This is a genomic window from Streptomyces sp. NRRL S-1022 (assembly GCF_000720135.1).
In the GTDB taxonomy this organism is placed as follows: domain Bacteria; phylum Actinomycetota; class Actinomycetes; order Streptomycetales; family Streptomycetaceae; genus Streptomyces.
The window spans coordinates 1-57,671 of the sequence record NZ_JOIU01000010.1; the positions used below are offsets into that span (position 1 = coordinate 1).

47 protein-coding genes, 1 tRNA gene and 1 rRNA gene (1 of these 49 running past the window's edge) are annotated in these 57,671 nt (G+C 72.3%); 29 read left to right on the top strand and 20 right to left on the bottom strand.

Annotated features, from left to right (window positions below):
* The 3 genes from rrf to IG05_RS0114940 all read left to right on the top strand — a co-directional run.
* A 5S ribosomal RNA gene (rrf, locus tag IG05_RS43670) occupies window positions 1-90 on the top strand; the annotation flags it as partial.
* Window positions 91-204: 114 nt separating this feature from the next.
* Entirely contained in the window at window positions 205-867 is a 663-nt protein-coding gene (locus IG05_RS0114935) for a DegT/DnrJ/EryC1/StrS family aminotransferase (protein ID WP_030342806.1), read from the top strand.
* An 84-nt stretch (window positions 868-951) separates the two neighbouring features.
* A tRNA-Thr gene (locus IG05_RS0114940) sits at window positions 952-1,024 on the top strand.
* Between the two features lie 47 nt (window positions 1,025-1,071).
* On the opposite strand, the gene IG05_RS0114945 is transcribed toward IG05_RS0114940, so the two are convergent.
* Window positions 1,072-3,831 (bottom strand): SpoIIE family protein phosphatase, encoded by a 2,760-nt coding sequence (locus tag IG05_RS0114945; RefSeq protein WP_030342808.1) that lies wholly within the window; start codon window positions 3,829-3,831, stop codon window positions 1,072-1,074.
* A 410-nt stretch (window positions 3,832-4,241) separates the two neighbouring features.
* On the opposite strand from IG05_RS0114945, the gene IG05_RS0114950 reads away from it, so the two are divergent.
* The 9 genes from IG05_RS0114950 (at window position 4,242) to IG05_RS0114990 (ending at window position 18,670) form a co-directional block, all read left to right on the top strand.
* Entirely contained in the window at window positions 4,242-9,704 is a 5,463-nt protein-coding gene (locus tag IG05_RS0114950) for a HAMP domain-containing protein (RefSeq protein WP_107051357.1), read from the top strand.
* 282 nt (window positions 9,705-9,986) lie between these two features.
* The gene (locus IG05_RS0114955; protein ID WP_030342812.1) at window positions 9,987-10,667 is read left to right on the top strand and encodes a response regulator; all 681 of its coding nucleotides are present in this window, start codon (window positions 9,987-9,989) and stop codon (window positions 10,665-10,667) included.
* A 123-nt stretch (window positions 10,668-10,790) separates the two neighbouring features.
* The gene (locus IG05_RS0114960; RefSeq protein ID WP_030342814.1) at window positions 10,791-13,535 is read left to right on the top strand and encodes a DNA translocase FtsK; all 2,745 of its coding nucleotides are present in this window, start codon (window positions 10,791-10,793) and stop codon (window positions 13,533-13,535) included.
* Window positions 13,536-13,816: 281 nt separating this feature from the next.
* Entirely contained in the window at window positions 13,817-14,659 is an 843-nt protein-coding gene (locus IG05_RS0114965; RefSeq protein WP_030342816.1) for a helix-turn-helix domain-containing protein, read from the top strand.
* Window positions 14,660-14,750: 91 nt separating this feature from the next.
* Entirely contained in the window at window positions 14,751-16,223 is a 1,473-nt protein-coding gene (gene rimO, locus IG05_RS0114970) for a 30S ribosomal protein S12 methylthiotransferase RimO (RefSeq protein ID WP_078894181.1), read from the top strand.
* Window positions 16,220-16,990 carry a CDP-diacylglycerol--glycerol-3-phosphate 3-phosphatidyltransferase gene (gene pgsA, locus IG05_RS0114975; RefSeq protein WP_030342820.1) on the top strand — a complete coding sequence of 257 codons (771 nt, stop codon included), beginning with the start codon at window positions 16,220-16,222 and terminating at the stop codon, window positions 16,988-16,990. Before rimO ends, pgsA begins: the two co-directional genes overlap by 4 nt.
* Window positions 16,987-17,532, top strand: coding sequence for a CinA family protein (locus IG05_RS0114980; protein ID WP_030342822.1), 546 nt, complete (start codon window positions 16,987-16,989; stop codon window positions 17,530-17,532). The genes pgsA and IG05_RS0114980 overlap by 4 nt, the downstream gene beginning before the upstream one ends.
* Window positions 17,533-17,641: 109 nt before the next feature.
* Window positions 17,642-18,016: a helix-turn-helix domain-containing protein gene (locus tag IG05_RS0114985; protein ID WP_014675397.1), complete on the top strand. Its 375-nt coding sequence runs from the start codon at window positions 17,642-17,644 to the stop codon at window positions 18,014-18,016.
* A gap of 183 nt (window positions 18,017-18,199) precedes the next feature.
* Window positions 18,200-18,670: a Dps family protein gene (locus IG05_RS0114990; RefSeq protein WP_030342825.1), complete on the top strand. Its 471-nt coding sequence runs from the start codon at window positions 18,200-18,202 to the stop codon at window positions 18,668-18,670.
* Window positions 18,671-19,023: 353 nt separating this feature from the next.
* Here the strand turns inward: IG05_RS0114990 and IG05_RS0114995 are convergent, their stop codons facing one another.
* The 3 genes from IG05_RS0114995 to IG05_RS0115005 form a co-directional block, all read right to left on the bottom strand.
* Window positions 19,024-19,788: an SDR family NAD(P)-dependent oxidoreductase gene (locus tag IG05_RS0114995; protein ID WP_030342826.1), complete on the bottom strand. Its 765-nt coding sequence runs from the start codon at window positions 19,786-19,788 to the stop codon at window positions 19,024-19,026.
* 100 nt (window positions 19,789-19,888) lie between these two features.
* Window positions 19,889-20,734 carry an Fpg/Nei family DNA glycosylase gene (locus IG05_RS0115000; protein WP_030342827.1) on the bottom strand — a complete coding sequence of 282 codons (846 nt, stop codon included), beginning with the start codon at window positions 20,732-20,734 and terminating at the stop codon, window positions 19,889-19,891.
* Between the two features lie 270 nt (window positions 20,735-21,004).
* Complete coding sequence (locus IG05_RS0115005; RefSeq protein ID WP_030342828.1) at window positions 21,005-25,966, bottom strand: ATP-dependent helicase; 4,962 nt, start codon at window positions 25,964-25,966, stop codon at window positions 21,005-21,007.
* 219 nt (window positions 25,967-26,185) lie between these two features.
* Between IG05_RS0115005 and IG05_RS0115010 the strand changes: the two genes are divergently transcribed.
* The 3 genes from IG05_RS0115010 to IG05_RS0115020 are packed head-to-tail and all read left to right on the top strand — an operon-like array spanning window position 26,186 to window position 28,151.
* A complete protein-coding gene (locus IG05_RS0115010; protein WP_030342829.1) occupies window positions 26,186-27,067 on the top strand; it encodes an AraC family transcriptional regulator in 882 nt (293 codons plus the stop codon).
* Window positions 27,068-27,090: 23 nt separating this feature from the next.
* Window positions 27,091-27,846, top strand: a complete 756-nt coding sequence (locus IG05_RS0115015) for an AzlC family ABC transporter permease (protein WP_030342830.1) — start codon at window positions 27,091-27,093, stop codon at window positions 27,844-27,846.
* On the top strand, window positions 27,843-28,151 hold the full coding sequence (locus IG05_RS0115020; protein WP_030342831.1) for an AzlD domain-containing protein: 309 nt from the start codon (window positions 27,843-27,845) through the stop codon (window positions 28,149-28,151). The genes IG05_RS0115015 and IG05_RS0115020 overlap by 4 nt, the downstream gene beginning before the upstream one ends.
* Window positions 28,152-28,193: 42 nt before the next feature.
* Here the strand turns inward: IG05_RS0115020 and IG05_RS0115025 are convergent, their stop codons facing one another.
* Window positions 28,194-29,138 (bottom strand): hypothetical protein, encoded by a 945-nt coding sequence (locus tag IG05_RS0115025; protein ID WP_030342832.1) that lies wholly within the window; start codon window positions 29,136-29,138, stop codon window positions 28,194-28,196.
* 80 nt (window positions 29,139-29,218) lie between these two features.
* Here IG05_RS0115025 and IG05_RS0115030 point away from each other — a divergent pair, with 80 nt between their 5' ends.
* From IG05_RS0115030 to IG05_RS0115050, 5 genes are all read left to right on the top strand, one after another.
* Window positions 29,219-29,413, top strand: coding sequence for a DUF3046 domain-containing protein (locus IG05_RS0115030; protein WP_030342833.1), 195 nt, complete (start codon window positions 29,219-29,221; stop codon window positions 29,411-29,413).
* Between the two features lie 138 nt (window positions 29,414-29,551).
* Window positions 29,552-30,802 carry an AI-2E family transporter gene (locus IG05_RS0115035; protein ID WP_199808320.1) on the top strand — a complete coding sequence of 417 codons (1,251 nt, stop codon included), beginning with the start codon at window positions 29,552-29,554 and terminating at the stop codon, window positions 30,800-30,802.
* A gap of 228 nt (window positions 30,803-31,030) precedes the next feature.
* Window positions 31,031-32,155, top strand: a complete 1,125-nt coding sequence (gene recA, locus IG05_RS0115040; RefSeq protein ID WP_030342835.1) for a recombinase RecA — start codon at window positions 31,031-31,033, stop codon at window positions 32,153-32,155.
* A 3-nt stretch (window positions 32,156-32,158) separates the two neighbouring features.
* Window positions 32,159-33,016, top strand: coding sequence for a recombination regulator RecX (gene recX / locus IG05_RS0115045; RefSeq protein WP_030342836.1), 858 nt, complete (start codon window positions 32,159-32,161; stop codon window positions 33,014-33,016).
* Between the two features lie 230 nt (window positions 33,017-33,246).
* Window positions 33,247-35,775, top strand: coding sequence for an ABC transporter permease (locus IG05_RS0115050; RefSeq protein WP_030342837.1), 2,529 nt, complete (start codon window positions 33,247-33,249; stop codon window positions 35,773-35,775).
* Window positions 35,776-35,860: 85 nt separating this feature from the next.
* Here the strand turns inward: IG05_RS0115050 and IG05_RS0115055 are convergent, their stop codons facing one another.
* From IG05_RS0115055 to IG05_RS0115090, 8 genes are all read right to left on the bottom strand, one after another.
* Complete coding sequence (locus tag IG05_RS0115055; protein WP_420707599.1) at window positions 35,861-36,277, bottom strand: rhodanese-like domain-containing protein; 417 nt, start codon at window positions 36,275-36,277, stop codon at window positions 35,861-35,863.
* Window positions 36,278-36,330: 53 nt separating this feature from the next.
* On the bottom strand, window positions 36,331-36,876 hold the full coding sequence (locus tag IG05_RS0115060) for a cysteine dioxygenase (RefSeq protein ID WP_037813828.1): 546 nt from the start codon (window positions 36,874-36,876) through the stop codon (window positions 36,331-36,333).
* A 70-nt stretch (window positions 36,877-36,946) separates the two neighbouring features.
* Window positions 36,947-37,207: a putative leader peptide gene (locus tag IG05_RS50560; protein ID WP_420707598.1), complete on the bottom strand. Its 261-nt coding sequence runs from the start codon at window positions 37,205-37,207 to the stop codon at window positions 36,947-36,949.
* Between the two features lie 386 nt (window positions 37,208-37,593).
* A complete protein-coding gene (locus IG05_RS0115070; RefSeq protein ID WP_030342840.1) occupies window positions 37,594-39,240 on the bottom strand; it encodes an FAD-dependent monooxygenase in 1,647 nt (548 codons plus the stop codon).
* 177 nt (window positions 39,241-39,417) lie between these two features.
* Window positions 39,418-40,308 (bottom strand): amino acid ABC transporter permease, encoded by an 891-nt coding sequence (locus IG05_RS0115075; protein ID WP_030342841.1) that lies wholly within the window; start codon window positions 40,306-40,308, stop codon window positions 39,418-39,420.
* Window positions 40,305-40,970 carry an amino acid ABC transporter permease gene (locus IG05_RS0115080; protein ID WP_030342842.1) on the bottom strand — a complete coding sequence of 222 codons (666 nt, stop codon included), beginning with the start codon at window positions 40,968-40,970 and terminating at the stop codon, window positions 40,305-40,307. Before IG05_RS0115080 ends, IG05_RS0115075 begins: the two co-directional genes overlap by 4 nt.
* 74 nt (window positions 40,971-41,044) lie before the next feature.
* Window positions 41,045-41,881: a glutamate ABC transporter substrate-binding protein gene (locus IG05_RS0115085; protein ID WP_030342843.1), complete on the bottom strand. Its 837-nt coding sequence runs from the start codon at window positions 41,879-41,881 to the stop codon at window positions 41,045-41,047.
* 85 nt (window positions 41,882-41,966) lie between these two features.
* Window positions 41,967-42,743, bottom strand: coding sequence for an amino acid ABC transporter ATP-binding protein (locus IG05_RS0115090; protein WP_030342844.1), 777 nt, complete (start codon window positions 42,741-42,743; stop codon window positions 41,967-41,969).
* A gap of 295 nt (window positions 42,744-43,038) precedes the next feature.
* On the opposite strand from IG05_RS0115090, the gene IG05_RS0115095 reads away from it, so the two are divergent.
* Both IG05_RS0115095 and IG05_RS0115100 read left to right on the top strand, forming a co-directional pair.
* Window positions 43,039-43,725, top strand: coding sequence for a response regulator transcription factor (locus tag IG05_RS0115095; RefSeq protein ID WP_030342845.1), 687 nt, complete (start codon window positions 43,039-43,041; stop codon window positions 43,723-43,725).
* Between the two features lie 9 nt (window positions 43,726-43,734).
* A complete protein-coding gene (locus tag IG05_RS0115100) occupies window positions 43,735-45,165 on the top strand; it encodes a sensor histidine kinase (protein WP_030342846.1) in 1,431 nt (476 codons plus the stop codon).
* 28 nt (window positions 45,166-45,193) lie between these two features.
* Here the strand turns inward: IG05_RS0115100 and IG05_RS0115105 are convergent, their stop codons facing one another.
* Window positions 45,194-46,192, bottom strand: coding sequence for a TAXI family TRAP transporter solute-binding subunit (locus tag IG05_RS0115105; RefSeq protein ID WP_030342847.1), 999 nt, complete (start codon window positions 46,190-46,192; stop codon window positions 45,194-45,196).
* Between the two features lie 129 nt (window positions 46,193-46,321).
* Here IG05_RS0115105 and IG05_RS0115110 point away from each other — a divergent pair, with 129 nt between their 5' ends.
* A complete protein-coding gene (locus tag IG05_RS0115110) occupies window positions 46,322-46,729 on the top strand; it encodes a MazG nucleotide pyrophosphohydrolase domain-containing protein (RefSeq protein ID WP_030342848.1) in 408 nt (135 codons plus the stop codon).
* 6 nt (window positions 46,730-46,735) lie between these two features.
* On the opposite strand, the gene IG05_RS0115115 is transcribed toward IG05_RS0115110, so the two are convergent.
* From IG05_RS0115115 to IG05_RS0115125, 3 genes are all read right to left on the bottom strand, one after another.
* On the bottom strand, window positions 46,736-48,163 hold the full coding sequence (locus IG05_RS0115115; RefSeq protein ID WP_037813830.1) for a hypothetical protein: 1,428 nt from the start codon (window positions 48,161-48,163) through the stop codon (window positions 46,736-46,738).
* Between the two features lie 196 nt (window positions 48,164-48,359).
* A complete protein-coding gene (locus IG05_RS0115120) occupies window positions 48,360-48,803 on the bottom strand; it encodes a MarR family winged helix-turn-helix transcriptional regulator (RefSeq protein WP_030342850.1) in 444 nt (147 codons plus the stop codon).
* A 60-nt stretch (window positions 48,804-48,863) separates the two neighbouring features.
* A complete protein-coding gene (locus IG05_RS0115125) occupies window positions 48,864-49,223 on the bottom strand; it encodes a DUF6204 family protein (RefSeq protein ID WP_030342851.1) in 360 nt (119 codons plus the stop codon).
* A gap of 370 nt (window positions 49,224-49,593) precedes the next feature.
* On the opposite strand from IG05_RS0115125, the gene IG05_RS0115130 reads away from it, so the two are divergent.
* The 4 genes from IG05_RS0115130 (at window position 49,594) to IG05_RS0115145 (ending at window position 52,254) form a co-directional block, all read left to right on the top strand.
* A complete protein-coding gene (locus tag IG05_RS0115130; protein WP_030342852.1) occupies window positions 49,594-50,136 on the top strand; it encodes a hypothetical protein in 543 nt (180 codons plus the stop codon).
* Between the two features lie 135 nt (window positions 50,137-50,271).
* Window positions 50,272-50,955, top strand: coding sequence for a hypothetical protein (locus tag IG05_RS0115135; protein ID WP_030342853.1), 684 nt, complete (start codon window positions 50,272-50,274; stop codon window positions 50,953-50,955).
* Window positions 50,955-51,626: an RES family NAD+ phosphorylase gene (locus tag IG05_RS0115140; RefSeq protein ID WP_030342854.1), complete on the top strand. Its 672-nt coding sequence runs from the start codon at window positions 50,955-50,957 to the stop codon at window positions 51,624-51,626. Before IG05_RS0115135 ends, IG05_RS0115140 begins: the two co-directional genes overlap by 1 nt.
* 25 nt (window positions 51,627-51,651) lie before the next feature.
* Window positions 51,652-52,254, top strand: coding sequence for a DUF1697 domain-containing protein (locus tag IG05_RS0115145; RefSeq protein ID WP_030342855.1), 603 nt, complete (start codon window positions 51,652-51,654; stop codon window positions 52,252-52,254).
* A gap of 18 nt (window positions 52,255-52,272) precedes the next feature.
* On the opposite strand, the gene IG05_RS0115150 is transcribed toward IG05_RS0115145, so the two are convergent.
* The gene (locus IG05_RS0115150) at window positions 52,273-53,538 is read right to left on the bottom strand and encodes a cation:proton antiporter (RefSeq protein ID WP_030342856.1); all 1,266 of its coding nucleotides are present in this window, start codon (window positions 53,536-53,538) and stop codon (window positions 52,273-52,275) included.
* Between the two features lie 421 nt (window positions 53,539-53,959).
* On the opposite strand from IG05_RS0115150, the gene IG05_RS0115155 reads away from it, so the two are divergent.
* Window positions 53,960-54,796 carry an SDR family NAD(P)-dependent oxidoreductase gene (locus tag IG05_RS0115155; RefSeq protein ID WP_030342858.1) on the top strand — a complete coding sequence of 279 codons (837 nt, stop codon included), beginning with the start codon at window positions 53,960-53,962 and terminating at the stop codon, window positions 54,794-54,796.
* 7 nt (window positions 54,797-54,803) lie between these two features.
* On the opposite strand, the gene IG05_RS0115160 is transcribed toward IG05_RS0115155, so the two are convergent.
* Together IG05_RS0115160 and IG05_RS0115165 are read right to left on the bottom strand one after the other, a co-directional pair.
* On the bottom strand, window positions 54,804-55,961 hold the full coding sequence (locus IG05_RS0115160; RefSeq protein WP_030342859.1) for an MAB_1171c family putative transporter: 1,158 nt from the start codon (window positions 55,959-55,961) through the stop codon (window positions 54,804-54,806).
* Window positions 55,954-56,370, bottom strand: a complete 417-nt coding sequence (locus tag IG05_RS0115165) for a regulator component (RefSeq protein WP_234335865.1) — start codon at window positions 56,368-56,370, stop codon at window positions 55,954-55,956. Before IG05_RS0115165 ends, IG05_RS0115160 begins: the two co-directional genes overlap by 8 nt.
* A 553-nt stretch (window positions 56,371-56,923) precedes the next feature.
* Here IG05_RS0115165 and miaB point away from each other — a divergent pair.
* Window positions 56,924-57,671: the beginning of a tRNA (N6-isopentenyl adenosine(37)-C2)-methylthiotransferase MiaB gene (gene miaB, locus IG05_RS0115170; RefSeq protein WP_030342863.1), read on the top strand. Its footprint extends 779 nt past the window's final position; only the first 748 of its 1,527 coding nucleotides appear in the window; the start codon lies at window positions 56,924-56,926; the stop codon falls past the right edge of the window.

A 57,671-nucleotide genomic window follows, 5' to 3' on the forward strand; every position in this document is an offset into this window, starting at 1 on the left:
CCCGGTTACATTCCGAACCCGGAAGCTAAGCCTCACAGCGCCGATGGTACTGCAGGGGGGACCCTGTGGGAGAGTAGGACACCGCCGAACAATTTTTGAAAAGGTCGGATCCTGAACTTCGGTTCGGGGTCCGGCCTTTTTCTGTTGTGCGTAACGTGTCGTTCACGTCGCGGGCACAGCATCCCAGGCATGGGAACTGCAGCAATGCTCAGGGCCGCCGGCGTCGGAGCCGGTGACGAGGTCGTCGTACCGGCCTTCGGGAACGTCGAGGTCGCCGAGGCCGTGACCCTGGCCGGCGCCCTTCCGGTGTTCGCCGACATAGACCCGGCGACCTACTGCCTGGACCCGGACGCGGTCGAGGGGGCGATATCCACCCGTACCGCCGCGGTCGTTGCCGTACACCGCTTCGGACGCCGGGCCGACATCGGCCGGTTGCACGCGCTCGGGCAGCGGCACGGGCTGCTGGTGCTGGAGCAGGGCGAGTCCGAAGCGCCGGACGACGAGACGGCGCAGCGCAGGCAGCGCGCCGCCTATCTCGACGCCAGGTTGAAGGGCGTACGGACACCGGACGGTGGGGCAGGGCACACCTACCAGCAGTACGTCGTGCGGGTGCCCGGGAACGGCCGTCCGGACCGGGACGCCTTCGCGCGGGCCCTGCGGGCCAGGGGAGTCGAGTGCCGGGTTCCGGTGAAGACGCCGGTGCACCGGCTGCCCGAGTTCCGCCGGTACGTGTCGTTGCCGGAGACCGAGACGGCCGCCGACGAGACGCTCGCGCTGCCCGTCGACGCCGCTCTCACCAAGCGGGAGATGCACCGCGTCGTGTCCGCCTGCAACGCCCTGGGCGGCCTGCTCCAGCCCGCCTTCTGACCGGGCGCCGAACGAATTTGGGAACAGGGGCCCGGTCGGGGTACAGTTTCTTCGTCGCCGCGAGGGAAACCTCGAAAACGACAGGCCCCTATAGCTCAGTCGGCAGAGCGTCTCCATGGTAAGGAGAAGGTCAACGGTTCGATTCCGTTTGGGGGCTCCGACAAAAAGGCCCCACCCTTTCGGGTGGGGCCTTTTTGTGCTTTCTCACAGCTCCTGGTGGATTCCCGGAACCCGCATCGCCAGAATGGCCATGTCGTCGGAGGGGGCGTCCGAGGCGAAGCGCTCGACCGCGCGCATGATGCGTGCGGCGACCGCGCCCGCGGTCAGACCCGTGCACGTCGTGAGGACATCGGCGAGGCCGTCGTCACCCAGCATGCGCGTGCCCTCCCGGCGTTCGGTGACGCCGTCCGTGACGCAGAGCAGGACGTCACCCGGGTCGAGGGTGACCCTCTCCTCGTACAGCTCCAAATCCTCGATGACGCCCAGCAGCGGCTGCGGTTCGGCCGCCGCGGTCACCGTGCCGTCCTGGCGCAGGCGCAGCGGGAGCGGATGGCCGGCGCACACGACCTTCAGCTCGGCGCTGCCGTCCTCCTGGGGGCGCAGCTCGCCGTAGAGCAGGGTGAGGAAGCGGCTGCGGTCGCCCTCGTCGAGGATCGCGGAGTTCAGGCGCTCCAGCACGGCCGGCCCGGGCAGGCCCTCGCGGGCCAGCAGGCGCAGGGCGTGCCGGGCCAGGCCGGTGACGGCCGCCGCGTTGGGGCCCGTACCGCAGACGTCGCCGATGGCGAAGCCGTACGCGCCGTTGCCGATGGGGAAGAGGTCGTAGAAGTCGCCGCCGACCTCGTTGCCCTCGCCCGCCGCGCGGTAGATGACCTCGACCTCGACGCCGTCGATCTGCGGCAGGCCCGGCGGGAGCAGGCTGCGCTGGAGGGACTGGCTGATGGCCGTGCGCTCCGAGTACAGCCGGGCGTTGTCCAGGGCGAGGGCGGCCCGGCGGCTCAGGTCCTCGGCGAGTTCCAGGATCTCCTGGCGGAAGTGCTCGTCGGTGGGCTTGCCGAGGGTCAGCATGCCGATGACGCGATTGCGGGCGACGAGCGGCAGCACGACCGTCTCGCCGCCGACCGCGGAGGCCGTGGCGAGCGTCGGGCCGATGCCGGAGGCGAGCCGGTGCGTGGAGCCGCCGGCCAGGCCCAGGCTGCGCATGGAGGTGCGCAGGGCCGCCTGGTGGGCGACCTCGCCGGGGATGGTCCAGACGCGGGCGCCGGGCGTCGGCACCGGGTCCGGCGGGGGGACCTTCGACAGCAACGACTTGATGCCGTCGATGAGTTCCTCGTCCTCGTGCAGGACGTACGACAGGTACGGCTCGGAGGCCTGGTCGGCGATGGTGTACACCGCGCACCAGGTGGCCAGTGTGGGGACCGTCATCTGGGCCATCAGGGCCAGCGTCTGGTCCCGGTCCAGGGTGCCGGCCAGCAGGTCGGAGGCCTCGACCAGGAAGCTCAGGGAGCCGCGGCGCAGCCGTTCCAGTTCGCCGAGGCGGGCCGATTCGACGGCCAGGGCGATGCGGTCGGCGGCGAACTGGAGGCGCAGCGCCTCCTCGTTGGTGTAGCGGCCGGGCGCCTCGGCGGCGACGCCGAGGGAGCCGGTGAGGCGGCCCTCGACCTTCAGCGGGACGGTGACGACCGAGCGCATGCCGGTGCCGGCGAGCAGGGGTACGGCGCCGGGGACGGCGGCGAGGTCGTCGTGGACGGCGGGCATGCGGGCGGAGCCGTAGCGGCCGGGGCCTGCCTCGACGGGCACGCGCGCGAAACGCTGGCGGGCGGAGGGCAGGCCGGTGGAGGCGCGGACCTCCAGTTCCGTCTCGTCGTCGGTGGCGAGCAGCAGGAACGCGGAGTCGCCGTCGAGCATGTCGCGGGCGCGTTCCACCGTGCGCTGGAGCAGGCCGTCGAGGTCGTCCGGGGCGGGGGAGCCGATGAACACCTCGAAGGGGTCGTTGCTCTGCCCGTCGGCGGACTGCTTCTGGTCGGTGGCCGGGACGCGGGGCGGGGACTGCAGGACGGCGCGTTCGTGGTCGCGCACCAGGAGGCAGACGGTGGAGGGCTCGCCGCCGGTGTCGCGGACCCTGAGGTGGGAGGCGTACACCTGTGCCACCCGGCCGTCGGCGCCGCGGATGCCGTAGGTGCCCTCCCAGCGGGAGAGCTGGAAGGCCTCGGCGATGCCGGTGCCGGTGCCCGGGGTGTGCGGCCAGGCGGCCAGTTCGGTCAGGGGTTTGCCGATGACGGCGGACGCGGGGTAGCCGAACAGCTCCTCGGCGTCCTCGTTCCAGGCGCTGATGCTGCCCTTGCGGTCGACCTGGAGGACGGCGACGCGGACCCGGCCGTCGGCCAGCGGCAGGAGGTCGGCGGGCAGGGCGGGGCCGGCGGTGCGGGTGCCGACCGCGCGCTCGGGCAGGTTGAGCTGGAACCAGACGTTCTTGTGGGTGGGGGTGTAGTCCACGCCCCAGCGGGTGGCCAGGGCCGCGCAGAGCTGGAGGCCGCGGCCGCCCTCGCGGTCGGGACTGCCCATGGTGGCGACGGAGCTCTGGAGCGGTACCTCGCGCTCCGGGTAGCGGTCGGAGACCTCGACGCGCACGCCGTCCTCGGTGCGCAGGCACAGCACCTCGGCGTGGGTGCCCGCGTGGACGACGGCGTTGGTCACCAGTTCGCTGGTGAGGACGACCGCGTCGTCGACGATGTCGGCGAAGCCCCAGCCCTGGAGGGTGTCGCGGACGAAGGACCGGGCGGTCGCGACCGATCGTCCGACGGGCTCGAAACTGGCAGCCGCGCGCGCGGTGATCACAGAACTCCTCGACCGGTCGTCTACATGCAGGGCTGCGGGGCCGGCCGGCTCGCGCCGCTGCTGCGGCAGCAACTCGCCGGTCGGCTGTGGCTCCGGGGGCTGTCCCCCGGGGATCAGTCCGGTGGTCATGGTGTCCGGCCGCCCCTCCGATGCCCGCTCGTACTCGTGCCACCGCCCAGGCCGGTCGGACCGGTGCGGCTGGACAGCCGCATGCAAGGTTACTTACCTTCGCCGTCCGAGCGGATGCCGGTCGCAGGTGTTTACGCCCCCCGGGTGTGCGGACGATGTGCGAAGGTGCCGAACTGTTATGGCCTGGTTCGGCCGGGGTGAAACACTGGGCAAGCTTCTGATGGAGGTCGGGTCGGGGTGCGTGTGTTCCGTCTACGGCGGGCAGCAGCCCCTGGTGTGGCCGGATCCCGTCTGGCAGATGTACGCAGGAGTAACCGGTACGTGGAAGCAACCGGTATGCCGATGACCGGCACGCCGGGCCGAAGCGGCCGAGCACAGCAGTAGCGGTCTACCCCTCCGGGAGGGACACAGTGGAGTCTGGCGCGGCGACGCGAGTCACGAAGACGCGCGCGAAAGGCGGACCGTCCCTGGGCAGGAGCGGCGGTACCACCGCCGTGGACACGGCCGCCCTGAACCGGCTGCTGGCGGCTCTCGTGTCGATGCGGGACGGAAACTTCCGCAAGCGCCTCACGGTGTCCGGTGACGGTGTGATGTCGGAGATCGCGGCCGTCTTCAACGAGGTGGCCGACCGGAACCTGCACCTGACCGGTGAGCTGGCGCGGGTGCGGCGCATGGTGGGGCGTGAGGGAAAACTCACGGAACGGCTGGAGACGGGGGCCTGCGAGGGTTCCTGGGCGACGGCCATCGACCACTCCAACGCGCTGGTGGACGATCTGGTCTGGCCGGTCTCCGAGGTCAGCCGGGTGCTCACGGCGGTCGCCGAGGGCGATCTGTCGCCCCGGATGGAGCTGCGGACGCAGGCGGCGGACGACGGCACGGGTCATCCGCTGCGGGGTGAATTCCTGAAGGTCGGCCGCACCGTCAACAACCTGGTCGACCAGTTGTCGACGTTCACGGACGAGGTCACGCGTGTGGCCAGCGAGGTCGGCACCGAGGGCAAGCTCGGCGGTCAGGCCCGGGTGCGCGGTATGTCCGGTTCGTGGAAGGACCTGACCGAGTCCGTCAACACGATGGCGGACCGGCTGACCGCCCAGGTGCGGGACATCGCGCTGGTGACCACGGCGGTCGCCAAGGGTGATCTGTCCCGCAAGGTGACCGTGCATGTCGCCGGCGAGATGCTGGAGCTGAAGAACACCGTCAACACGATGGTGGACCAGCTGTCGGCCTTTTCCTCCGAGGTCACGCGGGTGGCCCGGGAGGTGGGCACCGAGGGCATCCTGGGCGGCCGGGCGCAGGTGCCCGAGGTGGCCGGCGTGTGGAAGGAGCTGACCGACTCCGTCAACACGATGGCGGGCAACCTGACCGCGCAGGTGCGGGGGATCTCGCAGGTCACGACGGCCGTCGCCAATGGTGATCTGTCGCAGAAGGTGACCGTCCCCGCGCGCGGGGAGGTCGCGCAGCTCGCCGAGACCATCAACCAGATGACCGAGACGCTGCGGATCTTCGCGGACGAGGTCACGCGGGTGGCGAACGAGGTCGGCGCGGAGGGCAGGCTCGGCGGGCAGGCGAACGTGCCGGGCGCGGCGGGTACGTGGAAGGACCTGACGGACTCCGTCAACACGGTGTTCCGGAACCTGACCACGCAGGTGCGGGACATCGCGGCCGTGACGACGGCGGTGGCCAGCGGTGACCTGTCGCAGAAGGTCACCGTCGACGTGGCCGGCGAGATGCTGGAGCTGAAGAACACCGTCAACGGGATGGTGGACCAGCTGTCGGCGTTCGGTGCCGAGGTGACGCGGGTCGCGCGGGAGATCGGTGTCGAGGGTGAGCTGGGCGGCCAGGCGCAGGTGCCGGGGGCGGCCGGTACCTGGAAGGACTTGACCGACTCCGTCAACACCGCATTCCGCAACCTCACCGGGCAGGTGCGCAACATCGCCCAGGTGACGACGGCGGTGGCCAACGGCGACCTGTCGCAGAAGGTCACCGTGGACGTGTCCGGTGAGATGCTCCAGCTGAAGAACACCGTGAACACGATGGTGGACCAGCTGTCGAGCTTCGCCGACCAGGTGACGCGGATGGCCCGGGACGTGGGTACGGAGGGCCGGCTGGGCGGTCAGGCCCGGGTGGACGGCGTCTCCGGTACGTGGAAGGAGCTGACGGACTCCGTCAACTTCATGGCCGGCAACCTGACGTCCCAGGTGCGGCAGATCGCCCAGGTGACGACGGCGGTGGCGCGCGGTGACCTGTCGCAGAAGATCGACGTCGACGCGCGCGGCGAGATCCTTGAGCTGAAGAACACGATCAACACGATGGTCGATCAGCTGTCCGCCTTCGCCGACCAGGTGACGCGGGTCGCGCGGGACGTGGGCACGGAGGGCCGGCTCGGCGGACAGGCGCAGGTGCCCGGTGTCGCCGGTGTGTGGCGGGACCTGACCGACTCGGTGAACGGCATGGCCGGCAACCTGACGGCCCAGGTGCGCAACATCGCGCAGGTCGCCACGGCGGTGGCGCGCGGTGACCTCTCCCAGAAGATCACCGTGGACGCGCGCGGGGAGATCCTGGAGCTGAAGAACACCCTGAACACGATGGTCGACCAGCTGTCGTCGTTCGCCCAGGAGGTCACCCGGGTGGCCCGGGAGGTGGGCACCGAGGGCATCCTCGGCGGTCAGGCCGAGGTGCAGGGTGTCTCCGGCACCTGGAAGGACCTCACGCAGTCCGTGAACTTCATGGCGAACAACCTGACCATCCAGGTGCGCAACATCGCCGAGGTGACGACGGCGGTCGCCAAGGGCGACCTGTCGAAGAAGATCACTGTTGACGCGAAGGGCGAGATCCTTGAGCTCGTCACGACGGTCAACACCATGGTTGATCAGCTGTCCAGCTTCGCCGAGCAGGTGACCCGGGTGGCCCGTGAGGTGGGCACCGAGGGCATCCTGGGAGGCCAGGCGCACGTGCCGGGTGTGACCGGCATCTGGAAGGACCTCAGCAACAACGTCAACCTGATGGCCAACAACCTGACCATGCAGGTGCGCAACATCTCCCAGGTGGCCGCGGCGGTCGCCAACGGTGACCTGACGCGGCAGGTGACGATCGAGGCGCGCGGCGAGGTCGCGCAGCTCGCCGAAACCATCAACACCATGGTCAAGACGCTGAGTTCGTTCGCCGACCAGGTGACCAAGGTGGCCCGTGAGGTGGGCACGGACGGCATCCTGGGCGGCCAGGCGCACGTGCCCGGGGTGGCCGGCACCTGGAAGGACCTCACCGAGTCCGTGAACCAGATGGCGTCCAACCTGACCGGTCAGGTGCGCAACATCGCCATGGTCACCACGGCCATCGCCAAGGGTGACCTGACCAAGAAGATCGACATTGACGCGCGCGGTGAGATCCTTGAGCTGAAGACGACGATCAACACGATGGTCGATCAGCTGTCGAGCTTCGCCGAAGAGGTCACGCGCGTGGCCCGCGAGGTGGGTACGGAAGGCCAGCTGGGCGGTCAGGCACGCGTGCGGGACGTCGACGGCACCTGGCGCGACCTGACCGAGTCCGTGAACGAGATGGCCGGGAACCTGACCCGGCAGGTGCGTGCCATCGCGCGCGTGGCGACCGCGGTGACCCGCGGCGACCTGAACCTGAAGATCGACGTGGACGCGTCCGGCGAGATCCAGGAGCTGCAGGACTACATCAACAAGATGATCGCCAACCTGCGCGACACCACGATCGCCAACAAGGAGCAGGACTGGCTCAAGGGCAACCTGGCCCGGATCTCGGCCCTGATGCAGGGCCGCCGGGACCTGGAGGACGTGGCCTCGCTGATCATGAGTGAGCTGACGCCGGTGGTGTCCGCGCAGCACGGTGCGTTCTTCCTGGCGATGCCGCTGCTGGAGGGCAAGGACGTCGGCAACGGCGAGGACGACTACGAGCTGCGGATGCTGGGTTCGTACGGCTACTCGATGGGCTCCATGCCGACGTCGTTCCGGCCCGGTGAGGCGCTGATCGGCACGGCCGCCCAGGAGAAGCGCACGATCCTGGTGGACCGGGCGCCCAGCGGCTACCTGAAGATCTCCTCCGGGCTCGGCGAGGCGCCGCCCGCGCAGGTGATCGTGCTGCCGGTGCTCTTCGAGGGCAACGTGCTCGGCGTGATCGAGCTGGCGTCCTTCACGCCGTTCACGCACATCCAGAAGGACTTCCTCAACCAGATCGCCGAGATGATCGCGACCAGCGTCAACACCATCTCGGTCAACACCAAGACCGAACAGCTGCTCAAGCAGTCGCAGGAGCTGACCGAGCAGCTCCGGGAGCGGTCGGCCGAGCTGGAGAACCGGCAGAAGGCGCTGCAGGCCTCCAACGCGGAACTGGAGGAGAAGGCGGAGCTGCTGGCCCGTCAGAACCGGGACATCGAGGTGAAGAACACCGAGATCGAGGAGGCACGGCAGGTCCTGGAGGAGCGCGCCGAGCAGCTCGCGGTCTCCATGCGCTACAAGAGCGAGTTCCTCGCCAACATGTCGCACGAGCTGCGCACCCCGCTCAACTCGCTGCTCATCCTGGCGAAGCTGCTCGCGGACAACGCCGAGGGCAACCTCTCGCCGAAGCAGGTGGAGTTCGCCGAGACCATCCACGGCGCCGGCTCCGACCTGCTCCAGCTGATCAACGACATCCTGGACCTGTCGAAGGTCGAGGCGGGCAAGATGGACGTCTCGCCTACGCGGATCGCGCTGGTCCAGCTCGTGGACTACGTCGAGGCCACCTTCCGGCCGCTGACCGCGGAGAAGGGCCTGGACCTGTCCGTGCGGGTGTCCCCGGAGCTGCCGGCCACCCTGCACACCGACGAGCAGCGGCTGTTGCAGGTGCTGCGCAACCTGCTGTCCAACGCGGTGAAGTTCACCGACTCCGGGTCGGTGGAGCTGGTGATCCGGCCGGCCGGCGCGGATGTGCCGGCGGGCATCCGCGAGCAGCTGCTGGAGGCCGGTTCGCTGACGGAGCCGGGCGGGCCGCTGATCGCGTTCTCGGTGACGGACACCGGGATCGGCATCGCGGCCAGCAAGATGCGGGTGATCTTCGAGGCGTTCAAGCAGGCGGACGGCACCACGAGCCGCAAGTACGGCGGCACCGGCCTCGGCCTGTCGATCTCGCGGGAGATCGCCCAGCTGCTCGGCGGCGAGATCCACGCGCAGAGCGAACCGGGCCGCGGCTCGACGTTCACGCTGTACCTGCCGCTGCACCCGAGCGAGCTGCCGCCGCAGGGCTACCAGCAGTCCGTGCCCGCGCTGGAGGCCGGTGACCTGGTCGCGGCCTCCGAGGCGCGGCTGTCCTCGGAGCTGTCCGCGGCGGAAATCGAGACGCCGGCCGAGGTGAAGTCGTACCAGGAGACGCAGAACGGTCCCGCCGCGCTCTTCCGGCGCCGGCGGCGGAGCCTGCCGCAGGAGCTGCAGCGGCCCGAGCAGCGGACGGCCGTCCACGAGCAGGAGCGCGCGCCGCAGCAGGGCGGCGCGGTGCGGTTCGGCGGTGAGAAGGTACTGATCGTCGACGACGACATCCGCAACGTGTTCGCGCTCACCAGCGTCCTGGAACAGCACGGCCTGTCGGTGCTGTACGCGGAGAACGGCCGCGAGGGCATCGAGGTGCTGGAGCAGCACGACGACGTGGCGGTCGTCCTGATGGACATCATGATGCCCGAGATGGACGGGTACGCGACGACCACCGCGATCCGCAGGATGCCGCAGTTCGCGGGGCTGCCGATCATCGCGCTCACGGCGAAGGCGATGAAGGGCGACCGGGAGAAGGCGATCGAGTCGGGCGCCTCCGACTACGTCACCAAGCCGGTCGACCCCGATCACCTGCTGTCGGTGATGCGCCAGTGGATGCGGGCGGAGTGAGCGCGGCGGACGGCGGGGCCGGGCACGGGGCACATGCCGGGGGAACTTCCGGCGGGTGCCGGGAGTTGCTGCATGATGGGGGCCGGGAACGCACGGAACTCCGAATTCCGGGAACTATCCCGGGGCGGGCCGCGTTTCCGGTACGTGCACCGTGACATCGCGGTGACAGGGTGTGGCGACAGGCGGGGTGCGGCTACGATGACCGGCACAAGGACGGGCGGCGAAAGGGAGTCGTCCTCTGGGGCGGCGCCCGGTGTACCGCCGGGGCGAGGAGGGCGGGCCATGGTGCAGAAGGCCAAGATCCTCCTGGTCGATGACCGGCCGGAGAATCTGCTGGCGCTGGAGGCCATCCTCTCTGCGCTCGATCAGACGCTGGTGCGGGCATCGAGCGGGGAGGAAGCGCTCAAAGCACTGCTCACGGACGACTTCGCGGTCATTCTGCTGGATGTCCAGATGCCGGGCATGGACGGGTTCGAGACCGCCGCGCACATCAAGCGGCGCGAGCGGACCCGGGACATCCCGATCATCTTCCTCACGGCCATCAACCACGGCCCGCACCACACCTTCCGGGGCTACGCGGCGGGTGCGGTGGACTACATCTCCAAGCCGTTCGACCCGTGGGTGCTGCGCGCGAAGGTCTCGGTTTTCGTCGAGCTGTACATGAAGAACTGCCAGCTCCGGGAACAGGCGGCGCTGCTGCGGCTGCAGTTGGAGGGCGGTGGCAAGGGCGGTGTCGCCGGCAAGGAGTCGGCCGGGCTGCTCGCGGAGCTGTCCGCGCGGCTCGCGGCCGTCGAGGAGCAGGCGGAGGCGCTGTCCAAGCAGCTGGACGACGACTCCGCGGATGCGGCGGCGGTGGCCACGGCGGCCCATCTGGAGCGCAAGCTCACCGGGTTGCGCCGGGCCCTCGACGCGCTGGAGCCGGGCTCGGGCGGCGCGAGCGCCTCGGTGCCCTCGCAGAACTGACCCACGCCTCGGCCGCAGTTGCGGATGAGCGTGCGTCAGTTCCGCGCCCCGGCAGGCACGACACGAACGGGTGAAGCTGGGTGCACACGTGTCCGCCGTCGTCTCCCCCGGTAACCTCACACCATGGCCTCACGTCCCTCCGCAGCCAAGAAGCAGCCCGCCAAGAAGGCGGCCGCTCCCGTGAAGGCTCCGGCGAGGAAGGCCGCCGCGAAGAAGGTTCCGGCCAAGAGGGCGCCCGCCAGGAAGGCCGCGGTGAAGAAGGCCGCGCCCGCGAGGCCGGTATCCAGCCCCACGGGGGGCGTGTACCGGCTGGTGCGCGCCCTCTGGCTCGGCCTCGCGCACGCCGTCGGCGCCGTCTTCCGCGGCATAGGACAGGGCGCGAAGAACCTCGACCCGGCCCACCGCAAGGACGGCATCGCGCTGCTGCTGTTCGGCATCGCGCTGATCGTCGCCGCCGGCACCTGGGCGGACCTGCGCGGGCCCGTCGGCGACCTGGTCGAGCTCCTGGTCACCGGCGCCTTCGGCCGCCTCGACCTGCTGGTGCCGATACTGTTCGCGGTGGTCGCCGTACGGTTCGTGCGGCACCCGGAGAAGCCGGAGGCCAACGGGCGGATCGTGATCGGCCTGTCCGCGCTCGTCATCGGTGTGCTCGGCCAGGTCCACATCGCCTGCGGCTCACCCGCGCGCAGCGCCGGCATGCAGGGCATAAGGGACGCCGGCGGCCTGATCGGCTGGGCGGCGGCCACCCCGCTGACGTACACCATGAGCGAGGTGCTCGCCGTACCCCTGCTGGTGCTGCTGACGGTCTTCGGGCTGCTCGTGGTGACCGCCACCCCGGTCAACGCCATCCCGCAGCGGCTGCGGACGCTCGGGGTGCACCTCGGCGTGCTGCACGATCCCGAGGCGGACCGGTTCGCCGTGGACGACGAGGGTTACGACGAGCAGTGGCGCGAGGCGCCGCCCGCCCGCCCGCGCAGGCGCGCGGGCGCCCCCCGGGCGTACGACCCGGAGCGCGCCGAGGAGGAGGCGCTCACCCAGCGCCGCGGGCGCCCCAGGCGCTCCGCGGTGCCCCAGCCGGACCCGCAGCGGCAGCTGGACGCCGTGGACGTCGCGACCGCCGCGGCCGCCGCGCTGGACGGGGCGGTGCAGCACGGCATGCCGCCGTCCCCGCTCGTCGCCGACCTCACCCAGGGGGTGAGCGCGGGCGAACGCGAGGACACCACCCCGGTGCCCACGCCGGCACCGACGCCCGCGCCCGCCGCGGCCCCGGTTCCGGGCGCCCGCCCCCAGCGGGAGGAGCTCAGGACCGGGACCGTCCCCGACCTGACGAAGAAGGCCCCCGAGGCACCCCGCGACCTGCCCGCGCGCGCGGAGCAGCTCCAGCTGTCCGGGGACATCACCTACGCGCTGCCCTCGCTGGACCTGCTGACCCGCGGTGGCCCCGGCAAGGCGCGCAGCGCCGCCAACGACGCGGTCGTCGCCTCGCTCACCCAGGTCTTCACCGAGTTCAAGGTCGACGCGGCCGTCACCGGCTTCACCCGCGGCCCGACGGTCACCCGCTACGAGGTCGCGCTCGGGCCCGCCGTGAAGGTCGAGCGGATCACCGCGCTGACCAAGAACATCGCCTACGCCGTCGCGAGCCCGGACGTGCGGATCATCAGCCCCATCCCCGGCAAGTCCGCGGTGGGCATCGAGATCCCGAACACCGACCGGGAGATGGTCAACCTCGGCGACGTGCTGCGCCTCGCGGAGTCCGCCGAGGACGACGACCCGATGCTGGTCGCCTTCGGCAAGGACGTCGAGGGCGGGTACGTCATGCACTCGCTGGCGAAGATGCCGCACATGCTGGTCGCCGGCGCCACCGGCTCCGGCAAGTCGTCCTGCATCAACTGCCTGATCACCTCGGTCATGATGCGGGCGACCCCGGAGGACGTCCGGATGATCCTGGTCGACCCCAAGCGGGTCGAGCTGACCGCCTACGAGGGCATCCCGCACCTGATCACGCCGATCATCACCAACCCCAAGCGGGCCGCCGAGGCGCTGCAGTGGGTGGTCCGCGAGATGGACCTCAGGTACGACGACCTGGCCGCCTACGGCTACCGGCACATCGACGACTTCAACCGCGCGGTGCGCGAGGGCAAGGTCAAGCCGCCCGAGGGCAGCGAGCGGGAGCTGCAGCCGTACCCGTACCTGCTGGTGATCGTGGACGAGCTGGCGGACCTGATGATGGTGGCCCCGCGTGACGTCGAGGACGCGATCGTGCGCATCACGCAGCTCGCGCGCGCGGCCGGCATCCACCTGGTCCTCGCCACCCAGCGTCCGTCGGTCGACGTGGTCACCGGTCTGATCAAGGCCAACGTGCCGTCCCGGCTGGCCTTCGCCACCTCCTCGCTCGCCGACTCCCGGGTCATCCTCGACCAGCCCGGCGCCGAGAAGCTGATCGGCAAGGGCGACGGCCTGTTCCTGCCGATGGGGGCGAACAAGCCGACCCGTATGCAGGGCGCCTTCGTGACCGAGGAGGAGGTCGCGGTCGTCGTCCGGCACTGCAAGGAGCAGATGGCGCCCGTCTTCCGCGACGACGTCACCGTGGGCACCAAGCAGAAGAAGGAGATCGACGAGGACATCGGCGACGACCTCGACCTGCTGTGCCAGGCGGCCGAGCTGGTCGTCTCCACCCAGTTCGGGTCGACCTCGATGCTCCAGCGCAAGCTGCGCGTCGGCTTCGCCAAGGCCGGACGGCTCATGGACCTCATGGAGTCCCGCAACATCGTGGGGCCGAGCGAGGGCTCCAAGGCACGTGACGTTCTCGTGAAACCCGACGAGCTGGACGGTGTGCTCGCCGTGATCCGCGGGGAGTCCGACGGGTGAGGGGCGAAGGGCCGTTCGGCCGACGCGGGTTACGCCGGCTGGCGGGATCGCCGTGATCCACCTGTTAGATGTCGGTGAGCAACCGTTTCCCTTTGTCGTACGTCCAGTTGAGCGAGAAGACAGGTAGGGCCCGCATCCTGGGGTACCTGCCTGTCGCGTCCTCGGGGTGTCGGGCCATTCCGATGGCGTACAAAGTCCTACCGCCCGGTTGCCCCACCCTTTCGTACCCCCCCTAGACTGAGCTTCCAGCACAGGTGGCTACACGCTCGAAAGGCGCCCCCGTGTCCATCGGCAACTCCCCTGAAGACGAGCGTCCGTTCCGAGACGAGTCCCAGGAAGCCCGACCCTCCGTGGGCCGTGCGCTGCAGCAGGCGCGGATCGCGGCCGGGCTCACCGTGGACGACGTCAGCAGTGCCACTCGTGTCCGTATCGCCATCGTGCGCGCCATCGAGGCGGACGACTTCGCGCCCTGCGGCGGCGCCGTGTACGCCCGCGGGCACATCCGCACGCTGGCCAGGGCCGTCCACCTCGACCCCGAGCCCCTGATCGCCCAGTACGACGCCGAGCACGGCGGCCGGCCCGCGCCCACCCCCGCCGCACCCCTGTTCGAGGCGGAGCGGATCCGGCCCGAGCGGCGCGGCCCGAACTGGACCGCGGCGATGGTCGCCGCGATCGTCGTCGTCATCGGGTTCGTCGGGTTCACCGCGGTCAAGGGCGGCGACAGCGCCGGCGACTCCAAGGCGCAGGTCGCCGAGGGCAGCCCGGCCGTCACGGTGAAGTCCGCCCCGCCCAAGCCGCAGAAGCACAAGCCGGCCGAGCCGACCGGCGAGCCCTCCGACAGCGCCATCGCCGCCGCACCCCAGGACAAGGTGACCGTCCAGGTCAGCGCCCCCAACGGACGCAGCTGGATCTCCGCCAAGGACCACAACGGCCGGATGCTCTTCGACGGGCTGCTGAAGAAGGGCCAGTCCAAGACCTTCCAGGACAACTCCAAGATCAACCTGATCCTCGGCGACGCCGGCGCGATCGAGCTGTACGTCAACGGCAAGAAGATCGAGGACACCTTCCGGCCCGGCGCGGTGGAGCGGCTCACCTACACCAAGGGCGACCCGGTGGCGGGCTGACGGACCGGGCGCGGCGGATGTGACGGAGTCGGCCACAATCGGCCAACCCCGTCGACGTGGGCTGTCAGTGAGACAAAGTAGTCTTGAGCCCATGCCTGAACGCCGTACCGTCGCACTCGTCACTCTCGGCTGCGCTCGTAACGAGGTGGATTCCGAGGAGCTCGCAGGCCGTTTGGAGGCGGACGGCTGGCAGCTCGTCGACGACGCCGCGGACGCCGACGTCGCCGTGGTCAACACCTGTGGCTTCGTGGAAGCCGCGAAGAAGGACTCCGTCGACGCCCTCCTGGAGGCCAACGACCTCAAGAACCACGGGAGAACCCAGGCCGTCGTGGCGGTGGGCTGCATGGCCGAGCGGTACGGCAAGGAGCTGGCCGAAGCGCTGCCCGAGGCCGACGGCGTGCTCGGCTTCGACGACTACACCGACATCTCCGACCGCCTGCAGACCATCCTGTCCGGCGGCATCCACGCCTCGCACACCCCGCGCGACCGGCGCAAGCTGCTGCCGATCAGCCCGGCCGAGCGCCAGGAGTCGGCCGCCGCGGTGGCCCTGCCCGGGCACGGCCCCGCCGACCTCCCGGAGGGCGTCGCGCCCGCCTCCGGCCCCCGTGCGCCCCTGCGCCGCCGCCTGGACGGCTCCCCGGTCGCCTCGGTCAAGCTGGCCTCCGGCTGCGACCGGCGCTGCTCCTTCTGCGCCATCCCGTCCTTCCGCGGCTCCTTCATCTCCCGCCGCCCCAGCGACGTGCTGAACGAGACCCGCTGGCTGGCCGAGCAGGGCGTCAAGGAGATCATGCTGGTCTCCGAGAACAACACCTCCTACGGCAAGGACCTCGGCGACATCCGCCTGCTGGAGTCCCTGCTGCCCGAGCTCGCCGAGGTCGACGGCATCGAGCGGGTGCGGGTGAGCTACCTCCAGCCGGCCGAGATGCGCCCGGGCCTCATCGACGTCCTGACCTCCACCCCCAAGGTCGCCCCCTACTTCGACCTGTCCTTCCAGCACTCGGCGCCCGGCGTGCTGCGCGCCATGCGCCGCTTCGGTGACACCGACCGCTTCCTGGAGCTGCTCGACACCATCCGGAGCAAGGCTCCCGAGGCCGGGGTGCGCTCCAACTTCATCGTCGGCTTCCCCGGCGAGTCCGAGTCCGACCTGGCCGAACTGGAGCGCTTCCTGAACGGCGCCCGGCTCGACGCCATCGGCGTCTTCGGCTACTCCGACGAGGAGGGCACGGAAGCGGCGACCTACGACGACAAGCTGGACGAGGACGTCGTCGCCGAGCGCCTGGCCCACATCTCCCGGCTCGCCGAGGAACTCGTCTCGCAGCGCGCCGAGGAGCGCGTCGGCGAGACCCTGCGGGTCCTGGTGGAGTCGGTGGACGAGGAGGAGGGCGTCCACGGCCGTGCCGCGCACCAGGCGCCGGAGACCGACGGCCAGGTCCTGCTCACGAGCGGCGCGGGCCTGAGCGTCGGACGTATGGTCGAGGCAAAGGTGGTCGGTACGGAAGGTGTCGACCTGGTGGCCGAGCCGCTGACCGGCTCGCTCGCGGGTAGTGAGGAGGCGGGCAGATGACCGGAGTCCCGGCATCCGCCGCGGGTGGCTCCTCCGGCGCGCAGGGCGCCCGGGGGTCCGCCGCAGCTGCCGACGGCGCCCGGTCCGAGGTCTCCGGTTCCGCTTCGGGTCCGGCCACGGCTCCCGACGGCGGCGGCAAGCCCGCGCGCGGCGGGAAGATCGCGGCCGCGGCCGTCAACCAGGCGAGCGTCTGGAACGTGGCCAATCTGCTGACCATGCTCCGCCTGCTGCTGGTGCCCGGCTTCGTGGCGCTGATGCTGACCAACGGCGGCTACGACCCGGCCTGGCGCTCCGTGGCCTGGGCCGCCTTCGCTATCGCCATGATCACGGACTTGTTCGACGGTCACCTGGCGCGCACCTACAACCTCGTCACCGACTTCGGGAAGATCGCCGACCCCATCGCCGACAAGGCGATCATGGGGGCGGCGCTCGTCTGTCTGTCCGCCCTCGGTGATCTGCCGTGGTGGGTGACGGCCGTGATCCTCGGCCGGGAACTCGGCATCACGCTGCTGCGTTTTCTGGTCATTCGCTACGGCGTGATCCCCGCCAGCCGGGGCGGCAAGCTGAAGACGCTCACCCAGGGCGTGGCCGTCGGGATGTACGTCCTGGCACTGACGGGGTGGCTGGCCACCCTGAGGTTCTGGGTGATGGCCGTGGCGGTCGTCCTCACGGTCGTGACCGGCCTCGACTACGTAAGACAAGCCATTGTGCTGCGCCGGCGGGGAATCGCCGAGCGCGCCGCGGCGTTGGAGGAGAAGGAAGCGTGAGTTCCGCGGCCACCGAACTGGTGCGACTACTGACCGTGAGGGGCGAGACCCTTGCCGTCGCCGAGTCGCTGACCGGTGGCCTGGTAGCCGCGGAGATCACCGGGGTGCCCGGCGCCTCCCGGGTGTTCCGGGGCTCGATCACCGCCTACGCCACCGAGCTGAAGCACGAGCTGCTGGGCGTCGACGCCACTCTGCTGGCCCAGCGCGGAGCGGTGGATCCGCAGGTCGCAGGCCAGATGGCGGCCGGTGTCCGCAAGGCCCTGGGGGCCGACTGGGGCATCGCGACCACCGGGGTCGCCGGCCCCGATCCGCAGGACGGACAGCCCGTCGGGACGGTCTTCGTGGCCGTCGACGGACCCCTCACCGGCCGGGCCGGTTCTGCCGGTGGCGGAAAAGTCGAGGCTCTGCGGTTGAACGGCGGCCGTGCGGAAATTCGTATGGAGAGTGTACGGAGCGTACTCGCAGTGCTCCTGGAGCGGCTTGCGGGCGAACAGACTGGGAATGAGCGGGCACAGGATACGGAACGGAACGGGGGGTTTTGATGTTTGCAGCCCTGAGTGAACACGACATCGCTCCCCGCACGGCCGCGGCGCAAGGCGGTACGGTGGGGCGAGAAGGATGCGGCTACGCGGTCCGAGGAGGGAGCCACCGATGATTCTGCTCCGTCGCCTGCTGGGTGACGTGCTGCGTCGGCAGCGCCAACGCCAGGGCCGTACTCTGCGCGAAGTCTCCTCGTCCGCCCGAGTCTCACTCGGCTATCTCTCCGAGGTGGAGCGGGGGCAGAAGGAGGCTTCCTCCGAGCTGCTCGCCGCCATCTGCGACGCGCTGGACGTACGGATGTCGGAACTCATGCGGGAAGTGAGCGACGAGCTGGCGCTCGCCGAGCTGGCCCAGTCCGCCCGGGCCACCGAGCCCGTGCCCACGCCGGTCCGTCCCATGCTGGGTTCGGTGTCGGTGACCGGTGTGCCACCGGAACGGGTGACCATCAAGGCGCCCGCGGAGGCGGTGGACGTGGTCGCCGCGTGAGCTTCGTGCACGCGGCTTAGCGATCCGAGACGTGTGAAGCCCCGGCCGGCTGTCCCAGGGAGACCTGGGGAGCCGGCCGGGGCTTTTCGTCGCTCGTCACCCGTCGGGCGTCCGTTTGCCGGGGCTGTGCGGTGCGGTCATGGTGGAGGGGACGTGACGGCGCCCGAGCACCGGAGGAATCGGATGTACGTCGTGAAGAGCCCCTTGGCCGACGCGGATCTGAAGACCGTGTCGGAGGCGCTGCAGGGCGCCCTCGTCGACCTGGTGGACCTCTCCCTGGTCGCCAAGCAGATTCACTGGAACATCGTCGGCCCCCGCTTCCGCTCCGTCCACCTCCAGCTGGACGAGGTGGTCGACTCCGCCCGCACCCACATGGACACGGTGGCCGAGCGGGCCTCGGCGCTGGGCGTCCCGCCCGACGGGCGCGCCGCCACGGTGGCCGCCACGAGCGGCATCAAGAACACTCCCGCGGGATGGATCAAGGACACGGACGCGGTCGGGACGATGGTGGACGCGCTGGGCGCGGTGATCATCCGGATGCGGGAGCGGGTGGAGGCGACCGGGGCGCCGGATCCGGTGACCCAGGACCTCTTCATCGGGATCACCGCCGACCTGGAGAAGCACCACTGGATGTTCCAGGCGGAGAACGCCTGAGCGGCCGGCCGCCCCCTCCCACGCCGGACGGGCCGTTCTCCTCCCGGCGCTGCATCAGTGAGCCCTCGGTGCGCCTCCCGGGCGGTCGGGGTGGCGGTCTAGCGTCCGGCTGGAGGTGGTGGCGGGCATGGCGGGGCGGATAGTGCGCTGGGTGGTGGTCCCCGGGCTCGGGGCGGTGTGGTGGTGGGCCGTGCTGCGGCTCGCCGCGGGCAGCGGCTCGGGTGTGCTGGAAGGGGCCGTCGTGGCCGGCGGATGGGGGCTGAGCCTGCTGCCCGTGCACTGTGTGCCCGAGGGGCGCGCGACCGGGGCCGTGCCGACAGGGCGCTGGGTGACCGCCTGGCGGGCCGGGGACGTCACCAGGGCATCGCCACACCCCCGTTCGGGCGAAGTATCTGACCCGTCGTGAAGGCCGACGCGTCCGATGCCAGGTACAGCACCGCCTGGGCGACGTCGTCCGGCTCGCCGACCCGGCCCAGCGGGGTCAGCCGGGTCATCGCGGCCTCCGTGTGCGCCTGCGCCTCCCGGTCGTGGCGCTCGGTCATGGGGGTGCGGATCCAGCCCGGCGCGACCGCGTTGACCCGGATGCCGTGCGGGCCCACCTCCGTGGCCAGCGTCCTGGTCAGCTGCACCACGGCCGCCTTGGCCGCGCCGTAGCAGAGCAGCCCGGCGCCACCGGTGTCGACCGCGCCCGAGGCCATGGTGACGATGCTGCCGCGGGTCCCGTGGGCGAGCATCAGACGGGCCGCCTCCTGGCAGGCGTACAGCACGCCCTTGAAGTTGACGTCCAGCACCCGGTCGAGGTCCTCGTCCCGGGTCTCCAGCACCGGACTGCTGTGCATGATCCCGGCGATCGCCGCCAGCACGTCCAGCCGCTCACAGGACCGCACCGCCGCGCCGAGCCCGGCCCGGTCGGTGACGTCGAGGACATGGACGCGGGCCGTGCCGCCGCGCTCCCCGACCAGCGCGGCCGTGCCGTCCAGGCCGTCCGGGTCCCGGTCTGCACAGTGCACCGTCGCGCCCGCCTCGGCCAGCAGTACGGCGGAGGCCCGCCCGATCCCGCCGCCGGCTCCGGTGACGAAGGCGGTGCGTCCGCTGAGGTCGTACGCGCTGAGGGCCATGCAGGCGACGGTACGAGCATGTCTGACGGGTCGTCAATTAGTGGGCGCGGGACGAAGCGTGGGACGGTCGGCGGTCGGCGGAGGGGCGGAGGGCGGGCGGTCAGCCGGTGCGGCGCGGGTACTTGTCCCGCCAGCGCTGTGGTGAGCCCGGCGCCGGAGCGGGACCCGTCTGGCAGGTGGGGCACCAGTAGGTCGGGCGCTCCTGGGAACCGTCGCCCTGGTCGGCCACCCGGACGGACGTGTGGCAGCGCAGGCAGGGGCGGGGCGCGCGGCCGTAGACGAACAGGTCGTACCGGGGCAGGCCGGTGGTCTGCCGGACCGGGCGGTCGCGGTTCACCTCCAGGAGCCGCTTGGCCAGACCGGGCAGCTTCTCGGCGCGGTCCGCGGGGAGCGCGCCGGCCGGCAGCCACGGTGTCACACCGAGCAGGAAGCACAGTTCGCTCTTGTAGACGTTGCCGATGCCCGCCAGATTGCGCTGGTCCAGCAGGGCCTCGCCGAGCTGGCGGCCGGGGTCGGCGAGGATGTTGGCCAGGGCGCGCTCGGGGTCCCAGTCCGGGCCGAGCAGGTCGGGGCCCAGATGACCGACGACCCGTTCCTCATCGGGCGTGCGCAGCAGTTCCAGGACCGGCAGGCGGTAGCCGACGGCCGTCCGGTCGGCGGTGCAGAGAACCGCCCGGATCTGGTGCGCGGGGCCACCCCGCCAGCGTTCGCCCGCGTCGAACACCTTCCACGCGCCCTCCATGCGCAGATGCGTGTGCAGGGTGAGGCCGCCCTCGAACCGGGTGAGCAGGTGCTTGCCCCGCGGGACCGTGTTCAGCACCCTGCGGCCGGTGAGGTCGACCGTCGCGTACTTCGGCACGCGGAAGTCGCTGCGGGTCAGCGCCTTGCCCGCGAGAGCCTCGTGCAGCCGCCGCGCGGCCTGCCAGACCGTGTCACCTTCGGGCATGCGTCAAGGGTGCCACGAGGGGTGACGGGGTGAGGGGGAGCGGGGGTGGGTGGGGGGTGATGGTGAGGGGTGGGGGGCGATAGGGCGGGAGCAGGGGTGGTGGCCTCGGCGGCTGGGGGTGCGGGCGGCGGGCGGCAGGCGGCGGGCTGCGGTCGCCGTGCCGGGCGGGGGAGAGCCGGGGTGCGGGCGGCGCGTGCCGTGCCGGGCTGGGGGTTCGGGGTTTGGGGCCCAGCGCCTGGTGGTCGCCCGGCAGGGCGGTTGCGGGGCTGGTCAGGCTCTCAGGCGGAGGCCGCGCGGTGTGGCCACGAAGCCCGCTGCCTCCAGCAGGGTGCCCAGGGGGGAGGTCAGGGCCTGGGTGCCGTTGATGCGCTCGACCGTGACCGTGCCGAGTGAGCCCGCGCGGGCTGCCGCGGCCAGCGCCTCGGCCGCCGTGCGCAGGCGGGGGTCGTCCGCCTCGGCGGGCCAGGCCAGCAGGGTCTTGCCGCCGCGCTCCATGTACAGCGTCAGCTCGCCCTCCACCAGGACGACCAGCGAACCGGCCTTGCGGCCCGGTTTGTGCCCGGCTCCGGTCGGCGGTTCCGGCCAGGGCAGCGCGGAACCGTAGGCGTTCGCGGGGTCGGCCGCGGCGAGGACCACGGCGCGGGTGTCGGGCGCCGGGGTGCCCGAGCGGCCGTAGCCGCGGTGCGGGGCCGGGCCGTAGGGGGCGGTGCCGCCGCCGCGGGGGCCGCCGTAGCCGGGTGAGGCGAACGGGTCGGGGAGGTCGGGCGAGGAGGCGCGGTCGCCGTCGGCGGCCGGGTGTTCCGCCGGCGGCCAGGTGAAGTCGCCGTCCAGGCCGGGGTGGGCGAAACCGGCGTCGGCCGTGTCGAAGGCACCGGCGGAGGCGTGGCCGTGCGGGGTGCCGCCGGAGGCGTCGAACGGGTTCGGGAAGGCCGGCTCGGCGAAGCCGTTCCGGCCGGCCGGGGCGGGCAGTCCCGCGGTGCGCTCGCGGGCGTTCGCCACCGCGCGGAGGCGGTCGACCGCGCCGTCCATCGCGAACTGGGCCGCCCCCAGCCCCTCGACCACGTAACCGCGCCGGGCCTGGCCGCTCTCCTCGAAGACCGACAGCACCCGGTACACCGCCGAGAAGCCGCCCTCGACCCCCTCCGCCGCGACCGCGCCCCGGGTGACGACGCCGTGCCGGTCCAGAAGCGTGCGGGCCAGGGCGTGCGCGCGCACGGTGGCGTCCGGCTCGGCCGCGGGCAGCAGCGACCAGCGGCCGGCCACGGTCGGCGGGCCGGTGCGGGAGGCGGTGCGCGCGGCGGCCGTCAGGGAGCCGTAGCGTCCGCGCGGGACGGCACGCTTGGCCCGGTGCGCGGTCGAGCCCGCCGTACGGCCCGAGCCCAGAAGGGCGCGCATCGGCGCCAGTGTGTCGTTGGTGAGCCGGCCCGACCAGGCCAGGTCCCACAGCGCGTCGGCCAGCTGGGGATCGGTGACCTCGGGGTGCGTGGTCGCCCGTACCTGGTCGGCGATCTGCCGGAAGAACAGGCCGTAGCCGCCGGAGAGGGTGTCGAGCACGGACTGGTGGAGCGCGGTCAGCTCCAGTGGGTGCGGGGCCGGGAGCAGCAGCGGGGCCGCGTCCGCCAGGTAGAGGGAGACCCAGCCGTCCTTGCCGGGCAGGGCGCCCGCGCCGGCCCAGACCACCTCGCCGGCGGCGGTCAGTTCGTCGAGCATCGAGGGCGTGTAGCCGGCCACGCGGGAGGGCAGCACCAGCTTCTCCAGCGCGGAGGCCGGCACCGAGGCGCCCTGCAACTGCTCGACCGCGCGGACCAGCCCGTCGACGCCCCGCAGCCCGTGCCCCCTGCCGATGTGCTGCCACTGCGGCAGGAACTGGGCGAGCGCGGCGGGCGGCACCGGCTCCAGCTCGTGCCGCAGGGCCGCCAGGGAGCGGCGGCGCAGCCGGCGCAGCACGGCCGCGTCGCACCACTCCTGGCCGATGCCCGCCGGGTGGAACTCGCCCTGGACGACCCGCCCGGCCGCGGCCAGCCGCTGCAGCGCGCCCTCGGTGACCGCCACGCCCAGGCCGAACCTGGCCGCCGCGGTGGCCGAGGTGAACGGACCGTGGGTACGGGCGTACCGCGCGAGGAGGTCGCCCAGCGGATCCTTGACCGGCTCGGTGAACGCCTCGGGCACACCGACCGGCAGTGCCGTGCCGAGCGCGTCGCGCAGCCGGCCCGCGTCCTCGACGGCCGCCCAGTGGTCGGTCCCCGCGATCCGCACCTTGATCGCCCGGCGGGCCCCGGCCAGCTCCCGCGCCCACTGCGGGTCCGCGCCGCGCGCCACCAGCTCCACGTCGGTCAGCGGCCCCAGCAGCCGGAGCACGTCGGCGACTCCCTCCACGTCCTTCACGCGGCGGTCCTCGGTGAGCCACTGCAGCTCGCGCTCCAGCTCGGTCAGCACCTCCGGGTCGAGCAGTTCGCGCAGCTCCGCCTGGCCCAGCAGCTCGGCCAGCAGCCGCGAGTCCAGGGACAGCGCGGCGGCGCGCCGCTCGGCCAGCGGGGAGTCGCCCTCGTACAGGAACTGGGCGACGTACCCGAAGAGCAGGGAGCGGGCGAAGGGGGACGGCTCCGGGGTGGTGACCTCGACCAGGCGCACCCTGCGGGACTCGATGTCCCCCATCAGCTCGACGAGCCCGGGGACGTCGAAGACGTCCTGGAGGCACTCGCGGACCGCCTCCAGCACGATCGGGAACGAGCCGAACTCGCTCGCCACCTGGAGCAGCTGGGCCGCCCGCTGGCGCTGCTGCCACAGCGGGGTGCGCCTGCCGGGGCTGCGGCGCGGCAGCAGCAGCGCGCGGGCGGCGCACTCGCGGAACCGGGAGGCGAACAGCGCCGAGCCGCCGACTTGGTCGGTGACGATCGTGTCGACCTCGCCCTTGTCGAAGACGACGTCGGCCGCGCCGACCGGGGCCTGGTCGCTGACGACCGCCGTGTCGAGGGGGGTGCCGGCCTGCACCGGCTCCCGGTCGAGCAGGTCCAGGCCCATCAGGTCGGCGTCGGGCAGGCGCAGCACGATGCCGTCGTCGGCATGCATGACCTGCGCGTCCATGCCGTACCGCTCGGACAGGCGGGCGCCGAGGGCGAGGGCCCAGGGGGCGTGGACCTGGGCGCCGAAGGGGGAGTGCACGACGACCCGCCAGTCGCCCAGCTCGTCACGGAACCGCTCCACGACGATCGTGCGGTCGTCCGGGACGTGACCACAGGCCTCGCGCTGCTCGTCCAGGTACGACAGCACGTTGTCCACCGCCCACGCGTCCAGGCCCGCCGCCAGCAGCCGCAGCCGCGCGTCGTCCCGGGACAGCGAGCCCACCTCGCGCAGGAACGCGCCCACCGCGCGGCCCAGCTCCAGCGGACGGCCCAGCTGGTCGCCCTTCCAGAAGGGCAGCCGGCCCGGCACGCCCGGCGCGGGCGAGACCAGGACGCGGTCGCGCGTGATGTCCTCGATCCGCCAGGAACTCGTGCCCAGCGTGAAGACGTCGCCCACGCGGGACTCGTAGACCATCTCCTCGTCCAGCTCGCCGACCCGGCCGCCGCCCTTCTTGGGGTCGGAACCGGCGAGGAAGACGCCGAACAGACCGCGGTCCGGGATCGTGCCGCCGGAGGTGACGGCGAGGCGCTGGGCGCCCGGGCGGCCGGTGATCTCGCCGGTCACGCGGTCCCACACCACGCGCGGGCGCAGCTCCGCGAACGCGTCGGACGGGTAGCGGCCCGCGAGCATGTCCAGGACCGCCGTGAACGCCGACTCGGGCAGCGAGGCGAACGGGGCCGCGCGGCGGACCACGGCGAGCAGGTCGTCGAACTGCCAGGTGTCCAGCGCCGTCATGGCGACCAGCTGCTGCGCGAGGACGTCCAGCGGGTTCGCGGGCACCTTCAGGGACTCGATCGAACCCGAGCGCATCCGCTCGGTGACCACGGCCGCCTGGACGAGGTCACCGCGGTACTTCGGGAAGACGACACCGGTGGAGACGGCGCCGACCTGGTGCCCCGCACGGCCCACCCGCTGGAGGCCCGAGGCCACCGAAGGCGGGGACTCGACCTGGACGACGAGGTCCACGGCGCCCATGTCGATGCCGAGTTCGAGGCTGGAGGTGGCGACCACCGCGGGCAGCCGGCCCGCCTTCAGGTCCTCCTCCACCAGGGCGCGCTGCTCCTTGGACACCGAGCCGTGGTGCGCGCGGGCGAGCACCGGCGGCGCGCCATGGGCGGCGCCCGAGCCGCCCATCAGCTCGGCGGGGGAGTGGTGCTCGTCCAGGGTCTCCCCGGTCGCCCGCTCGTACGCGATCTCGTTGAGCCGGTTGCACAGCCGCTCCGCCAGGCGGCGGGAGTTGGCGAAGACGATCGTGGACCGGTGGGCCTGGACCAGGTCGGCGATCCGCTCCTCCACATGCGGCCAGATCGACGGCCGCTCGCCGCCCTTGGCCGCGTCGGCTGCCGGGGCACCGCCCAGCTCGCCCATGTCCTCGACCGGGACGACGACGGAGAGGTCGAACTCCTTGCCGGACTCCGGCTGGACGATCTCCGCCTTGCGGCGCGGGGACAGATACCGGGCCACCTCGTCCACCGGGCGGACGGTCGCCGACAGGCCGATCCGGCGGGCGGGCTTCGGCAGCAGCTCGTCCAGCCGCTCCAGGGAGAGCGCGAGGTGCGCACCGCGCTTGGTGCCCGCGACCGCGTGCACCTCGTCCAGGATCACCGTCTCCACGCCCGTGAGCGCGTCGCGCGCGGCCGACGTCAGCATCAGGAACAGCGACTCGGGGGTGGTGATCAGGATGTCCGGCGGGCGGGTGGACAGGGCGCGGCGCTCGGCCGCCGGGGTGTCGCCGGAGCGGATGCCGACCCGGATCTCCGGCTCGGGCAGGCCCAGGCGCACCGACTCCTGCCGGATACCGGTCAGCGGACTGCGCAGGTTGCGCTCGACGTCGACCGCCAGGGCCTTCAGCGGCGACACGTACAGCACCCGGCAGCGCTTCCTCGGGTCGGCCGGGGGCGGAGTGGAGGCCAGCTGGTCCAGGGCGGCGAGGAACGCGGCCAGCGTCTTGCCGGAACCGGTCGGGGCGACCACCAGCACGTCCGAGCCCGCGCCGATGGCGTTCCACGCGCCCGCCTGGGCCGCGGTGGGCGCGGGGAACGCCCCCGTGAACCAGCCGCGGGTCGCGGGGGAGAAGCCGTCGAGGGCTCGGTGTGCGGAGCTGACCATGCGTCCATCCTGCACCCGCCCACTGACAATCGCTGTGACCTGCGCAGACGCGGATACGAGGAAGCAGTGCCGGGCTGGCCCCGGGCCGTCCGGGCGGCCGGAGGCCGGCGCGGTGCCGGGCGGCGGGATCGGGCGCGATGCCCGGCGCGGGAACGCGGTGCGGTGCCCGGCGCGGGAACGCGGTGCGGGGGTGGTCCGGGCAGGGCGGACAATGGCTGCATGGCGGGTTCAGGGGAGCGGGCGCGGCACTGGCGGTACGCGGAGTTGCCCGGTGTCGACCTGCTGCGGGCCCGGTACATCCGCAAGACGTTCATCCGGCACACCCACGAGAACTTCGTGATCGCGGCCATCGCCGACGGCGTCGAGGTCTTCCACCACCGGGGCTCCGACGTCTCCGCCGGTGCGGGGGCGCTCGCCCTGGTCAACCCGGACACCCCGCACACGGGCCGGGCCGGGGTGCCCGAGGGCTGGCGGTACGGCGCGCTCTACCCGTCGCCCGACGTGGTCGCCGCGATCGCCGCCGAGACCACCGCCCTGCGCGGCACGCCGGGCTTCGCCAGCCCGGTCCTCGACGACCCCTACACCGTCCGTCTGGTGCACCAGGTGCTGCGCGCCGCCGACGAGGGCAACGCGCTGGCCGCCGACACGCTCCTGCGGGTCACCGTGACCAGGCTGCTGCGGCTGAACGGCGGCCGGCTGCCCCAGCGGCGGATCCGGACGGCCGGCGCGAGCATCGCCGCACGCGCGCGTGCGGTGCTGGAGGAACGGATGGCCGAGCCGCCGGCCCTGCAACGGCTGGCCTCGGACCTCGGGACCAGCCCGTTCGCCCTGCTGCGGGCGTTCCGCGACGCCTACGGCATGCCGCCGCACACCTGGCTGACGGACGCCCGAGTGCGCCGCGCCCGGCTGCTGCTGGACGCGGGGACGGCCCCGGCCGAGGCGGCCGTCGCCGTCGGCTTCACCGACCAGCCCCACCTCAACCGGCACTTCACCCGGATCGTCGGCGTGCCCCCGGGCGCGTACCAGCGCGAGCGCACCGGCCCCGAGGAGCGCAAGGTCGTACAACCGGACGAGCGCAAGAACGTACAAGACGCGAGCTGAGAGCCGCCCCTACCGTCCTGGGCGTGGCACAGCACATAGCTCTCACGAACCAGACCGCCGAAGGGGCGGACAAGCCCGACTCGGCCGTCGTACGGGACGCCCTGGGCGTCGGCGTCGCCGTGGGCCTGTCCGGATTCGCCTTCGGGGTGACCTCGGCCGGCAGCGGACTCGGGCTGCTCCAGACCTGCGCGCTCAGCCTCCTGGTGTTCACCGGCGCCTCCCAGTTCGCGCTGGTCGGGGCGCTCGCCGCGGGGGGCAACCCGTTCACGGCCGCCGCCGGCGCCTTCTTCCTGGGCGTGCGCAACGCCTTCTACGGGCTGCGGCTGTCGCAGCTGCTCGCCCTCCCGCGCGCGCTACGGCCCTTCGCCGCCCAATGGGTGATCGACGAGACCACCGCGGTGACCCTGGCGCAGCCGACCCGGCGGGCCGCACGGCTCGGCTTCACCGTCACCGGCCTCAGCCTGTACCTGCTGTGGAACCTCACCACGCTGCTCGGCGCGCTGGGTGCCCGGGCGATCGGCGACACGCGCGCGTGGGGCCTGGACGCGGCGGGACCCGCCGTGTTCCTGGCGCTGCTCGCGCCGATGCTGAAGACGACGACCGAACGCGCGGTGGCGGCCCTCGCCGTCCTGCTGGGCCTCGGTCTGCTGCCCGTCCTGCCGGCCGGTGTGCCGGTCCTGGTGGCGGCACTGGCGGCCCCGCTCGCCCTCTTCGTCGAGGGCCGGCGCGGGGGCCGTGCCCGGCAGGAGGAGCAGACGGGCCCGGAGGGGGACCGGTGAACACCTGGATCGCGATCGGCGTGACCGCCCTCGGCTGTTACGCCGTCAAGCTCGCCGGACTGCTGGTACCGGCGCACACCGTCGAGCGGCCGTACGTGCGCCGGCTCGCCGCCCTGCTGCCGGTGGCTCTCCTGGCCGCGCTCACCGCGCAGCAGACGTTCGCCGACGGGCACGCGCTGGTGCTGGACGCGCGGGCCGCGGGGCTCGGCGCCGCGGCCGTGGCACTGGTGCTGCGCGCGCCGTTCCTGCTGGTCGTGGCGGCGGCCGTGGTGGTGACGGCGGGAGTGCGGGCCGTCGGCGGGTGAGGCCCGCCGACGGCAGGGGCCGCTCCCGCGGGCGGGGACCGCTCAGCCCACGAAGCGGCCGTAGGCCCTGAGGGTGCGCAGGGCCTCGATCGTCACCAGTGGGCGGGCCTCCAGCGCCGGGGCAGGGGCCCACCGGTGCCAGCGGACGGGCCAGCCGCCGTCGTCCTGCTGTTCGGCGGCCAGGTGGTCCAGTGAGCGCGTCATCTCGTCGTCCGTGAACCACGTGCGCGCGAGCGAGTCGGGGCTGCGGGCGAAGTCGTGCGGGAAGTGGTGCTCGCCCGGGGCGTAGCCGGGGGCGACCGGGAACGCGTCGAGACGGCCTGGGTCCAGCGCGGCGAGCCGCTGCTCGCGCACCAGGCGGCCCAGCCGGTCGGCGGCGGCCTCCGCGCGCGGGCGGTCGGGGGCGGACTCCAGGAAGGTGACGGCGGCCTGCACCTCGTAGGGGTGGGACTTCTCCAGGGACTCCACCGCCTGCCAGCAGAAGTCGGTGGCCCGGAACAGCCAGGCGTGCCACACCTCGTTGCGGTGCAGCAGCCCGACCACCGGCCCGGTGGCCAGCAGCTCGCTGGGAGGGTCGTCGACGACCGGGACGAACGGCGCCGTCGGATACCCGCGCTGGCTCGGGTGGATCGCCGGCAGGGCGCCGTCCGGGGTGGAGACGGAGGTCAGGTAGCGGCACACCCGCTCCACGCGCTGCCCGCCGCAGCGCCCTACGGCGTCCAGCACGCGCAGGGCGTGCGCGGTGTGCAGGGGCTGGCTGACCGGTCCGCGCAGATCGGGCTCCAGCGCGTGCCCGTACCCGCCGTCGTCGTTGCGGTAGGCGTCCAGTGCCGCTTCCACCGCCTCGGGGCTGCCGTGCAGGAAGTGGTACGCGAAGAGATGCTGCTCCAGCACGCGCGCGGTGAGCCACACGAACTGTTCGGCGCGGAAGAGCGGGGAACGCGCCGGGGGCGTGGAGGGGAGTGGGGGAGCTCCGGTTTCGGCCATGCGTCAGACCGTAGGGCGGAAAGCGGTCTCGGCAGGTGCTCCCGGGCGGGGCCCACCCCCAGGGGCGGGATACTGGAGTCATGCGGTTGACGGTCTTCTGGCAGCGGATGGCGGAACACTTCGGTCCGGGGTACGCCGACACCTTCGCGCGCGATCACGTCATGTCGGAGCTGGGCGGACGCACGGTGAACGAGGCGCTGGACGCCGGCTGGGCGGCCAAGGACGTGTGGCGCGTGGTCTGCGCGGTCATGCACGTGCCGGGCGAGAAGCGCTGACCGGATGGGCGTTCTGTCCCGTTTGCCGGAAAAGAACTCGACGGTACGGTACTGATCTGTCACGAAGATCGCCGGTGGGGTCCCGTTGTCGGCGGCGTGGGCGAGACTGGGCGCGTGGCACCGACTGACGAGGACCCCCTGGCACCCACCGCCGAGGACGGCGAGCCGTCCCCCCGGCAGGAGACACCGGCCGCGGCGCCCCCGCCCGGCCGGCCCCCGGCCTCCGGAGCCGTCGCTCCGGACGGCCGGATGCCGCGCTGGCTGCCGCGCGCCATGGTGCTGGCGCTCGCGCTGATCGCCGCGTTCCAGCTCGGCAGCTGGGCCTTCCACCAGCTGACCGGACTCCTGATCAACATGTTGATCGCGTTCTTCCTGGCCCTGGCGGTCGAGCCCGCGGTGAGCCGGATGTCGGCCCGGGGCATGCGCAGGGGCCTCGCCACCTTCCTGGTCTTCCTCGGCCTGACCGTCGCCGCCGCCGGGTTCGTCACGCTGCTCGGGTCGATGCTGGCCGGCCAGATCATCAAGATGGTCGAGGGTTTCCCGGACTACCTCGACTCGCTCATCAACTGGATCAACCACACCTTCCACACGGAGCTCAGACGGGTCGACATCCAGGAGGGCCTGCTCCACTCCGACTGGCTGCGCAAGTACGTGCAGAACAGCGCGACCGGTGTCCTCGACGTGTCCGCCCAGGTGCTCGGCGGGCTCTTCCAGCTGCTCACGATCGCGCTGTTCTCGTTCTACTTCGCCGCCGACGGCCCCCGGCTGCGCCGCGCCCTGTGCTCCGTGCTGCCGCCCGCGCGCCAGGCCGAGGTGCTGCGCGCCTGGGAGATAGCCGTCGACAAGACGGGCGGCTACCTGTACTCGCGCGGCCTCATGGCGCTCATCTCCGGGATCGCGCACTACATCCTGCTCCAGGCCCTCGGTGTGCCGTACGCGCCGGTGCTCGGCGTCTGGGTGGGCCTGGTCTCGCAGTTCATCCCCACCATCGGCACGTACCTGGCGGGCGCGCTGCCGATGCTGATCGCGTTCACCGTGAACCCCTGGTACGCGGTGTGGGTGCTGGTCTTCGTCGTGATCTACCAGCAGTTCGAGAACTACATGCTCCAGCCCAAGCTGACCGCCAAGACGGTCGACATCCACCCGGCGGTCGCCTTCGGCTCGGTCGTCGCGGGCACCGCGCTGCTGGGCGCGGTCGGCGCGCTGATCGCCATCCCGGCGGTGGCGACGCTGCAGGCGTTCCTCGGCGCGTACGTGAAGAGGTACGCGGTCACGGACGACCCCCGGGTGCACGGGCACCGCGGCCGGGGGGCGGGCCGTCCCGGGATGTCCACGCGGGCGCGGCGCCTCTGGGGCGGTCGCCGCCCTGGCACGCAGCGGCGGCCGTAGGTCCGGGGAAGCCCCGGCCGTGTGCCGCGTGGTGCGCTTGACACAAAAATCGAACATCCATTCTTATGGAAGCCCAGGCGAGGCTTCCGGGTGGGGTCTTTGTCGCGATTCGCGGGGATATGCCCCTCGGTTATCCACAGGCTGGACCTGCGTCGGGGCGCATTGTCAGTGGCAGGCGTTAGCGTCTTTGACGTGAAGCGATCGACTCAAGCAAACCGGGTGGAACCCATGGCAGGAACCGACCGCGAGAAGGCGCTCGACGCCGCGCTCGCACAGATTGAACGGCAATTCGGCAAGGGCGCGGTCATGCGCATGGGCGAGCGGTCGAGGGAGCCCATCGAGGTCATCCCGACCGGATCGACCGCGCTGGACGTCGCCCTCGGCGTCGGTGGCCTGCCGCGCGGCCGTGTCGTGGAGATCTACGGACCGGAGTCCTCCGGTAAGACCACGCTGACCCTGCACGCCGTGGCCAACGCCCAGAAGGCCGGCGGCCAGGTCGCCTTCGTGGACGCCGAGCACGCCCTCGACCCCGAGTACGCGCGCAAGCTCGGTGTCGACATCGACAACCTGATCCTCTCCCAGCCCGACAACGGCGAGCAGGCCCTGGAGATCGTGGACATGCTGGTCCGCTCCGGTGCCCTCGACCTGATCGTCATCGACTCCGTCGCCGCGCTCGTCCCGCGAGCGGAGATCGAGGGCGAGATGGGCGACAGCCACGTCGGTCTGCAGGCCCGCCTGATGAGCCAGGCACTGCGGAAGATCACCAGCGCCCTCAACCAGTCCAAGACCACCGCGATCTTCATCAACCAGCTCCGCGAGAAGATCGGCGTGATGTTCGGCTCCCCGGAGACCACGACCGGTGGCCGGGCGCTGAAGTTCTACGCTTCGGTGCGCATCGACATCCGCCGCATCGAGACCCTGAAGGACGGCACGGAGGCGGTCGGCAACCGCACCCGCTGCAAGGTCGTCAAGAACAAGGTCGCGCCGCCCTTCAAGCAGGCCGAGTTCGACATCCTCTACGGGCAGGGCATCAGCCGCGAGGGCGGCCTGATCGACATGGGCGTGGAGCACGGCTTCGTCCGCAAGGCCGGCGCCTGGTACACGTACGAGGGCGACCAGCTCGGGCAGGGCAAGGAGAACGCGCGCAACTTCCTGAAGGACAACCCCGACCTGGCCAACGAGATCGAGAGGAAGATCAAGGAGAAGCTGGGCGTGGGAGTCCGGCCGGAGGAGCCCGCCACCGAGCCGGGCACCGACGCCGCGGTCACCCCTGCGGCCGACGACGCCAAGACGGTGCCCGCCCCGGCAGCCGCCAAGGCCGTCAAGCCCAAGGCCGCCGCTGCCAAGAGCTGACCCGTGACACGACGAACCGACTGGGCCGAGTACGAGTACGCCACCCCCGGTGTCCCACGGGGGAGGGGCACCGGGGGCTACCCGGACTCCGCCCCGGACGGGCACGACGAACACCGGAACGACCGCCCCGGCGCGGCCCGCGGAACCGACGGGTACGGGGATGACGGAGACGCGGGCGGTGAGCCGCACGGGAGCGGTTCGCCCGACGGCCGCGGCTCCGGGGGCGGCCGGGGCTCCGCGGGACCCGGCGGCGCGCGGGGCGGCCGGGGTCGTGGCCGGCGGCGGCGCGGGTTCGGGGACGCGCCCGGTGAGGACGAAGGCGCCCCTTCCTCGGCGAGGGACGAGCAGGGGGAGTCTTCAGGGGACCCGGCTGAGCGGGCCCGGGCGATCTGCCTGCGCCTGCTCACCGGGACCCCGCGCACCCGCAAACAGCTCGCGGACGCCCTGCGCAAGCGGGAGATCCCCGAGGACGTCGCCGACGAGGTGCTGGACCGGTTCGAAGAGGTCGGGCTCATCAACGACGGCGCCTTCGCGGACGCCTGGGTGGAGTCCCGGCACCACGGCCGGGGACTCGCCCGCCGTGCCCTCGCCCGGGAACTGCGCACCAAGGGAGTCGACTCGGCGCTGATCGAGGACGCCGTCGCCCAGCTCGACCCCGAGCAGGAGGAGGCGACCGCCCGTGAGCTCGTCGCCCGCAAGCTGCGCGCCACCCGCGGCCTCGACCGCGACAAGCGGCTCCGCCGGCTCGCCGGCATGCTCGCCCGCAAGGGCTACTCCGAGGGCATGGCCCTCCGCATCGTCCGCCAAGCTCTGGAGGAGGAGGGCGAGGACACGGAGTTCCTGGGGGACGGGGACTTCTGACGGCGTCGTCCCACGCGTCTTTCCGGCACGGTCTGCCCGGGGCGCCCGGTGCGAACAGGGGCCTTGGTGGGGTTAACCCCCGTAGCGGGCGGGCGGGTTGGCCCCCTCCGTAAGACACCGGGTCACCGCAATGCTCTGCCACCCCCGCAGCGGGGAGTCTGTACACGCGCCCAGCGCACGCCCAGCGCACGACACAGCCGACGCGTACAACAGAAGAGAGCCCCGTCCCCATGATGCTGCGTTACGCCCTGCAGACAGTCCGCGCCCGCAAAGCGGGTTTTCTCGGCGCGTTCCTCGCCCTGATGTGCGCGGCGGCTCTGATCACCGCGTGCGGCACCCTCCTCGACACCGGCCTGCGCGGCACCATCCGTACCGAGCGCTACGCCGCCGCCCCCGTCGTGGTCTCCGCCGACCAGTACGTGCACCGGACCACCGTCAAGCACAAGAAGGGCAAGACCAAGGTCAAGCACAAGGCGAAGCCCATCGCCGAACGCGCCTGGCTCACGGGGAACCTGCGCGGCACACTCGCCCGCACCCCAGGCGTGGCCCGGGTGATCCCCGAGCTCACCTTCCTCGCCCAGCCGATGACCCCGGCCGGCACCGGCGGCCGTACCGCCTACGGGCACGCCTGGGACTCCGCCGCGCTCACCCCGTACCGACTGACCGCGGGCCGGGCCCCCACCGCCGCGGACGACCTCGTGATCGACGGTGACTTCGCCGCGCGGGCCCGGCTGCGGCCCGGCGACCGGCTCACCGTGCAGTCCACGCAGGCCCCGCGCGGCTACCGGATCACCGGTATCGCCACCCCCGTCACCGCCGTACGCCACCAGACGTCCCTGTTCTTCTCCGCCGCCGAGGCCCGTCGGCTGGCCGGGCACCCCGGCGAGGTGACCGCGTTCGGTGTGCTGCCGGCCAAGGGGGCGGACCCCGAGCGGGTGCGCCGGGCGGTGGAGCAGGCACTGCACGGCACGACGGCGCAGGTCAGCAGCGGTGACGCCCGCGGGCCCGTCGAGTTCCTGGACGCGGCCGCCGCCCGTACCCGGCTGGTCAGCATGGGCGGCGCCATGGGCGGTACCTCGCTGCTGGTGGCGGTGCTCGTGGTCGTCGGCACCTTCGCGCTCACCGTCCAGCAGCGCCACCGCGAACTCGCCCTGCTCCGGGCCATCGCCGCCACCTCCGGGCAGATCCGCAGGCTGCTCGGCCGGGAGGCACTGATCGTCGGCGCCGTGGCGGGCACCGCCGGTGCACTGCTCGGGCTTCCGCTGGGCGCCTGGCTGCACTCCCGGTTCGTCGCCCTGGGCGCCGTACCCGACACGCTGGAACGCACCGTCAGTGTCTTCCCGCCGCTGGCCGCTCTCGCCGTCACCCTGCTCGGCGCCTGGGCGGCGGCCCGGATCGCCTCGCGCAGGGTCGCCCGGATCCGCCCGGCCGAGGCTCTGACCGAAGCGAGGGCCGAGCGCACCCGGCCCGCCTGGGGCCGGATCGCCGCCGGGCTGCTGCTGCTCGCAGGCGGAGTCGTCCTCGTCGCCGTGCTCACCGTTCTGCGCACCGAGCCCGCCTCGACTCCCGTGACCTTCCTCGCCGTCATCGTCCTGTCCACCTCCGTCGCCCTGCTCGGTCCCCTCCTGGTCAAGGCCGCCGCGCTGCTGCTCGCCGGCCCGCTCCGGCTCACCGGCCACGGCGGCCGGCTCGCCACCGCCAACCTGCGCGGCAACGCCGCCCGCATGGCCTCCGTCGTCACCCCCCTCGCTCTGCTCGTCGGCATGACCTGCACCGTCCTGTTCGTCCAGGACACCCTCGGGAACGCCGCCCGTGCCCAGGCCCGCGAAGGCGTCCGGGCCGACTGGGTCGTCGCCGCCCAGGGACCGGGCGTCCCCGGCGAGGCCGCCGAACGGCTGCGCGCACGGCACGACACCGTCACCGAGGTGGTCCGCACGACCGTCCGCGTCGGCCTCGACAAGTACCCCGCACAGGGCGTCACCCCCGCCGGCCTCACCCGCACCTGGGACCCGCAGGTCACGGCCGGCTCCCTCGACCGGCTCGGCCCCCGCACCGTCGCCGTCAGTGAAGTGGCCGCCGACCAGCAGCACCTGAAGCCCGGAAGCACCCTGAAACTCACGCTCGGCGACGGCACGCCCACCACCCTCACCGTCGCCGCCGTCTACGCCCGGGGTCTCGGCTTCGGCGACCTCACCTTCGCCCACGACCTCGTGGCCCACCACGTCGACAACCCGCTCGCCTCCTCGGTCCTCGTCAGCACGACCCGTACACAGACAGAACTCGCGACTACGCTCCGTGAGTTCCCGGGACTGCGGATTCTTTCCCCGGCCGCCGCCGACGCCCTCCAGGCCGACCGGCAGCAGGCGAACGCCGAGGTCAACTACCTCGCCATGGGACTCGTCCTGGCCTTCACCGCCATCGCGGTCGTCAACACGCTGGCCATGTCGGTCGCCGAGCGGATCCGGGAGTTCGCGCTGCTCCGGCTGGCCGGCGCGACCCGCCGTCAGGTGCTGCGCATGCTGCGCACCGAGGCGCTGTCCGTCCTGCTCCTCGCCACCTCGGTCGGCACCGGTATCGCGCTCGCCGTCCTCACCGCGTTCAGTGTCGGCATGACGGGCCGTGCCGCACCGGCGGTCACCCCGCTGCTCTACGTCGGCGTGGTCGCGGTTGCCGGGCTCCTGGCGCTGGTGGCCAGTGCCGTGCCCGGGCGCGTCGCCCTCCGGGTGCGCCCGGTGACGGTCGCCACGGCGAAGGAGTAGCACCGGCGCCGTCGCCGGGCGGACCACCGACGCGGTGAACCCCGGGGCAGGGCCCGGGGGTTCACCGCTTTTCGCAGCCCAGGGCTCAGGCCGTCGCCGGCTCCACCGGCAGCCCCTGAGCCCGCCATGCCTGGAAGCCGCCCACCAGATCCGTGGCCCGGTGCAGGCCCAACTGGTGGAGGGAGGCGGCGGCAAGACTGGAGGCGTAGCCCTCGTTGCAGATCACCACGACACGCAGGTCGTGCCGGGTGGCCTCGGGGAGGCGGTGGCTGCCCTGCGGGTCGAGGCGCCACTCCAGTTCGTTGCGCTCGACCACGACGGCGCCGGGGATGAGCCCGTCCCGCTCGCGCAGGGCCGCGTACCGGATGTCGACCAGCAACGCCTCACCGGACCGCGCCGCCTCGTGCGCCTGGAGTGCCTCGATGCGCTGGTAGCCCGCGCGTACCCGGTCCAGCAACTCGTCGATGCCGGGCGGCTGCTCACCGGGCGCGCTCACCGGCACACCGGTCCCACGGGTCACTCCGGCCGTCGCCGCCGACCGCTCGCTCGTGCCGCTCACTGCCAGTCCTCCGGGCGTTCGACCTGCTCCAGGCGCAGCACCTGGCCCGTGCGACTGTAACGGCGGATCCGCGGCAGCGGCGGGTAGTAGGCGTGCACCGAGATCGCGTGTCGTTCGCGGGACTCGTTGAGCACCTCGTGCACATGGTGGTGGCCGAAGGCGCGGCCCTGCCCCTGGGACAGCCGGCGCACCCGGTCCACGCCCTCGGTCAGTTCCAGGGTCTTCCAGCCGTCGGTGGGCAGCCGGGCGGCTAGGGAGTACTCCGTGAGATCGCCGGAGGCGGTGAGGAAGGCGCCGACCGAGTCGGCGTGGTCGTGCCAGCCGGTACCGGTACCGGGCGGCCAGCCGATCAGCCAGGCCTCGCTGCCGCCGGGGCCCTTCAGCCGCACCCAGGTACGGCCCTCCGGGTCGAGCGGCAGGGAGGCGATCAGCTCGGCGTCCGCCGCAGTGCGCTGGACGAAGTCGAGGAGGTCCGCCTGGGTGGGCGCCGAAGCGGCGGCCGGGGACGCGGACGAGGCCAGGGAAGGGTAGGGGACAGACACGTGCACCGTCCTGAAATGCGTTCGCGGGAACGGGCGCACGACGGCGCCCGGAAAGGAAGAGGAGGCGAATTCAGCAGGACGGGCGACACACGCAGCCCGCGTAGCGGACGAGGTCCATATGGACCCTCCGCCACAGGCGCACACAGGTGTCGGTCACGATCCGGAGTACAGCATGCTGCCGCAATCGGGTCAACCGGGTGTCACCCTGTGGACGGAGGGTGAGTGAGCGCAGGCGGGGGCGCGGGGGAGCCGCCTCCGGCAGACGGTCGGCGCACGCCGAACTCGCTCCCCGGCGTGCGGCCGGCATGCGCCGGAGCCGCCTTCCGGGCATACCGCCGAACCCGCTGGAGCCCCCCTTCCGCGATACCGCAGAACCCGCTGAAGCCCGTTTCCCGGCATACCGTCAGCACCCGCCGGAGCGCACTTCCCCCGGCATACCTCAGCGCCCGCCGGAGCGTTCTTCCCCGGCAGACCGTCAGCACGCGCCGGAGCGCCCTTCCCCCGGCACACCTCAGCGCGCGTCGAAGACCTCTCCCCGGCGGACGGTCAGCCCGCGTCGGAGCTGGTTCCCTGGCGGACGGCCTGCGCGCGCCGGTACTGCTCCCCGGCGGAGGGTCTGCGCGCGCCGGAGCTGTTCCCCCGGCGGGTGGTCAGCATGCCGGAACCATTCCCCGGCGAATGGTCTGCACGTACCGGAGCCGTTGCCCCGGCGGACGGTCAGCGCGCGCCGGAACCGGCCCGGGCCTCCGCCGTCTGCTCCTCACCCTCGTTCTCCTCGTCCTCCTGCCGCTCGGCGTGCACCACTCCGCCCAGCGCGGCCTCGGCCGCCGCGTACAGGTCGGCCGGGCGGACCCCGCTCAGCGCGGTGACCAGGTGGCCGTCGGGGCGCACGAGCAGCACGCTGTGCGCCGGCGCGCCCGGATAGCTCTCGGCGACCAGCAGTTCGGCGGGGTGCGGCAGCGCGGTCACGGCCGCCGCCAGCCGGGGCATGACCCCGGCGGACACCCAGTGCTTGCGGTCCCAGACACCCGTACCGGGTGCGATCAGCACGACGAGCAGCGCGCCGCGGTCGAGCCGGTCGCGCAGCCGGACGAAGGAACCGTCCTCCGCCGTGACCCGGACATCGGTGACCGGGGCCCCGGGCGGGGTGTCGACCGGGACCCGAGCCTCCGACTGCCGGGGTGCGAGCGGCGAGTCGGCGTACGTGCCGGGCGCGCCCAGCGGACCGCGCCCCAGGTGGCCGTCGGTGAACAGCGCGTCCTGGTTGCGGGCCGCGCCCGGGACGATGTGGCGCAGCGCGCCCCCGCCGCGCAGCACCGGCAGCACCTGGTCGGCGGCGCGCAACCGGGCGGCGACCACCGCGCGCCGCTCGGTCTGGTAGCTGTCCAGCAGGGCCTCGTGCGGGCCGTGGTGCCAGGCCGCGGCCAGCTTCCAGGCGAGGTTCTCGGCGTCCCTGAGCCCCTCGTCCAGCCCCTGGGTGCCGAGCGCGCCGAGCAGGTGGGCCGCGTCCCCGGCGAGGAAGACCCGGCCGGCGCGCCACCTGCGGGCGAGGCGGTGGTGCACCGTGTGGACACCGGTGTCGAGCAGGTCGTACGGCGGTGTGCTGCCGTCCGACCAGCCCGCGAGGGTCTCGCGGATCCGGGTCAGCAGGACCTCGGGCGTGACCAGGTCCTTGCCCGGCGGCAGCAGCCAGTCCAGGCGCCACGCGCCGTCCGGGAGGGGGCGGGCGGTCACCTCCCCGGCCGGGGGCCCGGACGACCGCCACGGCGGCATCCGATGGAGCAACGCCCGACCCTCCCACGGAAGTTCCACACGCAGTGCGGCGACCGCGTGCCGTTCCACCGCCGTACGGCCCGGGAAGCGGATGTCCTGGAGTTTGCGCACGGTCGAGCGGGGGCCGTCGCAGCCGGCCAGGTAACTTCCGCGCCACCAGGTGGCCTTCGGGCCACGGGTGTGCGCGCTGATGCCGGAACGGTCCTGCTCGACGGCGTCCAGGCGGCTGTCCACCGCCGTCTCCACGAGCGGCTCCCCGGCGACGGCCCCGCGCAGGAACCCCGTGAGGATGTGCTGCGCGATGTGCAGCGGAGCGGGCTCGGACGGGTCGAAGGCGAGCTCGCTCACCACCTGCCGGCGCCGCAGGGACCGCCATCCGGCCCAGCGCACCCCGTGCCCCCCGAGTGCGACGCCGGTCAGCCGCTCCAGCAGGGCGGCCGTGTCCTCGCGCAGGACGACGGTGCGCGCCGGACGGGGTTCGTCCTTGCCGGGCCCTTCGTCCAGGACGATGGTCGGCACCTGCTGACGCGCCAGCGCCAGGGCGAGCGTGAGCCCGACGGGCCCCGCTCCGACGATGATCACCGGGTCCACGGTGTGGCGCCCCCTGCTCGCGGCGAGGCCTTGACGGAGACAAGTGAACGGGAAGGTGAAGCGGGGTGCACGATCACAGAACGTATGCAACCCATTGGGAGAGTTTGCGTCAAGTGACCAGAGGCAGTGGCGATCATGCCACTGCCCCTGGGTGATGCGTTCGGACCTGAGCTTCCGTCAGGCCGAGATGCCCGTTCCCGCGTGGCCCGGGATGTTCACGGTGTCGTCGACGGCGAGCACCGCGCCCGTCGACTTCTTCCCCCGCCGCAGCCGGCCCTCCAGCCAGCTCGCGAACGTGGTCAGCGAGAAGTTGATGATCACGAAGATGACGGCCACGACGGTCAGGGAGGCGATGATGTTGCCGTAGTAACCGCTCATCGTGTTGGCCGAGGTCAGCAGTTCGGGGAAGGTGAGCACCGCCCCGCCGAGCGCGGTGTCCTTGACGATGACCACCAGCTGGCTGACGATCGCCGGGAGCATCGTGGTGACCGCCTGCGGCAGCAGGATGACCCGCATCACCTGACCCTTGCGCAGACCGATGGCCATGGCCGCCTCGGACTGGCCCTTCGGCAGGGCGAGGATGCCCGCGCGGACGATCTCGGCGAGCACCGACGCGTTGTACAGCACCAGGCCGGTGACGACTGCGTAGAACGGACGGTCGTCCGAACTGACGTCGGTGTACTGGGCGAAGAGGGCGAGCCCGAAGATCATCAGGACCAGGACCGGGATCGCGCGGAAGAACTCGACCACGACCGCGGCCGGGACGCGCACCCACACGTGGTCCGAGAGGCGGGCTATGCCGAGGACGGCACCCAGCGGCAGCGCGATGACCATCGCCAGCGCCGCCGCCTCCAAGGTGTTCTGCAGACCGGGCCAGATGTACGTCGAGTACGCCTCGGTGCTGCTGAAGAAGGGCTTCCACAGGCTCCAGGCCAGCTGCCCCTTGTCGTCGAGCGCCTTGTACACCCACCACACGACGGCAGCGAGGACCACCAGGAAGAGACCCGTGTAGAGGAGGTTGCGCCGCTTGGCGCGGGGCCCCTGGGCGTCGTACAGAACGGAAGTCATCGCTTCACCGCCATCTTCTTGCCCACCCAACCGAGGATCAGCCCGGTCGGCAGGGTCAGGCACACGAACCCGAAGGCGATGACTGCGGAGATCAGCAGCAGCTGCGCCTCGTTCTCGATCATTTCCTTCATGAGGAACGCCGCCTCCGCCACACCGATCGCGGCGGCCACCGTCGTGTTCTTCGTCAGCGCGATCAGCACGTTGGTCAGCGGACCGATGGCCGCACGGAACGCCTGCGGCAGCACGATCAGGCCCAGCACCTGGGTGAAGCTCAGGCCGATGGCACGCGCGGCCTCGGCCTGACCGACCGGCACGGTGTTGATGCCGGAGCGGATCGCCTCGCAGACGAAGGCCGAGGTGTAGAGGATCAGACCGAGCACGGCCAGCCGGAAGCCCCGGACCTGGAAGTCGTCCGCACCGAGCGTGACGCCCAGCGTGTTGCTCAGGCCGAGTGAGGAGAAGAGGATGATCACCGTCAGCGGGATGTTCCGCACGATGTTCACGTAGGCGGTGCCGAAACCGCGCATCAGCGGCACCGGGCCCACCCGCATACCGGCCAGCAGGGTGCCCCAGACCAGGGAGCCGACGGCCGACAGCAACGTGAGCTGCACGGTCGTCCAGAAGGCGCCCAGTACGTCGTAACGTCCAAGAAAGTCGAACACGATCTCCCGCGCTTCCGCGTGTAGGGATGCCCCGGTGCGCCGCCGTCAGGGGCGGCGCACCGGCGGGCATTGCCTCAGCTCTTGATGTCGCCGATCTTCGGGGCGGGCTCGTTCTTGTAGTTCGCCGGACCGAAGTTCTTCTTCACGGCAGCCTCCCAGGAACCGTCGGAGACCATCTCCTCGAGGGCCTTGTTGATCTTGGCCTTGAGGTCGCTGCCCTTCTTGACGCCGATGCCGTAGTTCTCGTTGGTCATCTTGAAGCCGCCCAGCTTGAACTTGCCCTTGAACTGGGCCTGGGAGGCGTAACCGGCGAGGATCGAGTCGTCGGTGGTGAGGGCGTCGATGGCGCCGCTCTGCAGACCGGACAGACACGCCGAGTACGTCGGGTACGTCTGCAGGTTGGCCTTCGGGGCCAGCGTCTTCTTGACGTTCTGCGCCGAGGTCGAGCCGGCCACCGAGCACAGCTTCTTGTTGTTCAGGTCCGCCGGCGACTTGATCTTGTTCTCGTCGGCGCGCAGCAGCACGTCCTGGTGGGCCAGCAGGTACGGGCCGGCGAAGTCGACCTTCTGCTGGCGCTCCGGGGTGATCGAGTAGGAGGCGGCGATGAACTGGACGTCACCACGCTGCAGCATGGTCTCGCGGTCCGCGCTCTTCGACTGCTTCCACTCGATCTGGTCGGCGTTGTAGCCGAGCTTCTTGGCGACGTAGGTGGCCACGTCGACGTCGAAGCCCGAGTAGCCCTGCGGGGTCTGCTGGCCGATGCCCGGCTGGTCGAACTTGATGCCGACGGCGATCTTCTTGCCGCCGGAGGAGCCGTTGTCGTCCTTCTTGTCGTCGCCGCCGCACGCGGTGGCGGTCACGGACAGGGCGAGGAGGACGGCCGAGGCGGCGGTGACCTTGCGGAGCTTCATCGTGAACATCCTTCTGAGTGGTGAGGAACGAGTCCCTGAGGCGCGGGTGACGCGGCCCGGCGGCGCGTGCGGCCGGGGCGTGCCGTCAGTGGTGCAGGATCTTGGACAGGAAGTCCTTGGCCCGGTCGCTGCGCGGGTTGCTGAAGAACTGGTCGGGCGTGGCCTGTTCGACGATCCGGCCGTCCGCCATGAAGACGACCCGGTTCGCCGCCGAACGCGCGAAGCCCATCTCGTGGGTGACCACGATCATCGTCATGCCCTCGCGCGCGAGCTGCTGCATGACCTCCAGGACCTCGTTGATCATCTCGGGGTCGAGGGCGGAGGTCGGCTCGTCGAACAGCATGACCTTCGGGCCCATCGCGAGTGCCCGCGCGATCGCGACGCGCTGCTGCTGGCCGCCGGACAGCTGGGCGGGGTACTTGTCCGCCTGGGTGCCGACGCCGACCCGGTCCAGCAGGGCCCGGGCCTTCTCCTCGGCCTGTTTCTTGTCCGCCTTGCGGACCTTCACCTGACCCAGCATCACGTTTTCGAGCACGGTCTTGTGCGCGAAGAGGTTGAACGACTGGAACACCATCCCGACGTCCGCCCGCAGCCGGGCCAGTTCGCGGCCCTCGTGCGGCAGCGGCTTGCCGTCGATCGTGATCGTGCCGGAGTCGGTCGTCTCCAGGCGGTTGATGGTGCGGCACAGCGTCGACTTTCCGGACCCGGAGGGCCCGATGACCACGACGACCTCGCCGCGGGCGATCGTCAGGTCGATGTCCTGGAGCACGTGCAACGCGCCGAAGTGCTTGTTGACGCTCTTCAGGACGACCAGTTCGTCGGACGTGGCCGCGTCCTCCTTGGCCACCGTTACTTTGGTCATCGCTCTCGGGCTCCGTCCTCCTCGGGTTTCCGAGGACAGTAGTGAGGGGCTGTGACCTGCGTCATCACATCTGAGGGAGATCTGAGCATCACGATCCGATAGCAATCGGACACGTGTCGTAGTACTGACGACCGTCGCGCATATCGGCCGGGTAACGGAAGCGGCAGGCAACCCGAACCCTCTTGACGCCGTCCTTAACCATCGGCGTCACTGCCATGGTGCACGCGCGCGGGGGCGCGGTCCGCAAGCCTGACGCACACCGAGACGTACGACCGCTGAACCGGAGGGGGCCGGGATGAGACTGCTGCTCGTCGAGGACGACAACCATGTCGCCGCGGCCCTGTCCGCCGTCCTCGCGCGGCACGGATTCCAGGTCACCCACGCGCGCAGCGGCGAGGAGGCCCTCCAGGCACTCGTCCCCGAGGGCAACGGCTTCGGCGTCGTCCTGCTCGACCTCGGCCTGCCCGACCAGGACGGCTACGAGGTGTGCGGCAAGATCCGCAAACGCACCAGCACCCCGGTGATCATGGTGACCGCGCGCTCCGACGTCCGCTCCCGCATCCACGGGCTCAACATGGGCGCGGACGACTACGTCGTCAAGCCGTACGACACCGGGGAGCTGCTCGCCCGGATCCACGCCGTCAGCCGGCGCACCGCCCACGAGGACCCCGCGACCGGGGGCGAGGACGCGCTGCTCCTCGGTCCGGTCCGGATCGAACTGCCCACCCGGCAGGTCAGCGTGGACGGCGCGGTCGTCCAGCTGACCCGCAAGGAGTTCGATCTGCTCGCGCTGCTCGCCCAGCGGCCCGGGGTGGTGTTCCGGCGCGAACAGATCATCAGCGAGGTCTGGCGCACCAGCTGGGAGGGGACCGGCCGCACCCTGGAGGTGCACGTCGCCTCCCTGCGCGCCAAACTGCGCTTGCCCGCACTGATCGAGACCGTACGCGGCGTCGGCTACCGGCTCGTCGCCCCGGCCGCCTAGCGGGGACGGGTGCGCACACGCCTCCTGCCGCTGCTCATCGTCCTCCTGGCGGCCGTCCTGCTCGCGCTCGGCGTCCCGCTGGCCGGCAGCGTGGCCGCCGCCCAGCAGCAGCGGGTCGTCGTCGACCGGATCGACGACACGGCACGCTTCGCCGCGCTCGCCCAGTTCGTCACCGACGCGCCCGGCGGCTCCCGCCGCACCACCACGGACGAGCGCCGCGCGAGTCTGCGCAGCGAGCTGGAGAGCTACCACGGCGTCTACGGCATCCGCGCGGGCGTCTTCTACCGCAACGGCTCCGCGATGGCCAACGCCCCCGACACCTGGTTCGTACCGCAGACGGGGGAGGTCCGCCGGGCGTTCGACGAGGCGCTGCTCAGCCGGCGCAGCCACGACCCCCGGCAGGTGTGGCCCTGGCAGCGCGGCCGGCTCGTCGTCGCCTCGCCGGTGATCCGGGACGGGGACGTCGTCGCGGTGGTGGTCACCGACTCGCCCACCGGGCAGCTGCGGTCCCGGATCCTGCGCGGCTGGCTGTTCATCGGGGCCGGCGAGATCGCGGCCATGCTGCTCGCCGTCGGCGCCGCGCTCAGGCTGACGGGCTGGGTGCTCCGGCCGGTCCGGGTCCTGGACGCCACCACGCACGACATCGCCACCGGGCGGCTGAAGTCCCGGGTCGCGGCCGCGGGCGGGCCGCCGGAACTCAGACGGCTGGCCCGTTCGTTCAACGAGATGGCGGACAACGTCGAGGCCGTGCTGGAGCAGCAGCGCGCCTTCGTCGCCGACGCCTCGCACCAGCTGCGCAACCCGCTCGCGGCGCTGCTGCTGCGTATCGAACTGCTCGCCCTCGAACTCCCGGAGGGCAACGAGGAGATCGCCTCGGTCCGCACCGAGGGCAAGCGCCTCGCGCAGGTCCTGGACGACCTGCTCGACCTGGCGCTGGCCGAGCACGCCGAGGCCGATCTCCGGCTGACCGACATCGGCGCGCTGGCCGGGGAGCGGGTGGCCGCGTGGGCACCGGCCGCCCGGGCCAAGGGCGTCCGGCTGACCGGCGACTGTCCGCCCACCACCGCCTGGGCGGACCCGATCGCCCTGTCCAGCGCCCTGGACGCGGTGATCGACAACGCCGTGAAGTTCACCCCCGAGGACGGCACGGTCGAGGTCGCCGTCCGCGTCGACGGTGACACCACCACGGTCGTCGTCACGGACACCGGGCCCGGCCTCACCGACGAGGAACTCGCGCGCGTGGGCGACCGTTTCTGGCGCAGCGGACGGCACCAGAACGTGAACGGGTCGGGCCTGGGCCTGTCCATCAGCCGCGCCCTGCTCGCGGCGGGCGGAGGCGCGATCGAGTACGCCCACCACGAGCCGCGGGGGCTCCGGGTGACGGTGCGGGTGCCGCGGCACGCGGAGACCGCCGGGGACACCCGGGGCGCCGCCTCCTAGGCCCTGGACGGGCTTCCGCCCGCGAGGCCTAGGGCTTCACCGACCGGTAGTAGCGCCGGGCGCCCTCCTGGAGGGGGAGGGGATCGGTGTAGATGGCGGTGCGCAGGTCGACCAGCTGGGCGGAGTGGACGTGGGCGCCGATGTCGTCGCGGCTCTTGATCACCGTGCGGGTCACCCACTCGGTCAGCCGGGGATCGACGTCCGTACGGGTCATCAGCACGTTGGACACGGCGATCGTCGGTACCTGGACGCCCTGCTGGACGTTCGGGTAGGCCGACTCGGGGATGTTGGTGGCCCGGTAGTAGCGCGCGCCCTCGCCCTGGTCGTGCAGCCGGGTGACGAGGGCGTCGTCGATCGGGACGAAGCGGAAGTCACGCTTCTGCGCCAAGGCCACCAGCCCCTTCGTGGGCAGCCCGCCGGACCAGAAGAAGGCGTCGACCTTTCCCTCCCGCAGCTGCGCCGGACCGGTGTCGATGCCGTCGGCCACCGGCGTGATGTCCTTGTACGGGTCGATGCCGGCGGCCCGCAGCACCCGATCGGCGATCAGCCGCACCCCGGAATCGGGCAGTCCGGTCACCACCCGCTTGTGCCGCAGGTCGGCGACGGTCCTGATGTCCGAGTCGCTGGGGACGACGAGGTGCATGTAGTCGTCGTAGAGGCGGGCCACGCCGCGCAGCCGCCCGGCGCCGCTGCCGTGCCGCAGCTCGTACGTCGCCACCGCGTCGGCCGCCGCGATGGTGAAGTCGGCCTGCCCGGTCGCCACCCGCTGGACGTTCTCCTGGGAACCGGCGCTGTCGAGCAGCTTCACCTTCAGGCCCGGCATGTCCCTGCCCAACTCGGTACGGAGCCGCTCGCCGTACTCCTGGTAGACACCGCGCGCGCTGCCGGTGCTGAACACGATCGTGCCGCTCGGCGGCTTCTCGCCCAGCGGCAGCAGCCACCACAGCAGCAGCCCGAGGGTCACGACACCGACGGCCGCGCCCTGCAGCGCTCGGCGCCTTCCGAACCGGGGGAACACCTTGGACATGCGGGCGATCCTGCCAGGCGACGCGCGCCGCTGACCAGGGCCGGGGTCACTCCGGGGAGGCGGTGAAGCGGACGCCGGGGGTCCACTCGGGGCGGGGGCACTGTCGGTGGCGGCCGTTAGAGTCGCCGTATGAGCTCTTCCCCCGCCCGCCTCGTCCGTGAGTTCCACCGCGCCTTCGGCCTCGACGCCCGCAGCACGCCGGCCGAGGTGGACCCGCGACTGGCCGCCCACCGAGGCGAACTGCTCGCCGAGGAGGCCGCGGAGGTCGCCGAGGTCGCGGTGGAGGGGCCGCTGGACCGGCTCGCGCACGAGCTGGCCGACGTGGTGTACGTCGCCTACGGCACGGCACTCGTGCACGGCATCGACCTCGACGAGGTGATCGCCGAGGTGCACCGCGCCAACATGAGCAAGCTCGGCCCGGACGGCAAGGTGGCCCGCCGGGCCGACGGCAAGGTGCTCAAGGGGGAGCACTACCGGGCGCCGGACGTCTCGGCCGTACTGCGCCGCCAGGGCTGGATACCGGGCGGCGCGGCCTGACGCGCCCTAGGAGGGCAGGGAGCCGCCCGCCAGCCTCCACTCGCGGTGCAACGCCCCCAGCGGGACGCTCCGCTGGACGACGGGGGTGCCGAAGACGGACAGCTGGATCCGCAGGGTTCCGGACAGGTCCACGCCGCCGTAGACACCCCAGGTGCCCGTCGCCTGCGGGGTGCTGCCGTCGGAGGCGGCGGTCAGCGTGCCGGTGGCCTCCCCGCGCAGATACGGGGCCAGGTCGGCGGTGACGCCGACGGTGCCGTAGAGGCCGACCGTCGCCTCGGCGCCGAGTGCCGTCTTCACGCTGCCGGCGGTGGTGACGGTGGCGCGCACGGGGGTGCCGGTCATGTGCGAGGAGCTGACCGGCGTCCACCCCCGGGCCGGGCCGAAGGTGCCGCCCGCCTTGAAGTCGCCCTTCAGGCTCTGCTCGACATCGACGGTGGCCCGCCCGTCGGCGCTGATCTGGAGGTAGCAGGTCAGATCGAGGTTGACGACGACGGGCACCGGGCCGACCTGCAGCACGGGGTCGGCGTGCAGCTTGGCGAACGGGATGCGCAGCGGGGTGCCGGTGGCCGCCGCCGCCCGGCCCTTGACCGCCCAGCCCGAGGTCCAGTCGCCGGACACGCCCAGGTAGGCCGAGCCGGGCGGGGCGTCGCTGCCGGTGCCGCCGTAGGCGAAGTCGACCTGCGGGGCGACCTGGACGAAGCCGTGCACGGAGGCGGTGGCCGACGCGGCCGCGCCCCCGGCGGTGGGCACCTCGGCGCCGACGTCCAGCCGGAGACTGCCGAGCGGCACCGTCGCGCCCTTGGGGCCGGCGTGCGCGTCACCGGTCTTCGACCAGGACACCTGCACATCGGGCAGCAGCTTGTCGACGGTGAAGGACGACGGGTCGACCGGTACGTCGCCCTTCGCCGTCGCGTCGCCGAGCAGCGCGTTGAGGGTGGCCGGTTCGGTCTGCACCTCGGTGCCGGCGTCCGTCTCGCCGACCACCTTGGTGACCTTGGCGAGCAGTCCGCGCGGTGCCCCCGGTGCGGGCGCGCTGGCGATCACGTCGCCCACGGCGGTGCGGTGCGGCGCGGCGGAGGAGCCGGCGGACGGCGTGGGCGAGTGCGGTGAACCGCCCCTCCCGCGCTCGGAGATGACGGCCCGCCGGGTGCGGCCGTCGTACGAGCTGACGGTGAGCGTCGTGCTGTGCGCTCGCTGCCCGGAGCCGCGCGGGGCCGCCGTGGCGGTCGCGGTGGCGGTCGGAGCGGCGGCGACGGTGAGCGAGTGGTCCGCGCTCTCGGCGGCGGGCTCGGCGGCCCGGATCTGCTGTTCCTGTCCGGCGGCCGGCTGCCGCACGGCCTGCGCTGCGGCCTGCGGTGCGGGCGAGGAGCAGGCGGCGGCGAGGAACAGCGAGGTCACGGCGAAGGCGGGCAGCAGGGCACGCCTGTGCCTCATGCGTCTGCGCAAGGTGGGTCCTGTGTGGGATGGGGGGTGGCGGGGAGGTCCCGATACCGGCCTACTCGCGAGTAGAACCGGTCGGTAACTCGGTGGCGAGCATGAGCATGCCACCCCCTGTGTACAGTCCGCACACAATCCGGCCACAGCCCAACGTGACCTCCGCCACGAGGAGTTGCGGTGACCGCAGGGCGGTTCAGCGCCCGGTCGGCCCCGTGCCGCCGAGGCGGGTCAGCAGCTCCGCGAGGCCTGCGACATCCGCCGCCGGCCAGGCCGGGCCGGCGAAGACGTCGGCGGCGGTCTCCTCGGCCGTGGCCAGCATCTCCGTCAGCCGCCGCCGGCCCGTCGCGGTCAGCGCCGCGTACGCCACGCGCGCGTCCCGGGCGTCCGGCTCCCGGGTCACCAGACCGATCCGCTCCAGCGGGGCCAGCCCGCGCGTGACCCCGGAGGCGGTCAGCCCCAGCGTCTCGGCGAGGTCGACCCGGCGCATCCGGCCGCCGGGTGCCTGTCCCAGCCGGAGCAGCAGGGTGAAGTCGGCGAGGCTGACGCCGTGCAGCCCGCTCAGCCGGGCGTCGAAGCGTCGTACGAGCGCGGTCTGGGCGCGCACCAGTCGCAGCGCCGTGTCCAGGGCGTCGGTCATCCGCCTCGCCTCCTCCTCATCCTTGCGATGTCCTTGACTACTCAAGTTTATGGGCGGTTCTCATGCGCCTGCGCTTCGGGCGGCGCGGCGCTGCCGCTTGCCCAGGGGCGCCTGGGACAGGTCCTCGGCGGTGCTCCGCAGGTGCTTGTAGCCGTAACCGCGCTCGGTCAGCCAGGCCTTCGCCGTCTCCTCGGCCTGCTCCGTCGCCTCGAGGATGTCCTCCTCCTTCTCTCCGGTCGCGGAGAAGCGGAAGACGAAGGCGGGCCGGGCGGCGATGTCGTAGGTGAGGTTCCCCTCGGGGGTGAAGGCGGCGCGCAGGAGGTCGTGTTCGGTGGCGTCGGCCAGCAGGGCGGCGCGCTGGGCGTCGGTGAGGGCGTCGAAGGCGCCGCGGACGGTGATGCGGAAGGTTCGTGTAGTCATTCCGCGACCATAGGCAGAGCGGGGGCGCGTCCTCCACCGGGTTTCGGGGCTGCCGGGCCGACGGCGCCACGCGCCCCGGGCGCCGGGCCGACAGCCCCTCGCACCTCGGGCGCCGACGGCCCGGGCCCCGGCTCCCGGAGGCTTCGGCCGCCGACGGGACTTCTCCTCCAGGTCTCCAGGTCTCCTCGCCGTGAACGCGACCGGCATCCGACCAGGTGGCGTCCGTACGGGGCCAGGTGGCGTCCGTACGGGCCGTGCGGGCGGCAGGTTCGGGCGTTCGCGGGGCGGACGTCGGGAGAGGTTCGGACCGGGGGTTCCCCGGGGCGGGGGACGTTGCTTCCCTGGGCCGTGAGGATGACGGGGAGGCGGGGTGGATGTCGGGGAAGCGACCGCGCCCGTGGTCGCGGTCGTCGGAGTCGTCGGGACGCTGCTGTCCGCGCTGCTGACCCAGCGCGCGGCCGACCGCAGCCGCCGGCGCGAGCAGGAGCGCGTCGAGGAGGTGCGGGAGCGGCGCCGGCACGCCCAGGATCTGCGCGCGTGCTACGTCGCCCTGAACACCTCCGCCCGCCAGTACCTGGCCGCCCTCACCGATCAGGTGCACGCGCTGGGCCGGGACGAGGAGCTGCGGACCGTACGGCAGCGGCTCACGGAGGCGCGCGACCAGTACCGGGACGTGTACGCCGAGGCCCAGCTGCGGATGCCCGACCGGGTGCTCGGCCTCGTGGGCGGCCTCAGCCACGACCTCGGAGCGCTGTACGGCATGGTCCGGCGCCTGGACGACGGAGTCCCGCGCGCGGGCGACTCACCGGCCGCCGTGCGCGACGGCATCGACGAACTGTGGGGCCGCCTGCGGCGGATGCGCCGCGAGATGCGCTCCGAACTGGGTGCGTTCCGGGCGGATTCCGGGCGGTGAGCACACCGGGCACCGCAACACGCCGCGGTGCGCGCCACGGGTCGGCAATAGTGGCGGTGATCCCGGACCGCGGAGTCCGGCGGCACCGCCGTACGGCGACGACGGCGGACTCGGCGGGGCAGAGGGGAGGGCGGGGTGAACGAACCGCGTGCGGGGTCGGCCGAGCGGCTGCTGGCCCTCATCGGCGAGCACCGGGACACCATCCGCAGCGTGCTGGACGGCGACCAGCACGCGCTGCTGCTGGACAGGCTCAGGGCGCTCGCCGTGGCGCCGGCGGACGACGACCGGTCGGTCCGCAGGGCACTCCAGGGTGTCAGGCTGGTGCTGCTCAAGCTGCCGCCGGGCCATCCGGTGCGCCGGGAACTGGAGTCCTGGCGCCTGGCGGTGACGCTGCCCGGGCCGGAGACCGTGGCCGGCGCGCAGGAGTTGCTGGCCTGGTTCCACCTGCCGTCGCCGGCGTGTGGACCGGCGTACGAACCGGATCCCGGACGAGACCGGCTCCTCGGGCAGCCGGCGCTGTCGGCCGCCGAGGCGTGGGGCCGCTGCGGTGGCGCGCCGCCTGCCGAACTGATCAGGCTGCGCGGCCCGGACTACCACGACCACTACCCGGAGTTCCAGTTCACCCCGGCCGGCGGCGCCCCGAACGACGTCGTCCTGGAGATCAACCGGCTGCTGCTCGCGGACATCGACCCGTGGGGCGCCGCCGCCTGGTGGCTGAGCGGCAACACCTGGCTCGGCGGCAGCCCCGCGTCACTGCTCGGCCGGCTCCCCGACCACCGGCTGGTCGGTGCGGCCCTCGAACTGGCGGAGGGGGAGTGATGGGCGGCTTCTTCCCCATGATCGACCTGAAACTGCGCCCCCACCGCCGGGTGATTCCGGCGGGTACGGAACTGTGGCGGGTGCACCTGTCCCGGTACGCGGCGGACGAGTTCAATCCGCGGCTCGCGGACATCCACTTCCACGGGGGCCGTTTCGACGGCACGGTACTGGACCAGTACCACAGCCTGTACCTGGCGGAGAGCGCGCTGACCGCGCTGGCGGAGAGCGTGCTGCGCTCCCGGCCCTTCGACTCGCCGGCCGGCGACCGTACGATCCCTTACCGCGCGGTCTGGCAGCGCTCGCTCAGCTGCGTGCGCACTCGCGCCGACCTGGTCCTGGTCTCCCTGGTCAGCGGCGCCGACCTGGCCGCGGTGTGCCAGGACGCCACACTCCTGGAGGACGAGAGCAACTACGCGCGGGCACGGCGCTGGTCGAGCGAGATCCGGGCGCAGGCGTCCGACGCCATGGGGCTGGTCTGGGAGTCGCGGCGCAACCGCTCCGAGCACGCGATGGTGCTCTATCACGACCGCTGCGCGGGCCCGGACGGCCCGCCGCTGGAGGTGCTGCCCGACCGCGGTATCCCGGACCTCGGCTCGCAGGAGGGCCGGGCACGCGCCAACGAGCTGCTCGCACCGCTGTGGGCGCGGATCGCCGGGCCCGAGTGGCCGTGAACGGCGGGTGTGAGAGCTTGATGCCATGACGACGTACATCGCTCTGCTGCGCGGGATCAATGTCGGCGGCAGCGCGCGGATCGCCATGAAGGATCTGCGCGCCCTGTTCGCCGGCATGGGGTTCGAGGACGTCCGGACCTATCTGCAGAGCGGGAACGTCGTGTTCCGCACGCCCGCCGCGACGACCACCGCGAAGAGCGACGCCACGGCCTCCGCCGTCCCCGCTGCCGCGGGCCCGCAGGGCCCCGCCGATCTCGCCGTGAGCATCGAGCGGCGGATCGCCGACGACCTCGGGGTGACCTGCACGGTCCTGCTGCGCACCGGAGACTCGCTGGCCCGTACCCTCGCCGCGAACCCGTACCGCGACCGTGAGGACGACCCGGCCAAGCTGCACGTCACCTTCCTCGCCCAGGAGCCGACCGCCGAGCAGGCGGGCCGCCTGGCGGTCCCCGCCGGGGAGACGGCCGTTTACACGCTGGCCGGCGACGAGATCCACCTGCACGTCCCCGACGGGTACGGCCGGACCCGGCTGAACAACACCTTCATCGAGCGCCGCCTCGGCATGCGGGCCACCACCCGCAACTGGAAGACGGTCACCGCGCTGCACCGGCTGGCCGCGGGGGAGTGAGCCGGGGGCCGGCCGGAATCAGCGTTTGGCGGCGGGCGGCTGGGCGTCACGGGCCGGCCGGACGAGGTGGTGCTCGGTGAGGGGACGCGGCATGAGGACCGACAGCAGCGGCCCGGCCATCGCCGTGGTCACGACGGCCATGGCGACCATCAGGGAGTACAACCGCTCGTTGAGGACGCCGAGTTGGAGACCGGCGGTCAGGATGATCAGCTCGGTCAGGCCCCTGGTGTTCATGAGGGTGGCCAGAACCGCCGACTGGCGCGCCGTGACACCGTGCGCCCGGGCGCTCAGGAACGCGCCGAGGAACTTGCCGCTGACCGCGACCAGCAGGACGAGGGCGAAGTCCAGCCACCCGGACCGCCCCAGATCCGACAGGTCGACTTTCAGGCCCACGCTGATGAAGAAGACCGGCAGCAGCAGATGGCTGCTGACATGGCCGACCCGGTCGGTGATGTCCGCGCGCAGCCGCTCGGTGGATTCCTTCGGCATCACCAGACCGAAGAAGAACGCACCGAAGATGAAATGCAGGCCCATCTTCTCGGTGACCGCGCCCGACACGAGCAGACCGGCGAGCACGGCCGTCAGCGCGGCGGGGCTCAGCCGGGCGGTGCCGTCACCGGACGTGAGCAGCTTGCGCAGCAGCGGGCGTACGACCCACAGCATCACGCCGGTGTAGGGCACGAGCAGCAGCAGGTACCACTGGTGGGCGCCGCCCCCGCCGGCCAGCGCCACCACGGCGGCGAGCATGCACCAGGCGAGCACGTCCCCAATCGCGGCGCAGGCGAGCGCCAGCCCGCCGACCGGGGTGTGCTGCATCTTCCGGTCCGTGAGAATGCGGGCCAGCACCGGAAAGGCGGTCACCGACATCGCGGTACCCATGAAGAGCACGAAACCCAGCCGGTGATCCGGGGCGTTCTCCTCGACCAGCAGCAGGGCGAGCAGGGCGCCGAGTCCGAACGGCAGGAGAATGGAGGACAGCGACACGGTGGCCGCCAGTCGACCGGTGCCGCGCAGAATTTTCCCGTCCAGTTCCAGGCCCACGATGAACATGAATACGGCCATGCCCACGTCGGCGAGTGCGGTGAGCATCGGCCGTATATCGGTCGGGAAGAGGAAATCGGATGCCCGGTGGCCCAGTAAAGTGGGCCCGAGCATGATGCCCGCGAGTACCTCCCCGATGACCGCGGGTTGGGAGAATCGTCGGGCCGCCGCGCCCAGGAGCTGCGCCAGGACGAGTATGAGGGCCAGGTCGGAGAAGAGCGCGAACAGTTGGTTCGTGGTCACCGGTCCCTGCCTTCTTGTCGTATCGCGGGCGCTGCCCGGAATTCGATGAGGTGCCGCCGACGTGCCCCGCCATGCTTCGTTGTATAGATGCTCCTTGTCAACGGTGATTTCCTGGGCCGTGTTGCCTTGGATAAGAGACCGGAAATGCCCTTGACGCGGAATGCGTCGGCGGAGTCGGAAAAAGGGGCGAATCCGGTGATCGCGGAATAATGCCGGTGACCGGTCCGGCCGGTGTCAGCGCCCCGCCGCCCCCTGCCCGTACTTTTCCGGCCGCCGAGTCCGCCCGGGCACCGGCGCGGGACGGTGAGCCGGTGGCTGGCCGGAAGTCGTCTCCAGTGGATCAAGGGCCTCTAAGCTCGGAGACGTCTGGCGAGCCAGGCGACGGATTCTCGGCGATCTCGATGAAGGGGCCTGAACTGCGGTGGAGGACAAGCGCGTTGTCGTCGTGACCGGTGGGGGCTCGGGCATCGGACAGGCCACGGCCCGGCTGCTGAGCGAGGCGGGTCACCACGTGGTCGTCTCCGGCCGGCGGCCCGAACCCCTGGAGCGCCTCGCGCGGGAGACGGGCGCGCTGGCGCATCCGTCCGACGCCGGGGACCCCGACGCCGCCGAGGGGCTCGTCCAGGCCGCCCTGGCCGCGTACGGACGGCTCGACGGAGTGGTGCTGAACGCCGGCATCGGACGCGGCGGAGCCGTCGGCGACATGTCGCTGCGGGACTGGGACGAGGTGATGCGCACCAACCTGACCGGTCCGCTGCTCCTGCTCCGCGCCGCCATCCCGCACCTGCTGGAGTCCAGGGGCTCGGTGGTCGCCGTCGCCTCGGTGTCCGCGCTGCGCAACGGCACCAGCAACGCCCCGTACGCCACCTCCAAGGCGGCCCTGCTCCAGCTGTGCCGCTCCGTCGCCGTCGACTACGGGCGGCAGGGCGTGCGCGCCAACATCGTGTGCCCCGGCTGGGTGCGCACCGAGATGGCCGACCGGCGCATGGCGCGCTTCGCCGAGGAGGCACAGCTGCCCGGCGGCGGGACGGAGGCCGCCTACGAGGAGGCGACCCGCCTGCTGCCCCAGGGCCGCCCGGGCGAGCCGCGCGAGATCGCCGAGGCGATCAGCTGGTTGCTGTCCCCGGCGGCGTCGTACGTCAACGGGGCCGTGCTCACCGTCGACGGCGGCGCCACCGCCCTCGACCCCGGGACCCTCGCCTTCGACTACCACATCGCGCCCCGCGACGGCGGGACCGGCGCCGGCGCTCCCCGCTGACCAGGCCTCAGCGCGGCCGGGCCGGCGACGTCCGGTCGGGGCCAGGGAGCACGCCGGACATGGCGGGCCACATCCGGGCGATCCCCAGCAGTGTCTCGGGACTGCCGTGCGTCACCCCGGGCAGCGGGTGCGGGTCGGCCGGCGGCACACCGGCGAGGACGGCCCGCCGGGCCTCGTCCACGGCACCGGCGAGCGCGGCGGCCGCCAGCCGGTCCTCGCGCACCCCCGCCTGCCGGGCGTACCGGCGCGCCCTCTCGTAGGCGTCCGGCCGCACGTACTGCTGGAGGGTCAGCAGGGCGTCGTACGTCTCGATGGTCTGCCGGTGTGCCTGCAGCGCCAGCGGATGGCGTGGCTGGAGCAGCTCCAGGAGCCGGGTCCGCCGGGGCCGGGCGAGGGCCACATGGGGCACCGCCGTCACCAGGTCGCGCCACAGCGGCCACAGCCGCCAGATGGTCCGCAGCGCGTCGGCCGACCGGGCGAGGGCGCTCGCGGTGGGGACCAGCAGGGACGCCGCCCGCAGGAAGCCGTGCACGCTCATGATCACGGACAGGTAGGGCAGCAGCCGCGGGGCGGGGTCGTAGAGGTGGAACAGATAACCCGACCAGAAGACGAGCGCGAGCACGCTGCCCGCCGCGAACAACCGCAGTGACCAGACGAGGTCGCGTTCCGTCGTGCGCAGGCTGTACGCCCAGCAGACCACCACGGCGACGGCGTCACCGGCGAGGTGGGAGCCGATGAGGATCAGCCAGTAGGCGGACGACGCGGACGCGGGCCGCTGCGCGGACGCCGTCCCTCCGCCCGCCTGGTCCACCTGCAGCAGGTCCAGGACGGGCAGCGAGACCAGGGCCGCCGTCATCACGACCGCCACGTACCCGCGCAGTCGCGGGGTGCGGCTGGAGTCGATCACGAAGAGGAGGACCAGTCCCGCGCTCAGGACGCCGATCAGGTTGCGGGCCAGCGACACCGAGTGGACGTCGATCCCGGCGGACGCGAGCCGGCCGACGATCCGGGGCTGGAAGAGGGTGATGGCGGTGGTCGCGGCCAGCACGGTGAGCCAGAGCCCTCGCAGGTGGGGATGGCGCAACGCGGACCGGGCCCGCCAGACCAGGGCGAACCACAGGGCGAGCACGCTGGCGAACCCGACGTGCGCCGCCAGCTCACTCACCGGCGTCCGCCGTCACCCCGAGGAACGCGCCGAGCCGTCCCAGCGGCCCGGCCACCCGGCCGGTCGTCCCGGCGCTCTGGATCAGGGTGGCGATCATCTCGGCTTCTTGTTCCTCGGTGTTCGTGTAACTCGTCCTGGCCATCAGCCGTCCGACGAGGTGGGGCTGAAGGCCGGTCAGCAGGTCACCGGCCGGCTGCTCGCCGTCCTCCACCAGGCTCCGATGGTGATCGCACAGCACATGACCGATCTCGTGGAGGATGATGTGCTCGCGGTGCAGCGGGGCGGTCCGGGCCTCGTAGAAGACGTAGTCGGCGTTGGCCGTGCCCAGCCACAGACCGCATGCCCCGGTGGCCGCGGCCTCCTCGGGCAGCTCCCTCAGCACGAGCGGACGGCCCCTGAGCTCCTCCACCCGCTCCCGGACGGCGTCCAGGGACAGCGACCGCTGAACCCCGAGATCGCGCAGAATCCTGGCGCATCGGCGCCGTAGCGCTGCGTACTCGCCCGTTCTCCTCACCTGCCGTGTCACCCCGTTCGGGCGAGAAAGCACTTCCCGCTCCAGCGGACAAGCCGTGGGTCACACCTAAGCAGGTCGCCCGCCCCCTTGCACACGCCTGCCCGGTCTTTCGGTCGCCCTTTGGCGGAAAACCTCCTCCCGCGCGCGGGCCGCCGAACCGGCGGCGGACGCCGGCTCCCACTCGCCGAAGCCGACGTCCCGGCCGACCGGCTCCCAGGCCCGCAGTCCGGCGCGGACGCGGTGCGGACGCGGTCCGGGTGGCCCTTGAGCGCGGGCCCGCAGCTGCCAGGTCCGGGGGCGCGGGGCCGCCCGGTGTGGCGGCCGGGACCCGCGGCGCGGCCGGACGTGCGCGGCCGGTGAGGTGCCCGCCCGGAGACCGCTGCCCGGCCGGCAACCGCCGCGGGGAAACCGGGGACAGGGTCTTCCGCGGAGCGCCTACCCTTGAGGAATGACCAGCAGCAGCGACCGGAGCCCGGCAGTGGACGTTCCCACCCCCAAGAGTTACGAGATCCGCACCTACGGGTGCCAGATGAACGTCCACGACTCCGAGCGGTTGGCCGGGCTGCTTGAGGAGGCCGGATACGTGCGGGCCCCCGAGGGCTCGGACGGCGACGCGGACGTCGTCGTCTTCAACACCTGCGCGGTCCGCGAGAACGCCGACAACCGCCTCTACGGCAACCTCGGCCGGCTCGCCTCGAAGAAGGCCGGCCGTCCCGGCATGCAGATCGCGGTCGGTGGCTGTCTCGCGCAGAAGGACCGCGACACCATCGTGAAGAAGGCGCCCTGGGTGGACGTCGTCTTCGGCACGCACAACATCGGCAAGCTGCCCGTGCTGCTGGAGCGCGCCCGCGTCCAGGAGGAGGCGCAGGTCGAGATCGCCGAGTCCCTGGAGGCCTTCCCCTCCACGCTGCCGACCCGGCGCGAGAGCGCGTACGCGGCCTGGGTGTCGATCTCCGTCGGCTGCAACAACACCTGCACCTTCTGCATCGTCCCGGCCCTGCGCGGCAAGGAGAAGGACCGCCGCCCCGGCGACATCCTCGCCGAGATCGAGGCCCTGGTCGGCGAGGGCGTCTCCGAGATCACCCTGCTCGGCCAGAACGTCAACGCCTACGGCTCCGACATCGGCGACCGCGAGGCCTTCAGCAAGCTGCTGCGCGCCTGCGGGAACATCGAGGGACTGGAGCGGGTCCGCTTCA

Bases quoted from the DNA above. Each gene is read 5' to 3' on its own strand.
- IG05_RS0114935 (WP_030342806.1), top strand. From the start codon at position 205: ATGCTCAGGGCCGCCGGCGTCGGAGCCGGTGACGAGGTCGTCGTACCG.
- IG05_RS0114945 (WP_030342808.1), bottom strand. From the start codon at position 3,831: ATGACCACCGGACTGATCCCCGGGGGACAGCCCCCGGAGCCACAGCCG.
- IG05_RS0114955 (WP_030342812.1), top strand. From the start codon at position 9,987: ATGGTGCAGAAGGCCAAGATCCTCCTGGTCGATGACCGGCCGGAGAAT.
- IG05_RS0114960 (WP_030342814.1), top strand. From the start codon at position 10,791: ATGGCCTCACGTCCCTCCGCAGCCAAGAAGCAGCCCGCCAAGAAGGCG.
- rimO (WP_078894181.1), top strand. From the start codon at position 14,751: ATGCCTGAACGCCGTACCGTCGCACTCGTCACTCTCGGCTGCGCTCGT.
- pgsA (WP_030342820.1), top strand. From the start codon at position 16,220: ATGACCGGAGTCCCGGCATCCGCCGCGGGTGGCTCCTCCGGCGCGCAG.
- IG05_RS0114985 (WP_014675397.1), top strand. From the start codon at position 17,642: ATGATTCTGCTCCGTCGCCTGCTGGGTGACGTGCTGCGTCGGCAGCGC.
- IG05_RS0114990 (WP_030342825.1), top strand. From the start codon at position 18,200: ATGTACGTCGTGAAGAGCCCCTTGGCCGACGCGGATCTGAAGACCGTG.
- IG05_RS0114995 (WP_030342826.1), bottom strand. From the start codon at position 19,788: ATGGCCCTCAGCGCGTACGACCTCAGCGGACGCACCGCCTTCGTCACC.
- IG05_RS0115000 (WP_030342827.1), bottom strand. From the start codon at position 20,734: ATGCCCGAAGGTGACACGGTCTGGCAGGCCGCGCGGCGGCTGCACGAG.
- IG05_RS0115005 (WP_030342828.1), bottom strand. From the start codon at position 25,966: ATGGTCAGCTCCGCACACCGAGCCCTCGACGGCTTCTCCCCCGCGACC.
- IG05_RS0115010 (WP_030342829.1), top strand. From the start codon at position 26,186: ATGGCGGGTTCAGGGGAGCGGGCGCGGCACTGGCGGTACGCGGAGTTG.
- IG05_RS0115025 (WP_030342832.1), bottom strand. From the start codon at position 29,138: ATGGCCGAAACCGGAGCTCCCCCACTCCCCTCCACGCCCCCGGCGCGT.
- IG05_RS0115030 (WP_030342833.1), top strand. From the start codon at position 29,219: ATGCGGTTGACGGTCTTCTGGCAGCGGATGGCGGAACACTTCGGTCCG.
- recA (WP_030342835.1), top strand. From the start codon at position 31,031: ATGGCAGGAACCGACCGCGAGAAGGCGCTCGACGCCGCGCTCGCACAG.
- IG05_RS0115050 (WP_030342837.1), top strand. From the start codon at position 33,247: ATGATGCTGCGTTACGCCCTGCAGACAGTCCGCGCCCGCAAAGCGGGT.
- IG05_RS50560 (WP_420707598.1), bottom strand. From the start codon at position 37,207: ATGCCCGGAAGGCGGCTCCGGCGCATGCCGGCCGCACGCCGGGGAGCG.
- IG05_RS0115075 (WP_030342841.1), bottom strand. From the start codon at position 40,308: ATGACTTCCGTTCTGTACGACGCCCAGGGGCCCCGCGCCAAGCGGCGC.
- IG05_RS0115085 (WP_030342843.1), bottom strand. From the start codon at position 41,881: ATGAAGCTCCGCAAGGTCACCGCCGCCTCGGCCGTCCTCCTCGCCCTG.
- IG05_RS0115090 (WP_030342844.1), bottom strand. From the start codon at position 42,743: ATGACCAAAGTAACGGTGGCCAAGGAGGACGCGGCCACGTCCGACGAA.
- IG05_RS0115095 (WP_030342845.1), top strand. From the start codon at position 43,039: ATGAGACTGCTGCTCGTCGAGGACGACAACCATGTCGCCGCGGCCCTG.
- IG05_RS0115105 (WP_030342847.1), bottom strand. From the start codon at position 46,192: ATGTCCAAGGTGTTCCCCCGGTTCGGAAGGCGCCGAGCGCTGCAGGGC.
- IG05_RS0115110 (WP_030342848.1), top strand. From the start codon at position 46,322: ATGAGCTCTTCCCCCGCCCGCCTCGTCCGTGAGTTCCACCGCGCCTTC.
- IG05_RS0115115 (WP_037813830.1), bottom strand. From the start codon at position 48,163: ATGAGGCACAGGCGTGCCCTGCTGCCCGCCTTCGCCGTGACCTCGCTG.
- IG05_RS0115120 (WP_030342850.1), bottom strand. From the start codon at position 48,803: ATGACCGACGCCCTGGACACGGCGCTGCGACTGGTGCGCGCCCAGACC.
- IG05_RS0115125 (WP_030342851.1), bottom strand. From the start codon at position 49,223: ATGACTACACGAACCTTCCGCATCACCGTCCGCGGCGCCTTCGACGCC.
- IG05_RS0115140 (WP_030342854.1), top strand. From the start codon at position 50,955: ATGGGCGGCTTCTTCCCCATGATCGACCTGAAACTGCGCCCCCACCGC.
- IG05_RS0115145 (WP_030342855.1), top strand. From the start codon at position 51,652: ATGACGACGTACATCGCTCTGCTGCGCGGGATCAATGTCGGCGGCAGC.